The sequence below is a fragment of the Microbacterium sp. gxy059 genome (assembly GCF_050958665.1).
GTDB lineage: Bacteria > Actinomycetota > Actinomycetes > Actinomycetales > Microbacteriaceae > Microbacterium.
On record NZ_JAMXWT010000019.1, the window covers coordinates 1 to 56,643 of the forward strand.

The 56,643-nt window shown below is 71.6% G+C and carries 51 protein-coding genes, 2 tRNA genes and 1 pseudogene (1 of these 54 only partly in view); 23 read left to right on the forward strand and 31 right to left on the reverse strand.

Features of this window, described 5'->3' with window-relative positions; genetic code table 11:
• The 8 genes from NHL53_RS11130 to NHL53_RS11165 all read right to left on the reverse strand — a co-directional run.
• Positions 1–1,154 (reverse strand): adenosine deaminase (locus NHL53_RS11130; RefSeq protein WP_433776935.1); only part of this gene is annotated, 1,154 nt, incomplete at its 3' end.
• Between the two features lie 26 nt (positions 1,155–1,180).
• Complete coding sequence (locus tag NHL53_RS11135) at positions 1,181–2,467, reverse strand: thymidine phosphorylase (protein WP_433776936.1); 1,287 nt, start codon at positions 2,465–2,467, stop codon at positions 1,181–1,183.
• Positions 2,468–2,511: 44 nt separating this feature from the next.
• Entirely contained in the window at positions 2,512–2,913 is a 402-nt protein-coding gene (locus tag NHL53_RS11140; RefSeq protein WP_433776937.1) for a cytidine deaminase, read from the reverse strand.
• Positions 2,914–2,917: 4 nt separating this feature from the next.
• Positions 2,918–4,213 carry an ABC transporter permease gene (locus NHL53_RS11145; protein WP_433776938.1) on the reverse strand — a complete coding sequence of 432 codons (1,296 nt, stop codon included), beginning with the start codon at positions 4,211–4,213 and terminating at the stop codon, positions 2,918–2,920.
• Entirely contained in the window at positions 4,210–5,511 is a 1,302-nt protein-coding gene (locus tag NHL53_RS11150; RefSeq protein WP_433776939.1) for an ABC transporter permease, read from the reverse strand. Before NHL53_RS11150 ends, NHL53_RS11145 begins: the two co-directional genes overlap by 4 nt.
• On the reverse strand, positions 5,508–7,028 hold the full coding sequence (locus NHL53_RS11155; protein WP_433776940.1) for an ABC transporter ATP-binding protein: 1,521 nt from the start codon (positions 7,026–7,028) through the stop codon (positions 5,508–5,510). The genes NHL53_RS11150 and NHL53_RS11155 overlap by 4 nt, the downstream gene beginning before the upstream one ends.
• A gap of 73 nt (positions 7,029–7,101) precedes the next feature.
• Positions 7,102–8,202 carry a BMP family lipoprotein gene (locus NHL53_RS11160; protein WP_433776941.1) on the reverse strand — a complete coding sequence of 367 codons (1,101 nt, stop codon included), beginning with the start codon at positions 8,200–8,202 and terminating at the stop codon, positions 7,102–7,104.
• A gap of 156 nt (positions 8,203–8,358) precedes the next feature.
• Entirely contained in the window at positions 8,359–9,471 is a 1,113-nt protein-coding gene (locus NHL53_RS11165; protein WP_433776942.1) for a mannose-1-phosphate guanylyltransferase, read from the reverse strand.
• Positions 9,472–9,661: 190 nt separating this feature from the next.
• Between NHL53_RS11165 and sdhC the strand changes: the two genes are divergently transcribed.
• The 9 genes from sdhC to pstB all read left to right on the forward strand — a co-directional run bounded on the left by sdhC (position 9,662) and on the right by pstB (position 18,449).
• Positions 9,662–10,096 (forward strand): succinate dehydrogenase, cytochrome b556 subunit, encoded by a 435-nt coding sequence (sdhC, locus tag NHL53_RS11170; RefSeq protein WP_433776943.1) that lies wholly within the window; start codon positions 9,662–9,664, stop codon positions 10,094–10,096.
• Positions 10,096–10,551 carry a succinate dehydrogenase, hydrophobic membrane anchor protein gene (gene sdhD / locus NHL53_RS11175; RefSeq protein ID WP_433776944.1) on the forward strand — a complete coding sequence of 152 codons (456 nt, stop codon included), beginning with the start codon at positions 10,096–10,098 and terminating at the stop codon, positions 10,549–10,551. Before sdhC ends, sdhD begins: the two co-directional genes overlap by 1 nt.
• A gap of 20 nt (positions 10,552–10,571) precedes the next feature.
• Complete coding sequence (gene sdhA / locus NHL53_RS11180) at positions 10,572–12,401, forward strand: succinate dehydrogenase flavoprotein subunit (protein ID WP_433776945.1); 1,830 nt, start codon at positions 10,572–10,574, stop codon at positions 12,399–12,401.
• On the forward strand, positions 12,401–13,156 hold the full coding sequence (locus tag NHL53_RS11185; RefSeq protein ID WP_433776946.1) for a succinate dehydrogenase iron-sulfur subunit: 756 nt from the start codon (positions 12,401–12,403) through the stop codon (positions 13,154–13,156). The genes sdhA and NHL53_RS11185 overlap by 1 nt, the downstream gene beginning before the upstream one ends.
• Before the next feature lie 80 nt (positions 13,157–13,236).
• Positions 13,237–14,127: an exodeoxyribonuclease III gene (locus NHL53_RS11190; RefSeq protein ID WP_433776947.1), complete on the forward strand. Its 891-nt coding sequence runs from the start codon at positions 13,237–13,239 to the stop codon at positions 14,125–14,127.
• 206 nt (positions 14,128–14,333) lie between these two features.
• A complete protein-coding gene (locus NHL53_RS11195; protein WP_433776948.1) occupies positions 14,334–15,446 on the forward strand; it encodes a phosphate ABC transporter substrate-binding protein PstS in 1,113 nt (370 codons plus the stop codon).
• 121 nt (positions 15,447–15,567) lie between these two features.
• Entirely contained in the window at positions 15,568–16,536 is a 969-nt protein-coding gene (pstC, locus tag NHL53_RS11200) for a phosphate ABC transporter permease subunit PstC (RefSeq protein WP_433776949.1), read from the forward strand.
• 1 nt (position 16,537) lies between these two features.
• A complete protein-coding gene (pstA, locus tag NHL53_RS11205; protein ID WP_433776950.1) occupies positions 16,538–17,623 on the forward strand; it encodes a phosphate ABC transporter permease PstA in 1,086 nt (361 codons plus the stop codon).
• 46 nt (positions 17,624–17,669) lie between these two features.
• Complete coding sequence (gene pstB, locus NHL53_RS11210; RefSeq protein ID WP_433776951.1) at positions 17,670–18,449, forward strand: phosphate ABC transporter ATP-binding protein PstB; 780 nt, start codon at positions 17,670–17,672, stop codon at positions 18,447–18,449.
• A 192-nt stretch (positions 18,450–18,641) separates the two neighbouring features.
• Here the strand turns inward: pstB and NHL53_RS11215 are convergent, their stop codons facing one another.
• On the reverse strand, positions 18,642–19,271 hold the full coding sequence (locus tag NHL53_RS11215; RefSeq protein WP_433776952.1) for a DNA-directed RNA polymerase subunit beta: 630 nt from the start codon (positions 19,269–19,271) through the stop codon (positions 18,642–18,644).
• 314 nt (positions 19,272–19,585) lie between these two features.
• On the opposite strand from NHL53_RS11215, the gene NHL53_RS11220 reads away from it, so the two are divergent.
• Entirely contained in the window at positions 19,586–21,298 is a 1,713-nt protein-coding gene (locus tag NHL53_RS11220) for an ABC-F family ATP-binding cassette domain-containing protein (protein WP_433776953.1), read from the forward strand.
• A gap of 32 nt (positions 21,299–21,330) precedes the next feature.
• A complete protein-coding gene (locus NHL53_RS11225; protein WP_433776954.1) occupies positions 21,331–22,278 on the forward strand; it encodes a diacylglycerol/lipid kinase family protein in 948 nt (315 codons plus the stop codon).
• Positions 22,279–22,344: 66 nt separating this feature from the next.
• Here the strand turns inward: NHL53_RS11225 and NHL53_RS11230 are convergent, their stop codons facing one another.
• Positions 22,345–22,713, reverse strand: a complete 369-nt coding sequence (locus tag NHL53_RS11230) for a hypothetical protein (protein ID WP_433776955.1) — start codon at positions 22,711–22,713, stop codon at positions 22,345–22,347.
• 38 nt (positions 22,714–22,751) lie between these two features.
• Between NHL53_RS11230 and NHL53_RS11235 the strand changes: the two genes are divergently transcribed.
• From NHL53_RS11235 to NHL53_RS11250, 4 genes are all read left to right on the forward strand, one after another.
• Positions 22,752–22,824, forward strand: a tRNA-Lys gene (locus tag NHL53_RS11235).
• A gap of 149 nt (positions 22,825–22,973) precedes the next feature.
• On the forward strand, positions 22,974–23,510 hold the full coding sequence (locus tag NHL53_RS11240; RefSeq protein ID WP_433776956.1) for a hypothetical protein: 537 nt from the start codon (positions 22,974–22,976) through the stop codon (positions 23,508–23,510).
• Positions 23,511–23,602: 92 nt separating this feature from the next.
• A complete protein-coding gene (locus NHL53_RS11245) occupies positions 23,603–23,950 on the forward strand; it encodes a hypothetical protein (protein WP_433776957.1) in 348 nt (115 codons plus the stop codon).
• Positions 23,951–24,032: 82 nt separating this feature from the next.
• Positions 24,033–24,458 carry a hypothetical protein gene (locus NHL53_RS11250; protein WP_433776958.1) on the forward strand — a complete coding sequence of 142 codons (426 nt, stop codon included), beginning with the start codon at positions 24,033–24,035 and terminating at the stop codon, positions 24,456–24,458.
• 7 nt (positions 24,459–24,465) lie between these two features.
• Here NHL53_RS11250 and NHL53_RS11255 read toward each other — a convergent pair whose 3' ends face one another.
• A complete protein-coding gene (locus NHL53_RS11255; protein ID WP_433776959.1) occupies positions 24,466–25,557 on the reverse strand; it encodes an NAD(P)-binding domain-containing protein in 1,092 nt (363 codons plus the stop codon).
• Positions 25,554–26,138, reverse strand: a complete 585-nt coding sequence (locus tag NHL53_RS11260; RefSeq protein ID WP_433776960.1) for a TetR/AcrR family transcriptional regulator — start codon at positions 26,136–26,138, stop codon at positions 25,554–25,556. The genes NHL53_RS11255 and NHL53_RS11260 overlap by 4 nt, the downstream gene beginning before the upstream one ends.
• Before the next feature lie 93 nt (positions 26,139–26,231).
• Between NHL53_RS11260 and NHL53_RS11265 the strand changes: the two genes are divergently transcribed.
• A complete protein-coding gene (locus NHL53_RS11265; RefSeq protein ID WP_433776961.1) occupies positions 26,232–26,822 on the forward strand; it encodes an NAD(P)H-dependent oxidoreductase in 591 nt (196 codons plus the stop codon).
• Positions 26,823–26,888: 66 nt separating this feature from the next.
• A pseudogene (locus tag NHL53_RS11270) lies at positions 26,889–27,458 on the forward strand (LLM class flavin-dependent oxidoreductase); the annotation flags it as partial.
• 244 nt (positions 27,459–27,702) lie between these two features.
• Here the strand turns inward: NHL53_RS11270 and NHL53_RS11275 are convergent.
• Positions 27,703–33,732 (reverse strand): GH92 family glycosyl hydrolase, encoded by a 6,030-nt coding sequence (locus NHL53_RS11275; RefSeq protein WP_433776962.1) that lies wholly within the window; start codon positions 33,730–33,732, stop codon positions 27,703–27,705.
• Between the two features lie 129 nt (positions 33,733–33,861).
• Between NHL53_RS11275 and NHL53_RS11280 the strand changes: the two genes are divergently transcribed.
• From NHL53_RS11280 to NHL53_RS11295, 4 genes are all read left to right on the forward strand, one after another.
• The gene (locus tag NHL53_RS11280; protein WP_433776963.1) at positions 33,862–34,893 is read left to right on the forward strand and encodes a LacI family DNA-binding transcriptional regulator; all 1,032 of its coding nucleotides are present in this window, start codon (positions 33,862–33,864) and stop codon (positions 34,891–34,893) included.
• 185 nt (positions 34,894–35,078) lie between these two features.
• The gene (locus NHL53_RS11285; RefSeq protein ID WP_433776964.1) at positions 35,079–36,359 is read left to right on the forward strand and encodes an ABC transporter substrate-binding protein; all 1,281 of its coding nucleotides are present in this window, start codon (positions 35,079–35,081) and stop codon (positions 36,357–36,359) included.
• A 73-nt stretch (positions 36,360–36,432) separates the two neighbouring features.
• Positions 36,433–37,335, forward strand: coding sequence for a carbohydrate ABC transporter permease (locus tag NHL53_RS11290; RefSeq protein WP_433776965.1), 903 nt, complete (start codon positions 36,433–36,435; stop codon positions 37,333–37,335).
• On the forward strand, positions 37,332–38,225 hold the full coding sequence (locus NHL53_RS11295) for a carbohydrate ABC transporter permease (protein WP_433776966.1): 894 nt from the start codon (positions 37,332–37,334) through the stop codon (positions 38,223–38,225). Before NHL53_RS11290 ends, NHL53_RS11295 begins: the two co-directional genes overlap by 4 nt.
• 85 nt (positions 38,226–38,310) lie before the next feature.
• Here NHL53_RS11295 and trxA read toward each other — a convergent pair whose 3' ends face one another.
• Genes trxA through NHL53_RS11310 form a run of 3 tightly spaced genes read right to left on the reverse strand, consistent with a single transcriptional unit; the run spans position 38,311 to position 39,989 of the window.
• Entirely contained in the window at positions 38,311–38,688 is a 378-nt protein-coding gene (gene trxA, locus NHL53_RS11300; protein ID WP_433776967.1) for a thioredoxin, read from the reverse strand.
• A 40-nt stretch (positions 38,689–38,728) separates the two neighbouring features.
• Complete coding sequence (locus NHL53_RS11305; RefSeq protein WP_433776968.1) at positions 38,729–39,313, reverse strand: isochorismatase family protein; 585 nt, start codon at positions 39,311–39,313, stop codon at positions 38,729–38,731.
• A 31-nt stretch (positions 39,314–39,344) separates the two neighbouring features.
• Positions 39,345–39,989, reverse strand: a complete 645-nt coding sequence (locus NHL53_RS11310; RefSeq protein ID WP_433776969.1) for an SDR family oxidoreductase — start codon at positions 39,987–39,989, stop codon at positions 39,345–39,347.
• A 256-nt stretch (positions 39,990–40,245) separates the two neighbouring features.
• Between NHL53_RS11310 and NHL53_RS11315 the strand changes: the two genes are divergently transcribed.
• Positions 40,246–40,731 (forward strand): FBP domain-containing protein, encoded by a 486-nt coding sequence (locus NHL53_RS11315; protein ID WP_433776970.1) that lies wholly within the window; start codon positions 40,246–40,248, stop codon positions 40,729–40,731.
• Positions 40,732–40,839: 108 nt separating this feature from the next.
• Positions 40,840–41,370: a nitroreductase family protein gene (locus NHL53_RS11320; RefSeq protein WP_433776971.1), complete on the forward strand. Its 531-nt coding sequence runs from the start codon at positions 40,840–40,842 to the stop codon at positions 41,368–41,370.
• 45 nt (positions 41,371–41,415) lie between these two features.
• On the opposite strand, the gene NHL53_RS11325 is transcribed toward NHL53_RS11320, so the two are convergent.
• The 15 genes from NHL53_RS11325 to NHL53_RS11395 form a co-directional block, all read right to left on the reverse strand.
• Positions 41,416–42,951: an alpha-N-arabinofuranosidase gene (locus NHL53_RS11325; RefSeq protein ID WP_433776972.1), complete on the reverse strand. Its 1,536-nt coding sequence runs from the start codon at positions 42,949–42,951 to the stop codon at positions 41,416–41,418.
• A gap of 33 nt (positions 42,952–42,984) precedes the next feature.
• Positions 42,985–43,890: a carbohydrate ABC transporter permease gene (locus NHL53_RS11330; RefSeq protein ID WP_433776973.1), complete on the reverse strand. Its 906-nt coding sequence runs from the start codon at positions 43,888–43,890 to the stop codon at positions 42,985–42,987.
• Positions 43,887–44,846: a carbohydrate ABC transporter permease gene (locus NHL53_RS11335; RefSeq protein ID WP_433776974.1), complete on the reverse strand. Its 960-nt coding sequence runs from the start codon at positions 44,844–44,846 to the stop codon at positions 43,887–43,889. Before NHL53_RS11335 ends, NHL53_RS11330 begins: the two co-directional genes overlap by 4 nt.
• On the reverse strand, positions 44,843–46,171 hold the full coding sequence (locus tag NHL53_RS11340; RefSeq protein ID WP_433776975.1) for an extracellular solute-binding protein: 1,329 nt from the start codon (positions 46,169–46,171) through the stop codon (positions 44,843–44,845). Before NHL53_RS11340 ends, NHL53_RS11335 begins: the two co-directional genes overlap by 4 nt.
• 113 nt (positions 46,172–46,284) lie before the next feature.
• Positions 46,285–47,331 carry a LacI family DNA-binding transcriptional regulator gene (locus NHL53_RS11345; protein ID WP_433776976.1) on the reverse strand — a complete coding sequence of 349 codons (1,047 nt, stop codon included), beginning with the start codon at positions 47,329–47,331 and terminating at the stop codon, positions 46,285–46,287.
• Positions 47,332–47,544: 213 nt separating this feature from the next.
• Positions 47,545–47,620, reverse strand: a tRNA-Thr gene (locus NHL53_RS11350).
• 87 nt (positions 47,621–47,707) lie between these two features.
• Positions 47,708–49,297 carry an alpha/beta hydrolase gene (locus NHL53_RS11355; RefSeq protein ID WP_433776977.1) on the reverse strand — a complete coding sequence of 530 codons (1,590 nt, stop codon included), beginning with the start codon at positions 49,295–49,297 and terminating at the stop codon, positions 47,708–47,710.
• Complete coding sequence (locus NHL53_RS11360; protein WP_433776978.1) at positions 49,294–50,451, reverse strand: DNA polymerase III subunit delta'; 1,158 nt, start codon at positions 50,449–50,451, stop codon at positions 49,294–49,296. Before NHL53_RS11360 ends, NHL53_RS11355 begins: the two co-directional genes overlap by 4 nt.
• Before the next feature lie 5 nt (positions 50,452–50,456).
• Positions 50,457–51,101 (reverse strand): dTMP kinase, encoded by a 645-nt coding sequence (gene tmk / locus NHL53_RS11365; protein WP_433776979.1) that lies wholly within the window; start codon positions 51,099–51,101, stop codon positions 50,457–50,459.
• Entirely contained in the window at positions 51,098–53,800 is a 2,703-nt protein-coding gene (gene topA / locus NHL53_RS11370; protein ID WP_433776980.1) for a type I DNA topoisomerase, read from the reverse strand. Before topA ends, tmk begins: the two co-directional genes overlap by 4 nt.
• A gap of 308 nt (positions 53,801–54,108) precedes the next feature.
• Positions 54,109–54,876, reverse strand: coding sequence for a M23 family metallopeptidase (locus tag NHL53_RS11375; RefSeq protein WP_433776981.1), 768 nt, complete (start codon positions 54,874–54,876; stop codon positions 54,109–54,111).
• The gene (locus NHL53_RS11380; protein WP_433776982.1) at positions 54,876–55,211 is read right to left on the reverse strand and encodes a TadE family type IV pilus minor pilin; all 336 of its coding nucleotides are present in this window, start codon (positions 55,209–55,211) and stop codon (positions 54,876–54,878) included. Before NHL53_RS11380 ends, NHL53_RS11375 begins: the two co-directional genes overlap by 1 nt.
• 7 nt (positions 55,212–55,218) lie before the next feature.
• Positions 55,219–55,392: a DUF4244 domain-containing protein gene (locus NHL53_RS11385; RefSeq protein ID WP_433776983.1), complete on the reverse strand. Its 174-nt coding sequence runs from the start codon at positions 55,390–55,392 to the stop codon at positions 55,219–55,221.
• A gap of 40 nt (positions 55,393–55,432) precedes the next feature.
• Positions 55,433–56,389, reverse strand: coding sequence for a type II secretion system F family protein (locus NHL53_RS11390; protein ID WP_433776984.1), 957 nt, complete (start codon positions 56,387–56,389; stop codon positions 55,433–55,435).
• Positions 56,377–56,643, reverse strand: the end of a protein-coding gene (locus NHL53_RS11395; protein ID WP_433776985.1) for a TadA family conjugal transfer-associated ATPase. 765 nt of this gene lie beyond the right edge of the window; the window shows 267 of its 1,032 coding nt (coding positions 766–1,032); its start codon lies beyond the right edge, outside the window — the gene reads right to left on this strand; its stop codon occupies positions 56,377–56,379. Before NHL53_RS11395 ends, NHL53_RS11390 begins: the two co-directional genes overlap by 13 nt.

Below are 56,643 nucleotides of genomic sequence, written 5' to 3' on the forward strand. Positions count from 1 at the left end.
GCGCGCCGCGTTCGCCTCGATGAGGGCCCGGGTGCCTCGGTCACGAGGTCGATGAGCTCCTCGCGCTGCTCGACGGGCAGGAAGGTCGCGGCCGCCGCGTTCAGCTGGAACCGCTCGAGGTCCTCGAGTCCGTACTCGAACGTCTCGACGAGCAGGTGCAGCTCGCGGGTCAGCGTCGTGCGGCTCATGAGCCGGTTGTCGGTGTTCACCGTGACGCAGAAGCCGAGCTGGTACAGGAGATCGAACGGGTGGTCCTCCATCTGGGTGCCCCAGGGGGCGATCGTCTCCGTCTGGAGGTTCGACGACGGCGCGATCTCGAGGGGGACCTCGCGGTCGCGCACCCAGCGGGCGAGCTCCCCGAAGCGCACACGCACCTCGTCGGCCGCCGTGTCGACGACGTCGAGGTCCTGCGCGATGCGCACGCCGTGCCCGAGGCGCAGGGCGCGCCCGTCGAGGAGCGCGCCGCGGATCGAGTCGACGCCCGCGGCCTCGCCGGCGTGCAGCGTGACGGGCAGGAACTCGCGCGCGAGGAGGTCGAGCGCCTCGCGGTGCCGCGCGGGCGGGAAGCCGTCCTCGGGGCCGGCGAGGTCGAAGCCCGCGACGCCCGCGTCTCGGAACTCGAGAGCCGTGCGCGCGACCTCGAGGGAGGAGTCGTTCTGCCGCATGGCCGAGAGGATCTGACCGACGCGGATCGCGTGGCCCGCCTCGTCGGCCGCGTCCTCGCCCTGTTCGAGGCCCTCCTGGACGGCCTGCACCGCGTCGGCGAGGCTCAGCCCGTCCGTCAGGTGCTGCTCCGGCGCCCAGCGCACCTCCCCGTAGATGACGCCGTCGTTCGCGAGATCCATCACGTACTCGCGGGCGACGCGGGTGAGCGCCTCGCGGGTCTGCATCACCGAGGTGGTCAGCGCGAAGGTCTTGAGGTACTCGACGAGCGACCCCGAGTCGGCGGCCTGCGCGAACCAGCGGGCGAGCTCCTTCGTCTCGGTCTCCGGCAGCTCGAGGCCGATCTCCTCGCCGAGCTCGATGACCGTCGAGGCCCTCAGCCCCCCGTCGAGGTGGTCGTGCAGCGAGATCTTGGGCAGGCTGCGGATCGGCACGCCGTCGACGTGCGCCTCGGTGCGGGCGGGCCGGCGGGTTCGGTTCGGGCGCGACATGCTCTTCTCCTGAGAACGGGGGCGGGTCAGGCGGTGATGCGGTCGCGCACGATGGGCGCGGCCGCGGGGGCAGTATCGCCGATCTCCCACGCGCCCGCCAGCGCGTCGAGGGCGCGGTCGAAGCGCGTCTCGTCGTCGGCCTGCAGGGTGAAGAGCACGTCGCCCTCGGCGACGCGGTCGCCCGGCTTGGCGTGGAGGTCGATGCCGGCGGCGTGCACGACGGGGTCCTCGGCCCGGGCGCGCCCCGCACCGAGGCGCCAGGCGGCGATGCCGATGTCGAACGCGTCCATGCGGCGCACGACGCCCGCGCGGTCCGCGCGCACCTCGTGGGTCTCGCGCGGCGTCGGCAGCGGGGCGTCGGGGTCGCCGTCCTGCGCGCGGATCATGCGGCGCCACGCGTCCATCGCGCGGCCGTCCGCCAGCGCCTCGGCGGGATCGGCGTCGATCCCCGACATGCGCAGCATCTCGCGCGCGAGCGCGACCGTCAGCTCGACGACGTCCGCCGGTCCCCCGCCCGCGAGCACCTCGACCGACTCGCGCACCTCGTTCGCGTTGCCCACCGTGAGGCCGAGGGGCGTCGACATGTCGGTGAGCAGCGCCGTCGTCGCGACGCCGGAGTCGGCTCCGAGCGCGACCATCGTCTCCGCGAGCTCCCGGGCGCGCGAGGCGTCCTTCATGAACGCCCCGGAGCCGAACTTCACGTCGAGCACGAGCGACTGCGTGCCCTCCGCGATCTTCTTCGACATGATGCTCGAGGCGATGAGGGGGATCGCCTCGACCGTGCCCGTGACGTCGCGCAGCGCGTAGAGCTTCTTGTCCGCCGGTGCGAGACCGGCGCCCGCGGCGCAGATGACCGCTCCCACGTCTCCCGCGAGCTGCGCGTGCAGCTCCTCGTTCGAGAGCGCGGCCCGCCACCCCGGAATCGACTCGAGCTTGTCGAGCGTGCCGCCCGTGTGCCCGAGGCCGCGTCCCGAGAGCTGCGGCACGGCGACGCCGTAGGAGGCCACGAGCGGCGCGAGCGGCAGCGTGATCTTGTCGCCCACCCCGCCCGTGGAGTGCTTGTCGGCGGTGCGCTTGCCGAGCCCCGCGAAGCTCATCCGCTCGCCGGAGGCGATCATCGCGTCGGTCATGACGCGGATCTCCTCGCGCCCCATGCCGTTCAGCAGGATCGCCATCGCGAAAGCCGACATCTGCGCGTCGGCCACGTAGCCGCGGGTGTAGGCGTCGACCATCCACCGCAGCTTCGCCTCGGGGACCTCCCCGCCGTCTCGCTTGGTCCTGATCACGTCGACCGCGTCGAACGGCTCGCTCATCGTCTGCTCCTCATGGGTGGTGGGTGCGTCGTCCGGGCGCGGGATCAGCGCTGGACGGTCTCGAGGTCGCGCGGCCCGAACGCGTCGGGGAGGACCTCGTCGATCGTGCGGATCCCCGACACGGTCTCGAGCAGCATGCCGGGCAGGGCGTGCTCGTACAGCAGCTGGCGGCATCGCCCGCAGGGCATGATGGTCTCTCCCTCGCCGTTGACGCACACGAACGCGACGAGCTGTCCGCCTCCCGTCATCGCGAGGTCCGAGATGAGGCCGCACTCCGCGCACAGGCCGACCCCGTACGAGGCGTTCTCGGTGTTGCATCCGGCCACCGTGCGGCCGTCGGTCACGAGCGCCGCGGCGCCGACGGGATACCCGGAGTACGGCGCGTAGGCCCGTCGCATGGCGCCGATCGCCACCTGACGCAGCGCGTCCCAGTCGATGTCGGTCATCGGCTCACCCCTTGATGTACGGCTTGCCGACGGCGGCCGGTCCGCGCGAGCGGCCGACGACGCCGGCGACGACGAAGATCGTCACGATGTAGGGCAGCATCAGCATGAACTCGCCCGGCACGGGCGACCCGATGACGCTCAGCGTGTTCTGCAGGTTCGACGCGAAGCCGAACAGCAGGGCCGCGAGCGTCGCCTTCAGCGGATGCCACTGGCCGAAGATGACCGCCGCGAGGGCGATGAATCCGGCCCCCGCGGTCATCTCCTGGCCGAAGGCGATGCCGTTCCCGACCGTGAACACCGTGCCGCCGGCGCCGGCGATCGCGCCGCCGAGCAGCACCGTGAGGAAGCGGGTGCGCCCCACGTCGATGCCGACCGTGTCCGCCGCCTGAGGGTGCTCGCCGACGGCCCGCACCCTGAGGCCCCAGCGCGTGCGGAACATCGCGATGTACACGGCGAAGATCGCGATGTACATGATGTAGATCAGGATGGTCTGCTGGAACAGCACCGGGCCGATCACCGGGATGTCGGCGAGCACCGGGATCGGGATGCGGTCGAAGCGGGGAGGCGTGTTGAGCGCCGCCGCGTTCGGCTGGAGCACCTGCGAGAACAGGAAGCTCGTGAGGCCCGCGATGAGCACGTTGAGCACGACGCCGACGATGATCTGGTCGACGACGTAGACGATCGCGAAGACCGCGAGCAGGGCCGCGATCGCGACGCCCGCGGCCATCGCGGCGACCAGGCCCAGGATCGGCTGGCCCGTCGCCGACGCGACGAGCGCCGCGCAGAACGCGCCGCCGAGCAGCTGCCCCTCGATCGCGATGTTGACGACGCCGACGCGCTCGCCGATCACGCCGCCGAGCGAGCCGAAGATGAGGGGCACGGCGAACCCGAGGGATCCGGCGAGCACGCCCGTGACGGGGACGGTGCCGCCCGAGGCGGCCCACGCGAGGAAGCCGACGACCGCGATGATCGCGTAGACCACGACGATCCACAGCGGGGTCCGGCCGCTCGTGCGGATGAAGAAGGCCGACGCCGCGGCGAGCAGCAGGGCGAGCAGGACGCTCCCCCACAGGGTGACCTGGGAGGACACGACGAGGTCGGGGAGGGTGAGCACGTCGCTGCGCGAGGCGAAGCGGAACGTGGCATCGCCGCTGCGGGGCGCGAAGAGCGCGAGCAGGGCGAGCAGCACGGCGAAGACCGCGAGCACGACGGGGGTCTTCCACCCCTTCTTCTCGGGAAGCAGCGCGACGTCGGCGTCGAGGGACGGCGACGGGGTGATCTGCACGGATCCGCCGGTCATCGCCCGCTCCCCTCTGTCGCCTTCTGCGCATGGCGACGCAGCTCCTTCATGCGGGCCTTCTCCTGACGACGGCGGTCGCGCTCGGGCGACGGGAGGCGGAAGATCGCGCGCACGAGGGGAGGCGCGGCGATGAACAGCACGATCATCGACTGGACGACCGTGACGATCTCGAGGGGGATCTGCTCGGCGGCCTTCATCGTGAAGCTGCCGGCCTTCAGCGCGCCGAAGAGCAGCCCGGCGGCGAAGGTGCCCCACGGGGTGGATCCTCCGAGCAGCGCGACCGTGATGGCGTCGAAGCCGATGCCGGCGTCGACGCCCGCCGCGAATCCGTTGGTCGAGGTGCCGAGCACCTGGGCGACGCCCGCGAGCCCCACGAGGGCGCCGGCGATGAGCATGCCCACGATGTACATGCGGTTGACGTCGATGCCCGCCGCGCGCGCCGCGTGGGGGTTCTCGCCCACGGCGCGGAACTGGAACCCGAGGGCGGATCGGCTGAGGATCCACCACACGACGACCGTCGCCAGGACGACCAGCACGAAGCCGAGGTGCAGGTTGAACTGCGGGCCGAGCAGCGACGGGAACACGGCCGTGTCCTTCATCGCGGGGGTCTTCGGGTTGCTCGACCCTGGCGCCTGGAGGAGCCCGGGCGTGCGCAGCATCCACGACACGAGATAGAACGCGACGTAGTTGAGCATGATCGTCACGATCACCTCGTGCGCTCCCGTGCGCGCTTTGAGGAGCCCGACGACGCCGGCCCAGAGGGCGCCGGCGAGGATCCCCGCGAGGAGCGCGACGACCATGTGGATCCCCCACGGCAGGTCGAGCGCGAAGCCGACCCAGCCGGCGGCCGCCGCGGCGACGATCATCTGCCCGCGACCGCCGATGTTGAACATCCCGATGCGGAAGGCGAGCGCGACGCCGAGCCCGGCCGCGATGAGCGGGGTGGCGAACATCAGGGTCTCGGTGAGCGGACGGATCGCGCGGACGAACGTGTCGGCCTCGTAGTTGAAGATCGCGCCGCGGAACAGCGCGGCGTACCCGCCTCCGACGGCCTCCCAGATCGCCGCGAACGTGTCGCCGGGGCGGGCGAAGAAGTATCCGGCTGCGGACTGGACGCCGCGATCGGTCGCCGCGATCATCACGCCGCCGACGAGGAAGGAGAGGAGGATCGCGAGCACCACGATGAGCCCGCTCGTCTGCGTCATCTCGCGCAGCGCGCGATGCCAGCGGGAGGGCTCGGGCGACTCTGGCCGCTTCGACGCCGGGACGGGCGCGGCGGAGGGGACGGGCGCGCTCATGCGGCGGCTCCTTCTGCGGGGGCGGATTCGCCGGCCATCATGAGGCCGAGCACGTCGCGCGGGGTGTCGCCGGGCACGATGCCGACGATGCGCCCGCGGTACATCACGAGGATGCGGTCTGCCAGGGCCGCGACCTCGTCGAGCTCCGTCGAGACGACGACCACCGGCACGCCGCTGTCGCGCGTGGCGATGATCCGCTTGTGGATGAACTCGATGGATCCGACGTCGACGCCGCGCGTCGGCTGCGCGGCGACGAGCAGCGACAGGTCGCGGCTCAGCTCGCGCGCCAGCACGACCTTCTGCTGGTTGCCGCCGGAGAGCTTGCCGACCGGTGTGTCGATCCCGGGCGCGCGGACGTCGTACTCCGCGAAGCGCTCGCGCGCGAACGACGCGAGCTCCGCCCGCTGAATCGTCCCGCGGCGCACGAACGGCGCTCCTTGGGCGCGGTCGAGCATGAGGTTCTCGGCGATCGTGAACGTGCCCACGAGGCCGTCCTCGTTGCGGTCCTCCGGCACGAAGCCGACGCCGGCGTCGAGGATCCGGCGCACACTGCGCCCCACGAGCGCGCTCCCGTCGAGCGCGACGCTGCCGGCGGCCGCCTCCTGCAGCCCGAGGACTGCCTCGACGAGCTCGGTCTGGCCGTTGCCCTGCACGCCCGCGACCGCGAGGACCTCTCCCCCGCGCACCTCGAACGACACGTCGTCGACGACCTTCTGACCGCGGGCGTCGACGACGCTGAGTCCGTCGACGACGAGACGCGGAGGGCCGAGGCGCGGGGGCTCCTTCTGCACCGTGAGCTCGACGGCGCGGCCCACCATGAGCGCGGCGAGCTCCTGGTTCGACGCCGTGGGCTCCGCCTCGCCGACCACCTTGCCGAGGCGGATCACGCTGATGCGGTCGGCGACCTCGCGCACCTCGCGGAGCTTGTGGGTGATGAACACGATCGCGGCGCCGCCGTCGCGGAGCCGGCGCATGGTGTCCATCAGCTCGTCGGTCTCCTGCGGGGTGAGCACCGCCGTCGGCTCGTCGAAGACGATGACGCGGGCGTCGCGCGAGAGCGCCTTGACGATCTCGACGCGCTGCTGCACGCCGACGGGCAGGTCCTCGACGATCGCGTCCGGATCGATGTCGAAGCCGAACCGGTCGGAGATCTCGCGCACGCGCTGGCGCGCGCTCTCGAGGTCGAGGAAGCCGCCCGCCTTCGTCTGCTCGTGGCCGAGCATCACGTTCTCGGCCACGGTGAACACGGGGATCAGCATGAAGTGCTGGTGCACCATGCCGATGCCCGCGCGCATCGCGTCTCCGGGGCCGCGGAACACCTGCGGCACGTCGTCGAGCAGGATCTCGCCCTCCTCGGCCTGGTAGAGGCCGTAGAGCACGTTCATGAGGGTGGACTTGCCCGCGCCGTTCTCGCCGAGGAGGCAGAGGATCTCTCCGGGCTCGACGACGAGGTCGATGTGGTCGTTCGCGACGAGGCTGCCGAATCGCTTGGTGATCCCGCGGAGTTCGAGCTTCATAGGTCGATCTTCTCCAGAAGCAGAGGGAAAGGGGAAGCGGGGAGGCCGATGTCGGCCTCCCCGCTTCGTCGGGTCACTCCGAGAGGTAGGAGTCGACGGAGATGGATCCGTCGATGATCCCCGCCGTGATCTCGTCGAGCTCGGCCTGCAGGCCCTCGGGCACGCGGTCCTCGAAGTCGTGGAACGGCGCGAGGCTCACGCCCTCGTTCTCGAGGGTGCCGATGTACGGCTCGTTGTCGAACTCGCCGGCGCCCGCCGACTCGACGACCTCCTGCACGGAGGTGTCCATCTGCTTGCGGATGGAGGTGAGCAGCAGGTCGCTCACGCTGGGGTCGGACTCGTACACGTCGGCGTCCGTGCCGATGAGGGCGATGTCGCGGCCGGAGTCGCGGATGACGCTCGCGGCGCTCTGGTAGATCGGGCCGCCGACGGGCAGCAGCACGTCCACGCCCTGGTCGACGATGCCCTGCGCGGCGTTCAGCGCGTCCTGGTTGGCCTGGAAGCCGCCCGTGAACACGCCGTCCGAGCCGTCCCAGCCGACGACCTCGACGTCGCCGTCGTTCTGCTCGTTCCAGTACTCGACGCCCTGGCGGAAGCCGTCCATGAAGATCGACACCGTCGGGATGTTGGCGCCGCCGAACGTGCCGACCTTGCCGGCCTCGCTGTACGCCGCGGCCGCGTAGCCGCCGAGGAACGCCGCCTGCGCGGTGTCGTAGACGAGCGGCTTGATGTTCTCCTGGTCGGTCTGGCCGTCCTGGTCGATGTCGACCATCTCGTCCACCGAGACGTAGTGCACGTCGGGGTTCGCCTCCGCGGAGTCGTTCGCGTCGGCGGCGAGCAGGAAGCCGACCGTCACGATGACGTTGCAGTTCTGGTCGACGAGGCTCGAGAGGTTGCCCGCGTACTCCGACTCGTCGTTCGACTCGACGGAGATGTCGTCGACCCCGAGCGTCTCGGCGGCCGCGAGGAGGCCCTCGTGGCTGAGCTGGTTGAACGACTTGTCGTCGAAGCCGCCCTCGTCGGAGATCATGCAGGGGACGAAGTCGGAGGCCGCCTCGCCGCCCTCTCCTCCGGTGCCGCTCTCCTCGGGCGCCGCGCCGCAGGCCGCGAGCAGGATCGCCGCGCTGGCCGCCGCGAGGCCGCCGAGCGAAGCGCGCTTGATCGAAATGGTCACGCTGTGTCCTCCATCAGACAGGCCCCTCGCACGGACGAGCGCCGATCGGCTCGGAGCGAAGTGGGCAGTGTGCATACGTTATCCGAACGCGACCGAGCATTCGGCTCAGCGTCGCGCCCGAAACGGGATAGTTACAATCGCCGCTCGGCGGCGGGCTCAGAGGACGCTGTCGCGGCCCTGGTCGTGCAGCGAGCTCACGGCCTGCTTGACCCGCTGGGCGTGGGCGGGGCTCGTGACGAGGAGGGCGTCCGGGGTGTCGACGACGATGACGTCCTGCACGCCGATCATGGCGACGACCCTCCCCGTCTGCGAGACGACGAGGCCCCCCGCCTCGTCGCTGAGCACGTTCTCGTTCTCGCCCAGCACCGTGACCTCGCCGCGGCGCCCGTCGGCGATGAGCGTCCAGAGGCTCGCGAAGTCGCCCACGTCGTCCCAGTCGAACTGGCCGGGCACGACGGCGAGGCGCCCCTTGTCCGCGGCGGGCTCGGCCACCGCGTAGTCGATCGCGATCTTCTTGAGGCCCGGCCAGACGCGGTCGAGCACCGCGTCGCGATCGGGCCCGTCCCAGGCGTCCGCGATCTCCTGGAGCCCCGCGTGCAGCTCGGGCTCGTTCTCGGCGAGCTCCGCCAGCAGGACGTCGGCGCGGGCGATGAACATGCCCGCGTTCCAGAGGTAGCTGCGGTCGGAGAAGTATCGCCGCGCCGTCTCGAGGTCGGGCTTCTCGACGAAGCGCTCGACGAGCGCCGCCAGCGGCGCGTCGTCGATGTCGAGCTCCTCGCCCGTCTTGATGTACCCGAACCCGGTGGCGGGCTCGGTCGGCTGGATGCCGATCGTCGCGATGTACCCCGCGCGGGCCGTCGCGACCGCCTGACGCACCGTGAACTCGAACACCCGCTGGCGCCGGATCACGTGGTCCGCGGCGAATGATCCGATGATCACGTCGGGGTTGCGCCGCTGCAGCACCGCGGCCGCGAGGCAGATCGCGGCGGTCGAGTCGCGCTGGTCGCGCTCGATGAAGACGTTGGCGGGGTCGACGTCCGGCAGGTCCTCCCCCACCTTGTCCCCGTGGAGCCGCCCCGTGACGATCCCGATGCTCTCCCTGCCCGCGAGCGGGAGCAGGCGGTCCCAGGTGCTGCGCAGCAGCGAGACGCCGGATCCGGTGAGATCGTGGAGGAACTTGGGCGTCTCGGCGCGCGAGAGCGGCCACAGGCGCGATCCCACGCCCCCGGCGGGGATCACGGCGAAGAAGTCATCGATCGGCTCGGCCATGCCGCTCACCGTACCCGGCGCGCATGCGGTTCGCCTGGCGACGCCGCCGACGACGATCGCTTCCGCAGAGGTTAGGCGACCCTTCGTCGAACCGGGAGAGTCCCGAGAGTAGCCTAAGACCATCCCGGTGTTCCGCGTGCCCGGAGGCGCGCAGGCCGGAGAGACGGATTCTTCTTCAGAGAGGACGATCGTGTCCGCAAGCGCGCGACTGACACCGGATGTGTCGCAAACCACCTCGAAGGTCCCCCGCGGCACTCTCTACCGCGGCCGCGAGGGCATGTGGTCGTGGGTGCTGCACCGCATCACCGGCGTGGCCATCTTCTTCTTCCTGCTGGTGCACGTGCTCGACACGGCGCTGATCCGGGTCTCGCCCGAGGCGTACGACGCGGTCATCGGAACCTACAAGAACCCGATCATGGGCTTCGGCGAGGTCGTGCTCGTCGCCGGCATCATGTACCACGCCTTCAACGGCCTCCGCATCATCCTCGTCGACTTCTGGTCGAAGGGCGCGAAGTACCAGCGCCAGCTGTTCTGGGGCGTCATCGGCGTCTGGGTCGTCGTGATGGTCGGCTTCTCGGCCCGCCACATCCCGAACGTCCTGTCGCACATGGGAGGGGGGCACTGATGTCCGCGCAGACCATCGCCGCGCCGCGCACGCCGGCCCGCCGCAAGGGCTCCAACCTCGAGAAGTGGGGCTGGCTGTACATGCGCGTCTCGGGCGTCCTGCTCGTCGTGCTCATCGTGGGCCACCTCTTCGTCAACCTCATGGTCGGCGACGGCATCTCGGCCCTCGACTTCGCCTTCGTCGCCGGCAAGCTCGCCAACCCGTTCTGGCAGTGGTGGGACGTGCTGATGCTCTGGCTCGCCTTCATCCACGGCGCCAACGGCATGCGCACGATCGTCAACGACTACGTGCACGGAAAGACCGCTCGCGGGATCCTCGTCTGGGTCATCGGCATCGTCGCCGCCCTCATGATCCTCCTCGGCACCCTCGTCGTGTTCACGTTCGATCCCTGCCTGGGCGTCACCGAGTCGAGCACGCTCTGGAACGCGTGCGTCGCCGAGGGCGCCGTCGGCTGACGGAAGAGATGACTTCAGGAATGACTGCAACCGCTTACCCCGACGCCGAGCTCGTGAACGGCGTCTACCACCACCAGTTCGACGTCGTCATCGTCGGCGCGGGCGGCGCCGGCATGCGCGCCGCGATCGAGGCCGGCCCCGGCGCGAAGACCGCCGTCGTGACGAAGCTCTACCCCACCCGCTCCCACACGGGCGCGGCGCAGGGCGGCATGGCCGCCGCGCTCGCGAACGTCGAGGAGGACTCCTGGGAGTGGCACACCTTCGACACCATCAAGGGCGGCGACTACCTCGTCGACCAGGACGCCGCGGAGATCCTCGCGAAGGAGGCCATCGACGCGGTCATCGACCTCGAGAACATGGGCCTGCCCTTCAACCGCACGCCCGACGGCCGGATCGACCAGCGCCGCTTCGGCGGGCACACCCGCGAGCACGGCAAGGCGCCCGTGCGCCGCGCCTGCTACGCGGCCGACCGCACCGGCCACATGATCCTGCAGACGCTGTACCAGAACTGCGTCAAGCTCGGCATCAACTTCTTCAACGAGTTCTACGCGCTCGACCTCGTGACGACGAAGGACGCCGACGGGCGCACGCGCGTCGCCGGCATCGTCGCGCTCGAGCTCGCGACGGGCGACCTGCACGTCTTCCAGGCCAAGTCGGTCGTGTTCGCCACCGGCGGGTTCGGCAAGATGTTCAAGACCACGTCGAACGCGCACACCCTCACGGGCGACGGCGTCGGCATCGTCTGGCGCAAGGGCCTCCCCCTGGAGGACATCGAGTTCTTCCAGTTCCACCCGACGGGTCTCGCCGGCCTCGGCATCCTCCTCACCGAGGGCGCCCGCGGCGAGGGCGCGATCCTGCGCAACGCCTCGGGCGAGCGGTTCATGGAGCGCTACGCGCCGACGATCAAGGACCTCGCCCCGCGCGACATCGTGGCGCGGAGCATGGTCAAGGAGGTCCTCGAGGGCCGGGGCGCCGGGCCGAACAAGGACTACGTCTACCTCGACTGCACCCACCTGGGCGCGGAGGTGCTCGAGACGAAGCTGCCCGACATCACCGAGTTCGCGCGCACCTACCTCGGCGTCGACCCCGTCGTCGAGCCGGTGCCCGTCATGCCGACCGCGCACTACGCCATGGGCGGGATCCCGACGAACAACGACGGCGAGGTCCTCGCCGACAACGAGACCGTCGTCCCCGGCCTCTTCGCCGCCGGCGAGTGCGCCTGCGTCTCGGTGCACGGCTCGAACCGCCTCGGCACCAACTCGCTGCTCGACATCAACGTGTTCGGCAAGCGCTGCGGCCGCAACGCGGTGACCTACGCGAAGAGCGCCGACTTCGTGCCCCTCCCCGAGGATCCCGCGAAGGAGGTGCGCGAGATGCTCGATCAGATCCGGTCGAGCACGGGCACCGAGCGCATCGCCGACCTGCGCAAGACGCTGCAGGACGAGATGGACAAGAACGCGCAGGTGTTCCGCACCGAGGAGACGCTCACGAACGTGCTCGGCACGATCCACGAGCTCCGCGACCGCTACCGCAACGTCTCGATCGACGACCGCGGCAGGCGGTACAACACCGACCTGCTCGAGGCCGTCGAGCTCGGGTTCCTGCTCGACCTGGCGGAGATCGTCGCCTATGCGGCGCGCAACCGCAAGGAGAGCCGCGGCGGGCACATGCGCGAGGACTACCCCGACCGCGACGACGCGACGTACATGAAGCACACGATGGCGTACCTGACGGGCGACCCGCACTCCTCCACCCCCGAGGACCACATCACGCTCGACTGGAAGCCCGTCGTGTTCGCGAAGGACGAATCCGGCGAGTTGCGCTACCCGCCGATGGAGAGGAAGTACTGATGGCCGACTCCGCCGCAGCAGAGGCTCCCGCCGAGACGATCCAGTCCTATCTCGTCACGTTCATGGTGCGCCGCTTCGACCCCGAGTCGGGCGAGGAGCCCAAGTGGGTCGACTACGACGTCGAGATGTACCCGACCGACCGCGTCCTCGACGCGCTGCACCGCATCAAGTGGGACGTCGACGGCTCGCTCGCGTTCCGCCGCTCGTGCGCGCACGGCATCTGCGGATCCGACGCGATGCGCATCAACGGCCGCAACCGCCTCGCCTGCAAGACGCTCATCAAGGACCTCGACATCTCGAAGCCCGTGTACGTCGAGGCGCTCAAGGGACTGCCCCTCGAGAAGGACCTGATCGTCGACATGGAGCCGTTCTTCGCGGCCTTCCGCGAGGTGCAGCCCTTCCTCCAGGCGCACTCGGAGCCGGAGAAGGGCAAGGAGCGCGTGCAGTCGATCGAGGACCGCGCGCGGTTCGACGACACGACCAAGTGCATCCTCTGCGCGGCGTGCACGACCTCGTGCCCCGTGTTCTGGACCGACGGGCAGTACTTCGGCCCCGCCGCGATCGTCAACGCGCACCGCTTCATCTTCGACTCGCGCGACGACGAGTCGCAGGTGCGCCTCGACATCCTCAACGACAAGGAGGGCGTGTGGCGCTGCCGCACGACCTTCAACTGCACCGAGGCGTGCCCCCGCGGCATCGAGATCACCAAGGCCATCGCCGAGGTGAAGCAGGCGGTGCTCAAGGGCGGTCGCTGACCCGGCCCGCGGAAGGCGCCGATCCCGTTCTCGGGGTCGGCGCCTTCGCCGTCCGCGCGCGGGCGGATAGCCTGGACGGCATGGCTCACACCCGCATCGCCTCCGTCAACGTCAACGGCGTCCGCGCCGCCCAGCGCAAGGGCATGGGCGCCTGGCTCGAGGCGTCCGACATCGACATCCTCACGATCCAGGAGGTGCGCGCGCAGCGCGAGCACCTCGAGGCCGCGCTCCCCGGATGGCACATCCTCGAGCACGAGGCCCTGCAGAAGGGGCGGGCGGGCGTCGCGATCGCCTCGCGCGAGCCGGCCCTCGCGCACCGGATCGACCTGGGAGACGACGCGCTCGACGCGAACGGCCGCTGGCTGGAGGCCGACTTCCGCGTCGGCGACGAGACCGTCACGGTCGTCAGCGCCTACGTCTACACGGGCGAGGCGGAGACGCCCAAGCAGGATCAGAAGTGGGCGTTCCTCGACGCGATGGAGGCCCGCCTGCCCGAGCTCGCGTCGGACGGCGCGCTGGCGCTCGTGACGGGCGACCTCAACGTCGGGCACCGCCCCTTCGACATCCGCAACTGGAAGGGCAACGTCAAGAAGGCCGGCTACCTCGCCCGCGAGCGCGCCTACTTCGACCGCTTCCTGACTCCTGCGGGCGAGCCGGTCGCCGGCCAGGAGGGCATCGGCCGCGGGCAGGTCGGCGTGCTGAGCGACACGCGCGCGCTCAGCGAGGGCCGCACGGGCCTCGGCTGGGTCGACGTGGGGCGCACGGCATCCGGGGAGGCGGACGGGCCCTACACCTGGTGGTCCAACCGCGGCCAGGCCTTCGACAACGACACGGGCTGGCGCATCGATTACCACCTCGCGACGCCCGCGCTCGCCGAGCGGGTCGAGAGCTACCGGGTCGACCGCTACCCCTCCTACGACGCACGGTGGAGCGACCACGCCCCCGTCGTCGTCGACTACCGGATCGGCTGATCCGACCCACCCGAGCGGGCGCTCGCGACGGCGGTCGCGGGCGCCCGCTCGGCTGGTTCCCGCCGATGCGCAGGAGATGCGCAAGAGCCGTTCACCCGCTGTTCACCATCGCGATCCTGTCCGGACAGATCACGCGCTTAGCGTCACGGACGTTGGGCGTCCCACCCAGCACCAGACCAGTCCTCCCGAATGGATCGGATTCTCCAGTGAAGCTCAACCGCTTTTCCCGCATCGCCGCTCTGAGTGCCGTCGCCGCGCTCGCCCTCACCGGCTGCGCCGCCAACGAGAACGGCCCCAGCAGCGCCCCCACCGGCGACGACTCCGACGGCGGATCCGCCGTCAGCGGCACCGTCGAGGCCACAGGCGCCTCCTCGCAGGAGGCCGCCCAGCAGGCCTGGGTCGCGGCCTTCCAGACCGCGAACGAGGGCGCGACGATCAACTACACGTCGACCGGCTCCGGCACGGGCCGCGAGAACTTCATCGCCGGCTCGTCGAACTTCATCGGCTCCGACCGCGCGTTCAACGCCGAGGAGATCGAGGCGGGCGGCTTCGGCTCCTGCTCGACCGACGACATCGTCGAGATCCCCGTCTACATCTCCCCCGTCGCGGTCGCCTTCAACCTCCCGGGCATCGACACGCTCAACCTCGACGCCGAGACGATCGCGAAGATCTTCGCGGGCGAGATCACCACCTGGGACGACGAGGCCATCGCGTCCCAGAACGACGGCGTCGACCTGCCAGGCACCGCGATCGTCCCCGTGCACCGCGCCGACGCGTCGGGCACGCAGGAGACCTTCACCACCTACCTCGAGTCGACCGCCCCCGACGTGTGGACGGACGAGGCCAGCGACGAGTGGCCGCTCTCCTCGGGCGAGGCCGCCGACGGCACCTCGGGCGTCATCAACGCGATCACCAACGGCGAGGGCTACATCGGCTTCGCCGACGCGTCGCAGGCCGAGGGCCTCGGCCAGGTCGCCGTCGAGGTCGAGGGCGAGTACGTCGCCTACTCGGCCGAGGCCGCGTCGGCGCTCGTCGAGGCGTCGCCCCTCGAGGAGGGTCGCGCCGCGCAGGACCTCGCCTACGCCGTCGACCCGTCGGCCGCGCCCGCTGGCTCCTACCCGATCGCGCTCGTGTCGTACCTCATCGGCTGCGTCGAGTACGAGGACCCGGAGATCGCCTCGCTCGTCAAGGAGTACTTCTCCTTCGTCGCGTCGGCCGAGGGCCAGGACGTCGCCGCCGAGGCCGCGGGCAGCGCGCCGATCTCCGAGGGCCTGCGCGAGCAGGTCGTCTCGGCGATCGACGCCATCGTCACCGAGTGATCCGCCTAGGCTGAAGACCGGCCTGGTGCCCCCGCGTTCGCTGATCCTCGCGGATCCAGCGCTCGCGGGGGCATCCGCATGAAGACCGCACCGAAGTTCGAAGCCCCGTGGAGCCCACACGATGACCACCACCACGACGGGACCGGCCCCGAGCCGCTCGTCCACGCCGACGAAGGCCAAGCAGCGCCCCGGCGACCGCATCTTCTCCGGCACCGCTCTCGCGGCCGGAATCATCATCCTCATCACGCTCGCCGCCGTCGCGGTCTTCCTCATCATCCAGTCGGTGCCGGCGCTGAAGTCCGACACCTCCGGCAACCACATCCTCGAGGGGCAGTCGTTCTTCTCCTGGGTGTGGCCGTTCGTCTTCGGGACGCTGTGGGCGAGCGCGATCGCGCTCGTCGTCGCGGCGCCTCTCGCGATCGGCATCGCGCTGTTCATCTCGCACTACGCGCCGCGCCGCATCGCGGGCCTGCTCGGCTACGTCATCGACCTGCTGGCGGCCGTTCCGTCCGTCGTCTACGGCATGTGGGGCGCGCTCACCTTCGCGCCCATGCTCGTGCCGTTCTACCGCTGGCTCAACGAGAACCTCGGATGGATCCCCCTGTTCTCCGGCACCGCGTCGGGAACGGGGAAGACGATCCTCACCGCGGCGCTCGTGCTCGCCGTGATGATCCTGCCGATCATGACGGCCATCTGCCGCGAGGTGTTCCTGCAGACGCCGAAGCTCCACGAGGAGGCGGCGCTCGCCCTCGGCGCGACGCGCTGGGAGATGATCCGCATGGCGGTCATCCCCTTCGCCCGCAGCGGCATGATCTCCGGCGCGATGCTCGGCCTCGGCCGCGCGCTCGGCGAGACGATGGCCGTGACCCTCGTGCTCTCGCCCCTCGGGATCGTGACGTTCAACCTCATCAACCCGGAGAACCCCACGACGATCCCCGCGATCATCGCCCTGCGGTTCCCCGAGGCGCACGACGACGGCGTCAACACGCTCATCGCGGCCGGCCTCATCCTGTTCATCGTGACGTTCGCCGTCAACTTCCTCGCGCGCTGGATCGTCTCGCGCCGCGCCGAGTTCTCGGGAGCCAACTGACATGACCAGCACCGCGATCTCCCCCGCGCCCCAGAAGACGACGTCCGCACGCCTGCCGAAGTGGGCGCCATGGGCGCTCCTCGGCGGCTCGTTCCTCGTCTCCGCCGCTGTGTTCGCGTTCGCGAACCCCACGGGCGACCCCGCCGACTTCAACATCGCGCTGACCGTCGTGTTCGCCGCAGTGATCTACATGATCGCCACCTTCGCCTTCTCGTTCATCGTCGAGAGCCGCAGGCACGCGGTGGACCGCCTCATGACCGCGCTCGTCGGCACGGCCTTCGTCATCGCGCTCCTCCCCCTCATCTCGCTCCTGTACACGGTCGTCGTCAACGGCCTGGCGCGCTTCGACGGGCAGTTCTTCTCGTGGTCGATGCGCAACGTGGTCGGCGAGGGCGGCGGCGCGATCCACGCCGTGTACGGCACGCTGCTCATCACGCTCTGGGCCGCGATCATCTCGGTGCCGATCGGGCTGATGACCTCGATCTACCTCGTCGAGTACGGCGACGGCAAGCGCCTCGCGAAGGGCATCACCTTCCTCGTCGACGTCATGACGGGCATCCCGTCGATCGTCGCGGGTCTGTTCATCTACTCGGTGTTCGCCCTGCTCATCGGCCCCGGCACCCGCATGGGCATCATGGGCTCGCTCGCGCTGTCGGTGCTCATGATCCCCGTCGTCGTGCGCGGATCCGAGGAGCTGCTGCGCATCGTCCCGAACGAGCTGCGCGAGGCCTCCTACGCGCTGGGCGTGCCGAAGTGGCTCACGATCCTCAAGGTCGTGCTCCCCACCTCGATCGCCGGCATCACCACGAGCGTCATGCTCGCCATCGCCCGCGTCATCGGAGAGACGGCTCCCCTGCTGCTCACGGTCGGCATGGTGTCGGGCATGAACCTCAACATGTTCGGCGGGCAGATGGCGACGCTCCCCGTGTTCTCCTATATGCAGGCGAAGTATCCCGGCCTCCCGCAGGACGCCTTCATCGATCGCGCCTGGGCCTCCGCCCTGACGCTGATCCTCATCGTCATGGCGCTGAACCTCATCGCGCGCATCATCGCCAAGGCGTTCGCGCCGAAGACCGCAGGCCGCTGACTCCGCGGCGCCATCTCCCCGAGACCAGACAAGAAGGATCCCCCAGGTGTCCAAGAGCATCGAAGTCAACGACCTCAACGTCTACTACGGCGACTTCCTCGCCGTCGAGGGCGTCAGCATCGACATCCAGCCGCGCACCGTCACGGCGTTCATCGGCCCGTCCGGCTGCGGCAAGTCCACCTTCCTGCGCACGCTCAACCGCATGCACGAGGTCATCCCCGGCGCGCGCGTCGAGGGCGACGTGCTGATCGACGGCAAGAACCTCTACGCCCCGAACGTCGACCCGGTGCTCGTGCGCCGGCAGGTGGGCATGGTGTTCCAGCGCCCCAACCCGTTCCCCACGATGTCGATCCGCGACAACGTGCTCGCGGGCGTCAAGCTCAACAACCGCCGCATGGCGAAGAGCGACCAGGACGCGCTCGTCGAGCAGTCGCTGCGCGGCGCGAACCTCTGGAACGAGGTCAAGGACCGGCTCGAGAAGCCGGGATCCGGCCTCTCCGGCGGCCAGCAGCAGCGTCTCTGCATCGCCCGCGCGATCGCCGTGTCGCCCGACGTGATCCTCATGGACGAGCCCTGCTCGGCGCTCGACCCCATCTCGACCTTCGCGATCGAGGAGCTCATCTCCGAGATCAAGGAGCAGTACACGGTCGTCATCGTCACGCACAACATGCAGCAGGCGTCGCGCGTGAGCGACAAGACGGCGTTCTTCAACATCGCCGGCACGGGCAAGCCCGGCAAGCTCATCGAGTACGACGACACGACGAAGATCTTCACGACCCCGTCGATCAAGGCGACCGAGGACTACGTGTCCGGCCGCTTCGGGTGAGCGCTACCCGATCACTCTGAGCGAAATCTGCGGCCCCGGGAATCCTTCCCGGGGCCGCGTCGTTACACTGGAATGCGCCGGGTCGCGGTCAAAACCCCGGGCTCCAACTCTTGCCGCTTCGAGCGGCCTTCCGCCGAGAGGCGTTTTCCGCGGCCCGGCGCCTTGCTGTCCGGGCGCGGCGGAGCCGCGATCTCAGGAGAGGTCGCCGAGGCGCCACAGCCGCGCCGCGACCCGCAGCTCCTCCGCGAAGGCCGCCAGGCGCAGGGCGCGCCGGGTGAGGGCGGTCGAGCGCTCCGGCTCCGTGGTCTCGTGGTCGTCGGCGAGGTGCGTCGCCCCCGAGGCCTCGACGCGGCAGAACGCCGCCGTGCGGTCGAGGGCCACCGCGAGATCGCCGGTGAACACGCCCCGCATGATCGTGTCGATCAGCAGCACGAGCTCGTCGGGCCGCGCGGGGTCGGGCGCGCCGGCGACGATCGGATCGGCCGTCGGCAGCTGCCGGCGCCCGCGCTCATACAGCAGCGAGGCCGTGTGCGGGTCGCGGTGGATGCTGAGCTGGACGAGGTAGAGGCGCCACAGGGCGCCGGGGAGTGACGCGGCGGGCGAGCGGGCCCAGAGCTGCGCGATGTCGTCGACGCCGTGGGCGGAGGCGAAGCCGATGAGGCGCTCGACGACCTCCGGATCCTGGTCGCGGCGCACGCGGGCGAGCAGCGTCTGGGCGGTCATGTGGGCGGCGCGCGAGACCTCCGCCGGGTCCTCGGATTCGAACAGACGGTCGAACATGTCGGACGGGCGCAGGACGGGCTTCGGGTGGTCGCTCGGCATCGTGCCCCCAGGCTACGCGCGCGGACGGCGCCGCGGACCGGATCCGCACCCAGCGGCGTCCGATAGACTGTGGACATGCTGATCGCCGGAACCGCCGCCGTGGCGCGCCCCTGGGCGCGCGCCTGACGGCCGCGGACCCCTCTTCCCGCTCCCCGCTCTGATCGGCGGGTCGAGCGCCTGATCGCTCCGCCGCGCACGCGAACCTCGCTGCGCCGCCGTCGCCTGATCATCCTCGCCGGGCGGCGATCCTTCCGTTCACCGCGCCCTTCTGCGCGCCGTCGTCCGGCTCCTCTTCACGACGAAGGAGCCCCTTCATGACCTCTGCATCCTCTCCCCTGCCGTCCCTCGAGCTGCCGGCGGGACCGGCCGCTCATCTCTCCCTCTCCGACGTCTCGGTCTCGCTCGGCGGAAGGCCGATCCTCACCGCGGTCGACGCCGTCGTCTCGCCGGGGACGCGCCTCGCGATCGTCGGCGAGAACGGCCGAGGCAAGACGACCCTCCTGAGAACGATGACCGGCGCCCTCTCCCCCGACGCGGGATCCGTCAGGCGCATCGGCACGATCGGCGTGGTCGAGCAGGAGATGCCCACCGCGCAGGGCGGCGTCGCCCTCACGGTGGGGGACGCGATCGACCGCGAGCTGAGCGGAGCGCGCGCCGCCCTGCGCGCCCTCGAGGAGGCCTCCGCGCTGCTCGTCGACGGGACGCCCGGCGCGGATGACGCGTACGCGGGCGCGCTCGACGCCGCGGTCCGCTTCGACGCGTGGGACGCCGACCGCCGGGTCGACATCGCCCTCGACGCGCTGGGCGCGGAGACCGATCGCGCCCGTCCGCTCGCCACGCTGTCCGTCGGGCAGCGCTATCGCGTGCGCCTCGCCTGCGTGCTGGGCGCACGGCACGACCTCCTGCTGCTCGACGAGCCGACCAACCACCTCGACCGGGCGGGGCTCGACTTCCTCACGGAGGCGCTCCGCTCCCACGCGGGAGGATCCGCGGTCGTCAGCCACGACCGCGCGCTCCTGCGCGACGTCGCGACGACGGTGCTCGATCTCGATCCGACGCGCGACGGCCGTCCGCGCTCGTACGGCGGCGGGTACGACGGATGGATCTCGGGCCGCGATGCCGAGCGCGAGCGCTGGGTGGCGGAGCACGACGAGCAGGTGCGGGAGCACGCGCGCCTCGCCCAGGCGGTGTCGGAGGCGCGGTCGCGGCTGTCGACGGGGTGGCGCCCGCCGAAGGGCACGGGGAAGCATCAGCGTCAGTCGCACGCGCCGGGGGTCGTCCAGGCGCTGCGCCGCGATCAGGAGGCGCTGGAGGCGCACCGCGTGACGGTGCCCGAGCCGCCGCTCTCGCTCCGCGTCCCCGTCTGGCGGCCGCGCCGGGGCGTGCTGCTGACCGCCGCGGAGGCGTCGCTCCCCGGCCGCCTGGACGCTCCCGTCTCCCTCGCCCTCTCCGCGGGCGACCGGCTGCTGCTCACGGGGCCGAACGGCGCGGGGAAGTCGACGCTCCTCGGCTTGCTCGCGGGGCGGATCGTCCCCGGATCCGGGTCGGTGCGCGCCGCGGACGGCGCGCGCATCGCGCTCGTGGCGCAGGAGACCGAGACGCCAGACGACGAGGTGACGGCGGCCGAGGCGTTCCGCCGCCACACGGGTCGCCTCCTCTCCGCGCGCCGGATCTCCGGAGGCGAGGAGACGGCGCTGTCCGCATACGGGCTCCTCGACGCGTCGGCGCGGGGCACCCGCGTGCGGGATCTCTCCGAGGGGCAGCGTCGGCGGCTCGAGCTCGCGCTGCGCCTCGCGGAGCGGCCGGACGCGCTGCTCCTCGACGAGCCGACCAACCACCTCTCGATGGCGCTCGTCGAGGAGCTGACCGACGCCCTGCGCTCCCTCCGGTGCGCGGTGATCGTCGCGACGCACGATCGGCAGCTGCGCCGCGACCTCGCGGACTGGCCCGAGCTGCGCGGCGGATCGGGCGCGCGGGCGAGGACCTCTTCTGGTCTTCCCCGCGGGCCGGAGGACGCGGGAGAATAGGAGGGCACCGTCCTGATTCGAGAGGAACTCCCGTGGCCGCTTCGCACCTCGGCATCGTCTGGAACCCGTCCAAGACCTCGAAGGAGGAGCTCGAGAGAGCCCTCCGCGAGGCCCTCGAGACCGCTGACGCGGATCCGCGGATCACGTGGGTCGAGACGTCCGTCGACGACCCGGGTCGCGGCGCGGCAGCGGAGGCGATCGAGGCCGGCGCCGACGTCGTCGTGGCGGCGGGAGGCGACGGCACGGTCCGGGCGGTGGCCGAGCGCCTCGCGGAGAGCGACGGCGACGTGGAGCTGGCGATCGCGCCGCTCGGCACCGGCAATCTGCTGGCACGCAACCTCGAGGTGCCGATCGACGACCTCGCGGGCGCGTTCGCCCGGGCCCTCGCCGGCGAGGCGCGGGCGATCGACCTCGGCTGGCTGCGCGCGGAGATCGACGGCGAGGAGGGGCGCTGGGGCTTCGCGGTCATGGCGGGCTTCGGCATCGACGCGCACATGATCACCGAGACCGACGACGATCTGAAGGATCGGGCGGGCTGGCTCGCCTACGTCGAGTCGCTGGGTCGCGCCGTCTCGGCGAGCGAGGTCGTCGGCCTGCGCGTGTCGGTCGACGGCGGCGACGAGACCGACACCGAGGCGCACACGCTGATCGTCGGCAGCTGCGGCACCGTGCAGGGCGGCATCACGCTGCTTCCCGACGCGGATCCGTCCGACGGCGAGCTCGACGTGCTCGCGATCGACGCGGAGGGCCTCGGCGGCTGGCTCGACACGATGAAGAACATGGTGTGGGACAACGGCCTGAAGCGCCTCCTCTCCCCGGGAGGGAAGGCCGAGAGCAGCGCCACGACGCTCCACCAGCGCGTGACGTCGATCGCGGTGGAGCTGGAGGAGCCTCGCGTCATCGAGGTCGACGGCGACGACCTGGGCAAGGCTTCCCGCATCGAGATCGAGGTGCAGCCGGGCGCGCTGCGCGTGCGCTGAGGTCCGCCGCTCCGTGAGGTGCGAGGCGTCAGAGGGATCGCGATCCCTCAGACGCCTCGCGGCCGTTCAGCGCGCGTCGAGGGCGTCGAGCACCGCGTGTCCGAGCCGGTCGGCGTCGTCGAAGGTGAGCGCGAGGTGGGCGCCGAGCGGATTGCCGAGCACCGAGGCCTCCCGCGTGTAGACGCCCGCGTCGGCGCGCCGCAGCACGTTGTCGCCGATGATCGCCTCGACGACCATCGTCAGCTCGGTGAGGGGGCTCGGCTCGCGCGTCGCGACGCCGCGATCGGTGAGCCAGCGGTCGAGCGACATCAGGATCCCCTCCGCGGCGCGGCGCTCGCCCCGCACGTGCACCGCCCGCGCCGCGTCCAGGACCTCGTCGAACCACTCGCGCGCGGAGGCGAGGTGCTCGGGGGTGAAGCGCCGCTGCTCCGTCATGGTCAGAAGCTACCAAGCACGGCGACTAAAGTGGAGGCGGGCCTATAGCTCAGCTGGCAGAGCATCGGACTTTTAATCCGCGGGTCGTGGGTTCGAGCCCCACTGGGCCCACTTCCCTCACGACGATCGGCGGGATCGATCGCAGACGACGGCGCGCGCAGAAGAGGCGCGGCGACGTTCCGATCGCTCGCGTCCGATAAGATCACGCGCGCCCCTGTCCGTGCACCGGGGCGGCGACGCGGACGGCGAGGGAGGGGTCCATGACGGGCGCACCTCCCCACGACGACGCATTCCCCGCGGTCGACTCGGCGCCCGACGGGCCTGACGAGCCGAGCGAAGCGAGCGACCCGCACGGCGAGTGGTGGATCGACGGACCGATCTTCTCGACCGAGCACAGGGGGTCGAGCATCACCTCGCAGAGGCCGGGCGCGAAGCCCGGGCGCTTCACCGGGAGCATGGTCGCCCGGCTCGCCGTCACCTTCGTCTTCTGGATCGGCTTCGCGTTCCTCGCTCTGCCGAGGCTCGTCGACCCCATCGCGTCGCCGCCCACCCGAGATCTCACCGCGCACGGGTGGTGGTGGGCGATCGTGATCCTCGCGACCCTCATGATGGTCCTGCTCGGCCCGACCTTCGGGTTCCAGAGGCGCGCCATGGAGCAGTACGGTCAGCTCGGGTTCCCCATGGTCGTGGCGGCGCTCGTCATCGCCGCGGCGTTCCTCATCGCGCTCCTGATCCATCTCCGAATCGACATCGACTACATCAGGAGCGCTCCCCGACCGCGGGATACGCGGACCTGACCGACACGCAGATCCACCTGATCCTCCTCGGCCTCGCCGCGCTCGCGACGCTCCTGCTCCTCATCGCCTTCCCGTTCTCGCTCTCCTTGGCGGTGAGGACGCAGCGGCGGATCGCGGCGATCCGCGACACGGGCACGCGCCACGCCGGCCGGCTGGAGGAGCTCGACTTCCGACACAGCCGCATCGGGGATCTGAGCCAGTTCTCGGTGCGCGTCGGGTTCGAGACGCCGGAGGGAACCCGCATCGTCGCCGCCCGCATGGAGGCGGACCCCGAGAGGGTGCCCCTCGAGGGCGAGCCGCTGCTCGTCTTCGTCGCGACGATCCGCCGGCGACGGAGGTCGCGCGAGCGGATCCTCATCGAGCCCGATCCGGATCACCCCCTTCGCTTCGACCCCGACAGCCGCAGATACACGGTGGCGACCGACGGGGGCGGCGGCTGACGGCTCGCGTGCGGCGCCGTCGTCCCCGGCCGGGCGAGCGCCCGCGCGAAGCCGAGCAGGGGGCGCATGACACCATGGGAGCATGACGAACGGCCTGGCACCGGCGGAGATCGCCGTGAGCATCGGCGCCTTCGCCGGGAGCGCGGTGTTCGTCGTGCTCAGCTGCTGGTGGCGGGCCGGCCGGTCCCCCGCCGCGCGCTGGTGGGTGCGCGACCGTCTCCCGTGGCCGGACGATCGCCCCGCATACGATCAGTTCGCGCTGGTCTACGCACCCCGCATCGCCGAGCTGCTCTTCGCGCTCGGCGTCCTGGCCATCCTGGGCCCCCTCTACACGCCCGTCACCGGCACGGGGCTCGCGGTCGCCCTCGTCCTCGTCCAGACCGGCATCATCGGCTTCGCCGGCTTCCTCGGCTGGCGGCGACGGTTCCCTCCGCTCTGGGTGTACCCGGCCTGGCTGAGGGAGACGCGACGCGAGGAGATCGCACGGCTGCAGCCCCCGCAGCCGTGAACCCCGCTCACCCGTCGTCGAGCCGCCGCGCGATCTCGCGGGCGGCGTCGCGGCCCGCGCGGTTGGCGCCGACGGTCGACTGCGACGGGCCGTAGCCCACGAGGTGCACGCGCGGGTCGGCGACGACGCGCGTGCCGCGCACGACGACCCCGCCCGCGGAGCTGCGCAGGCCCAGCGGATCCAGATGCCCGAGCGCGGGCGCGAAGCCCGTGGCCCAGAGGATCGCCTCGAGCGGGGTGAGGGATCCGTCGGCCTCGCGCACGCCCTCCGGCTCGATCCGGGCGAACATCGGGTGACGCACGAGCGCGCCGCGGTCGCGGGCGGCGATCGCGTGATCGTTCCACAGCAGCCCCGTGTACGAGACGATGCTCCGCGGCGGCTCCCCCGCCTCGGCGGCCGCGGTGACGCGCGCGATCGTCTCGCGCCCCTCGATCTCGGGGCGGAACGCCCCGTCGCGGAACACCGGCTCCCTCCGCGTGTACCACCGGGTCTCGGCCACGCGGGAGATCTCGTCGAGGTGCTGCACGGCCGAGATGCCGCCGCCCACGATCGCGACCCGCTGGCCTGCGAACGTCGAGGCTCCGACGTAGTCGCGGGTGTGCAGCTGCGCGCCGCGGAACAGCGCGCGCCCCGGCAGGTCCGGGATCACGGGATTCGTCCACGTTCCCGTCGCGTTGACGACCGCCCGGGCCCGCCAGGTGCCGCGATTCGTCTCGACGAGGAGGGGACCGCGCGGATCCCGGTCGGCGCGGCGAACCGCCTCCACGGCGACGGGCCGGACGATCGGGAGATCCTCCGCGCGCTCGAAGGCCGCGAAGTAGCGCGGCACGGCGTCGCGGCTCGGCTCGTCCGGGTCGACGGCGGGCTGCGGGAAGTCGGGGAGGTCGAAGATGCCGTTCACCGTGGACATCGTGAGCGACGACCACCGGTGCCGCCAGGCGCCGCCAGGAGCCTCGCCCGCGTCGAGCATCACGACGGTGCGGGACGCGCCCGGCTCGGCGAGAGCGCTCGCGAACCCGCGGAGTCGCAGGTGGTGGCCAGCGGAGAGCCCCGCCTGCCCCGCGCCGATGACGACGACGGAGGCGGCGCGATGCGTCATACGACGCCCGCGACGGTCTTCGCGAGCGCGCGGCGCGCGTCGTCGAACCCGATGCGTCCGCGCAGGATCGCGCGGGCGAGCGCGTCGGCGGCGCCGAGGATCACGTGCAGCGCCGCGTCCGGGACGCCGCCGTCGGGCGAGGACGGGGCGAGCGCCGCGCGGCAGCGCGCGCTGAAGGCGTCGTCCGCCTCCTGCCGCAGATCCTCGAGCTCGGCGGATCCCGACAGCGCGCCGCCCACCCCGGGCACCTCCGTGCTCTCGGCGTCGATGCAATCGAGATAGGCGTCGGCGATGACCCGGGCGACCTCGTCGAGGTCGTCGCCCGTCGTGGCGAGCGCCGCATCGAGGGCGAGGTGGGCGCGCCCCTTGAACTCGCGGTACAGCTCGACGAGCACGGCGGAGCGCGTGCCGAAGTGCTGGTAGACGAGCGGCTTGGTGACCCCCGCGCGATCGGCCAGGCGCGCGAGCGTGAAGGCGTCGGTTCCCTCGTCTCGGATGAGGGCGCGCGCCGTCTCGCGCAGCTGCAGGTGCCGCTCGTCGTAGGACATCCTCCGGCGGGTGGGGGTTCCTGCGTCGCTCATGGGAGTCCCTTCGGCCGGGATAGCAACTTACTCTTCGTAAGTTACGGTTGGTAACCAATCTTGCTCCCACTCTAACGCGGAAAGGCGCCGCCCATGCACACGCTCGTTCTCTTCGCCCACCCCGACCCCGCTTCGCTGACCGCGTCGACCGCGCGGCGCATCGCCGACGGCCTCGTCGCCTCCGGAGGCACCGCCGAGATCGCGGATCTCGCCGCCGAGGGGTTCGACCCGCGCTACGGAGACGCCGACCTCGCCGTGCTGCGCGGCGCGGGCGGGATCCCCGACGACGTCCTCCGCGAGCAGGAGCGCGTCGAGCGCGCCGACGCCCTCGTGTTCGTCCACCCCGTCTACTGGTGGGGCATGCCCGCCCTCATGAAGGGCTGGCTCGATCGCGTGCTGACCTTCGGCTGGGCCTTCGGCACCGACCAGGCGACCGCCATCGCCGAGCGCGACGTGCACCTCGTGCGCCTCGGCGGCAACGCCCCCGAGACCTACGACGCGCACGGCTACCGCGAGGCGATCCGCACCGTCGTCGATCACGGCGTGTTCGAGTTCGCCGGCGGCCCCGTCTCGTCCGCGCACCTGCTGCACACCGCCGAGGCGGGACTCGAGACGCGCCTCGACGAGACCGTCCGCGCCGTCGTGTCCCACGTCGGATCCGCCCGCGCCGAGGCCCTGGTCTGATCGTGCCCGCCGACGCGCCCCGCCGGATCGAGAAGCGCCGTCACGTTCCTCAGCTCGGACGACCCCGTGCGGGTCGACGAGCGGTTCGCGACGCTGCAGGGGCTGACGGACGGGCGCGCCGAGATCATCGTCAGTCGCGGCGCCTACACGGAGTCCTTCCCGCTGTTCGGCCTGCCCCTCGAACGCTACGAGGAGCTCTTCGACGATCGCCTCGGGCTCTTCTCGAAGCTCCTGACGAACGATCCGGTGACCTGGGAGGGCACGACCCGCGCGCCGCTGTCGGATCAGCGCGTGCATCCGGCCGTCGAGACGCCTCTGCCCGCGTGGGTCGCGGTGGGCGGCAGCCCGGAGTCGATCGCGCGCGCCGCGCGCCACGGACTGCCGGTGATGCTCGCCATCATCGGAGGGCCCCGCGCGCTTCGCGCCGTTCGCCGACCTGCACCGCCGCACGCTGGCCGAGCGCGGCTTCGCCGCGCAGCCCGTCGGCGTGCACTCGCCCGGCTTCATCGCCGAGACCGACGAGGAGGCGCGCGACCTCTTCTGGCCGCACTTCTCCAAGGTCATGGACCGGCTGGCGCGCGAACGCGGCTTCCTGCCGATGTCGCGGGAGCGCTTCGACGCGGACGCGATCGGCGGCGCTCTCATGGTGGGATCCCCCGAATCCGTCGCCCGGCGCATCGCCGACACGATGCGGTCGCTCGGCGCCTCCCGGTTCTCCCTGAAGTACTCGAGCGGTCACCTGCCGCACGAGCTGGCGATGCGCTCGATCGAGCTGTACGGCGCCGAGGTGGCCCCGCGCGTGCGCGCGCTGCTCGCCGACTGACGGACGACGGCGCGGCCCGGCTCCCCGAAGAGGGGAGCCGGGCCGCGCCGCAGGCGATCAGCGGGCGAGGCGTCGCCGCGCCAGGATCCAGAGCACCGCGCCGAGGAGCAGCAGCGCGATCACGGCGATCGCCACCGTGCCGCCGATGTCCCCGCCGGTCGGCGGGAGCGGCTCGGGCGTCGTCGACGTCACGGCGAGCGACGCCTCGGCCGTGAGGCCGGAGTCGGCGCCCTCCGCGACGAGCGTGTGGTCTCCGACGGTCGTCGACGCGGGGATCGCGACGTCGATCCGGAACCCGCCCTGGCCGTCGGCCGTCGCCTCCGCGACCTGCACCGGATCGGAGTGCAGGGTGAGCGTCACCGTCTCGCCGGCCGCGAACCCGCGCGCCGTCGCCTCGACGGATCCGCCCTGCGCCACGCTGTCGGCGCTGAGCGTCAGCCGCGCGTCGAGCACCGGCGCATCGCCGACCTCGATCGTGACCGCGTCCGACGCGGAGCCCTCGTAGGCGTCCGGGTCGTCCGGGGCGAAGACCGCCGTGAACGTGTGCGCGCCCGACGTCTCGACCCGCACGTCGACCGACGCGACGCCGCCGGAGGCGGTCGCCGATCCGACCGGATCGTCGCCCTCGAGGAACGTCACCTGCCCCGCGGCGGATCCGGGATCCACCGTCGCGACGAGCCGCACGACGTCTCCGGCGACGGGATCGTCCGCCTCGGCCGCGAGCGAGGTCGCGGTCGCCTGCGCGGCCGGGGTCGGCGAGGTCACGCGGATCTCGGCCGTCGCCTCCTGCTGGGAGACGTCGCCCACCGCGACGACCGCGTAGGCGCCGTCCGATGCGTCGTCCGGCACGACGAGGTCGGCCGAGACCGCGCCGTCGTCGTCGGAGCGGACATCCGCCTGGTCGCCCTCGCCGAGGGCGATCGACACCGCCTCGTCCGGCGCGAAGCCGGTGCCCGTCACGCGGAAGCCGTCGCCCGGCGCGACCTCGGCCGGATCGACCGCGATCTCGGGCGCGTACTCCGGCACGGCGTCCTCTACGAGGATCTCCAGGGCCGCCTCGGCCGAGACGATCCCGTCGTCGACCGTGACGACGACGGCGTACTCGCCCGCGTCGTCGTAGGTGTGCTCCGCGATCACCTCGCCGTCCGCGACCTCGACCGCCTGGACCGGGGATCCGTCGCCCCAGTTCACGATCGCGGTCTGCTCCTCGGCGCCGCCGGTCGTCGTCGCCAGCAGCGCCTCGAACGGCTCGCCCGTCGTCTGCGCGTCGACCGCGGCGGGCTCGATCGCGAGCGGCTCGGCGGCCGCGCGCTCCCCGTCGGAGGCGATCGCGAACACGTGCACGCGGCCGTCGGAGGCGAGGTCGCCCTCCTCCTGCGGCATCGTAAGCGAGGTCACGGTCTTGGGCTCGCCGTCGTCGTCCCGGTCGAGGTCGACCGGCGCGGTCGCGTAGATCGCGGTGTTCTTGATCGACGACTCGGCGTCCTTCCCGCTCAGGCGCCCCTCCGACACGGCGATCACGCTGTTGCCGAAGGCCGGATCCGCCGACGCGCCGACCCAGTCGCCGAAGGCGATCGGAACGGCCTGCTCGGATCCGTCGGAGAAGCGCAGCGTCGCCTCCGGATCCCGCTGGTCCTCCGTCGCGGTGCCGACGAACGCGATCTGCGTGGCGCCCTCGCCGAGGTCGAGGCTCACCGTCTGCCCCTCGCCCGTCAGGTTGTCGGGCTCGCCCGCCGGGATCGCCGGGAGGTCGTAGGTCAGCTCGGTGTCGGGGATCGGCAGGGTCTCGCCCTGCACGAAGCCGTCGTCCGCGAGCTTGTCGCGGGGGTAGCCGTGCCCCTGGCCGTCGCAGTCGGCCGCCTGCTCGCCGAGGTCTCCGATGCAGACGCCGTTGAACTGGCCGACGAGCGTCTGATCGCGGAAGACCGTGACGCGCGACGTCGCGGTCGCGACGGATCCCGCCGAATCGCGCACCGTGATGGCCGCGTCGTAGGCTCCGGGCGCCGTGAAGGTGTGCGGCGCGACGACGCGCCACCCGCCGAGGTCGTCGCGCACGAGCGAGACCTCCGGCGCGTCCGATCCGTCGCCGTAGTCGACCGTCACCTCGTAGCCGGAGGCGTCGTCCTCCTCGCCCACGATCGTCGCGATCGGGCGGTCGAACAGCTCATCGACGTGCACGCGCTGCGAGTCGGCACCCGTCACGTCGAGCCCGTCCGAGGCGTCGGCCGTGGCGAAGAGCTCGATCTCGGCGAGGGAGAGCTCGGCGTCGCCCGAGGAGACCTCGAGCTTCAGCTGCGTGAACGCGCCCTCGTCGGCGACCGAGAACGGACGCGTCTGCGTGTCCCACGCGAACGCCTCCCCCTCGCGCCGGTCGAGCTCGGTCCACGTCTTCCCGTCGACGGATCCGGACAGCGTCCAGCTCGCGGGCGCGGTGTCGGGGTCCGTGCCCGTGAGCGTGTACTGGCCGACGCGCACGGGGCCGGAGCGGGAGGTCCAGAGGAGCTCCGCGGATCCGCTCTCGAACGTCGCGGACGACGTCATCGCGTCGTCGACGAGCCCGCGCACATCGGCGTCGTCCACCGAGGTGAGCGTGCCGCGCCCCGCCGCCGTGGCGTCCACGAGCTTCTCCGGGGTCGCGACGTCCTCGCCGAGGTCCTTCGCGCCCCAGTCGCTCGGCTCGTCGCTCATCGCGAACGAGATCTCGCCGCCGGACCGGAGGAGGTCGCCGTCGAAGGTCGTCTCGTCGACCGGCTGGCCGTCGATCTCGACGCCCGCGACGTACGTCTTGCCCTCCGACGCGCCCGGCGCGCTCACGACGACGTCGTGATCGCCGATCGTCAGGGTCGCGCGGTCGAACAGCGGCGTTCCCACCGTGTAGTTCCCGGAGCCGTTCTCGAGCGGGTAGAACCCGAGGGCCGAGAACACGTACCAGGCCGAGAACTCTCCGTTGTCCTCGTCGCCCGGGTAGCCCTGTCCGATCTCGGATCCGACGAACAGCCGATTCTGGATGTCGCGGATCAGCTCCTGCGCGCCGGAGGGGTCGCCCGCCTCGGCGAGCACGTACGGGATGTGGTGCGCCACCTGGTTCGACATGCCGAGCATGCCGAGGCGCACGTCGCGCGCCTCCCGCGCTTCGTGGATGCCGGAGTAGTCGGCGCGCTCGCGCTCGGTCAGGAACGCGTGGAGCTCGTCGACCAGCCCCTGGCGTCCCCCATAGAGGGCGGCGAGTCCGTCGACGTCGTGCGGCGCGTGGAACGCGAACGTCCAGGCGCTCGCCTCCGTGAAGGCGCCGCCCCACTGCTTCTTGTCGAAGTCGGCGTCCTCGGCCCAGCTGCCGTCGGCGTGACGGGCCGTGAAGGTGCCCGCCTCGGGGTTGAACATCTCCACGTAGTGCGCCGCGCGGGCCTCGAAGTACGCGGCCTCCTCGCGCAGGCGGTCGACGCGATCGGCGGGCGTGCGCTCGTCGTCTGCGAGCGAGGCGGCCATGCGGGCGATCCCGTAGTCGTTGATGAAGCCCTCGAGCCCCCACGACGCGCTCTCGTGGGTGGTCGACTCGGTGTAGCCGAGGAAGATCGACTGGTCGAGCCCCTTGCGCCCCACGGCGTCGGAGGTCGGCAGCACCGTGGCGTTCTTGAGCGCCGCGTCGTAGGCGTCGAGAGCCGTGTCGATGTCGAGGGAGCCCGTGGCGTACACCTCGGCGAAGGCGACGTCGGAGCTCGTGCCCGTCATGAGGTCCGCGTAGCCGGGCGACGACCACCGGGCGATCCAGCCGCCGTCGCGGTACTGCTGCACGAAGCCGTCGACGAGCTCGTTCGAGAGCTCCGGATAGAGCAGCCCGTAGAGCGGCCACGCCGTGCGGTAGGTGTCCCAGAAGCCGTTGTTGACGTACACCTTGCCGTCGACGATCTGCGCGTTCGTCTCGGTGTCGGTCGCGTCCCCGTCCACGTCGGACACGGGGCTGGCGTAGGCGTACTGCGGGTCATCGGCGGATCCGACGTTCTCGAACTGCGAGTTCGGGTAGAGGTTCAGCCGGTACAGGCTCGAGTAGAGCGTGACGAGCTGCTCCTGCGTCGCGCCCTCGACGTCGTGCACGACGCCCAGGCGGTCGTTCCACGCCGTCCGCACGGCCTCGTGCGCGTCGTCGAACGAGACGCCGTCGAGCTCGAGCTCGTGGTTGCGCTCGGCCTGCTCCTGCGAGAGGAACGACGAGGAGATCCGCAGCTCGACCGTGCGGTCCTCCGAGGTGTCGAAGGCCGCGTAGCGGGCGGTCCCGCGGTCGCCCTCCGGCGTCTCGCCGGAGGCGACGGGCTGCGTGTCGAACGTGCCGTAGACGAACATGCGGGTGCGCCCCGGGTATCCGGATCCGCCGTCGACCCAGCCCGAGACGACGTCGCCGTCGACGGACAGCTTCGAGTCGTCGACGAGCTGGTCCACGAGCACCGACGAGTCGTCGCCCTCGAACGCGAAGCGGTAGATCGCGCCGTGGTCGGTCGGCACGACCTCGGTCGAGATGCCGTTCTCGAAGGTCACGGCGTACAGGTCGGGCCGCGCGGTCTCGTTCTCATGCCGGAACGGGAGGCGCCGGTCGTCGAGCGACGAGGTCGGGGCGCCCGTGGCCGCGGGGAGGATCGCGAGCTGGTTGCGGTCGCCCATCCAGATGCTCGGCTGGTGCGAGAAGCCGATGCCCTCGAGCGCCGGCAGGTTCTGCGCCGTGTTGGAGCGCTGGTACTGGTAGATGGATCCGACGTTGTCGGCGTCGGTCATCGGCGTCACGAAGTTGAAGCCGTTCGGCCAGCCGGCCGCCGGGATGTTGTTGCCCCGCGAGAACCCGCCGGACGAGTTCGTGCCGCGGCGCGTGTCGACGTACGACACGAGGCCGTCGGACGCATCGATCGGCTCGGCGGGGGCGATCGAGACGTCGTCGATCCACCCCCTCACCGAGGTGCCGGCCGCCGCGGGCTCGACGCCCGTCACGTCGGCGCCGGGGTGGTCGTAGTCGAGCAGCAGCCCCGTGACGGTGCGCCCGGCGAAGGCGCCGAGGTCGACCGTCACCTGGTTCCACTGGTCGGGCCAGAGCACGTTGGCGGATCCCTGCGACCGCGCATCCGCGCCGAAGCCGTGGGTGTCGGTCGCTCCCGTGGCCGACAGCACCTCGCCGTCGTCGAACACGACGTCGACGGCGACGAACGTCGACGCATAGGTCTGCGCGTCGTCGAGCTCGGGGAAGACGACGTACGACAGCTGCGTGTCGGAAGCGACCTCGACGTCGAGGTCGTCGTACAGCACGCCCGAGGACGACGCGGGGCCGTCGGCGAGGTGCTCGCCCATGTAGCGCAGGGCCTGCACCCCCGTGAAGCCGACGCCGGTCTTCGCCGTGTGGGAGTCGGCGGGCCCGGCGTGGACGTCGAGCGCGAGGTCGGAGGGGGTGCGCTCGGCGGCGAGGTCGGTCACCGGCTCCCAGCCGGCGAGCTGGATGATCCCGCCGGACTGGTTGGCGGAGATGTCGAGCCGGTAGAACGCGAACGCCTCGCTCTGCTCCTCGAGCTCGAAGGTGCGGGTCTCGCCGCGCTTGGAGAAGCTCTCGCCGGTGCGCTCGTCGAGCACCGTCCAGTCGGAGCCGTCGTGCGACCCGAGCAGGCGGAAGTCGCGGGGGTCGCGCTCGGGAGCGTCGTTGCCGGAGGTGAGGGTGTAGGCCTCGAGGGCGGCGCCCTCGCTGAGGCGGTACTGCGCCCAGGCGGCGTCGTCGAAGACGAGCCACTTGGAGGCGGCGCTGCCGTCCGCCAGCCGGTCGGCGGTCTCCTGGGGCGGGTTCTCGTCGGAGGCGGTCACCTCGTCGACGAGGGGGAGGGCGCTGCCGGGGGCGAATCGGTCGCCACTGATGTTCTGCGGATCGCCCGTGCCGGAGAGCACCGGCGCGGCGTCGTCCGCCTCGAACGAGGAGGAGAACGTCGTCGTCCCCTCCTCGGCGGCCGCGGCGGCGGCCGGAGCCAGCAGGGCCGCGCCCAGGGTAGCCGCCGTCAGGGCGGCGATGGCAGTTCTCCGTGGGGGTCGGGGCTTCGTTGCGTCCGACCGACTGGCGTCTCTCACCGGTTCTCCTCGCGTCGATGATGCGGATCTGACATCGCTGTCATATGATGCGAGGGACGCTACCACGCGCGGCGTCGCCGGGGAAGCCCTTCCCCGGGGCCGCGCACGAGCCGCGGACGAAGGAGTGCCATGGCGGCGGAGACCGAACCACCGACGACGCGGGTCACGCTCGCGCGCGTCGCCGAGCGCGCCGGCGTCAGCCTGAAGACGGCCTCGCGGGCTCTCGGCGGCGAGTCGTACGTGAGCGAGGCGACCCGCGACCGCGTGCTCGCCGCCGCCCACGAGCTCGGCTATCAGCGCAACACCGCGGCGAGCCTCCTCGCCAGCGGCCGTCTCGCCGACACGATCGTCCTCGTCACGGGCGACGTCACGAACCCGTTCTATTCGGCGCTCGCGCGGGCGATCGAGGACGAGCTCCGGCCGCACGGCATCCAGCTCTCGGTCGCGAACTCCCGCGAATCGTCCGAGCAGGAGTGGCGCACGGCGTGCGACCTCGCCGACCGGCAGACCCGCGCGCTCATCGTCGTCTCCGCGCTCCACGACCACGCCGCATACGGCGCCCTCCGTTCTCGGGGGATCCCCGTCGTCTTCGTCGACCGCCCCGCCGTGGGGCTCGACGCCGACTCGGTGCTGTTCGACAACCGCGAAGGCGGGCGCATCGCCGCCCGGCACCTGCGCGACGCAGGGCACTCCCGCATCGCCGTGATCAGCGACTACAGCTGGCTGCATACCTCGCGCGAGCGCCTCGCCGGCATCGAGGACGTCCTGTCGGATCCGCCCGTCGCCTCCGGGCGGCGCGAGCTGATCCGCGGCGACGCGCACGACGCTCAGACCGCCAGGGCGAGCGCCGCCGAGCTGCTCGCGCTGCCCGATCCCCCCACCGCGATCATCGCGGGGAACAACCGCGCGCTGCTCGGCCTGCTGGAGCACCTGCGCGGGATCCCCGCCGCCGAGCGACCCGCCGTCGTCTCCTTCGATGACATCGAGTGGGGCGGCGTGCTCGGCATCACCGTCGTGGCGGGCGACGTCGAGGCGCTGGGCCGTCGGGCCGCGCAGCTCGCCGTCTCCCCCCTCGCGAACGGCGCCCGCCCCGCGGAGCGCATCGAACTGCCGATGAAGCTCGTCGCGCGCGAGTCCTCGGCGGGGTGGACCACACCATGAGAACCGTCGGAAGAGAGGAACATCTCGAGCACATCACGTTGTCCGCCCCGGCGGACGAAACCGTTGGACATCCGACCGAACCCGGGTGTTCAATGACTGAGCGCCGGCGAGGCACCGCCCGCCGCAGGCCCGACAGGGCCATCCCGAGCACCCCCGCTCCAGTCGATGAAGGTGGAGACAATCCCATGAAGAGAACCCGTATTCTTTCGGTCGCGGCCGCTGCCGCGGCCCTGACCCTCACCCTCGCGTCGTGCTCCGGCGACGGGGGCGGCACCGGCGGAGACGGCGGCGGTGGCGGCGACAAGGTGGAGGTGTTCACCTGGTGGGCCGCCGGCACCGAGAAGGCCGGTCTCGACGCCCTCGTCGAGGTCTTCGACGAGCAGCACCCCGACGTGGAGTTCGTCAACGGCGCGGTCGCGGGCGGCGCCGGATCCGCGGCGAAGGACCTGCTGCAGTCGCGCCTGCAGGCGGGCGACCCGCCCGACACGTTCCAGGCCCACGCGGGCGCGGAGCTGCAGGACTACATCGACGCCGCGCAGATCGAGGACATCTCCGATCTCTACGACGAGTTCGGTCTGACCGACGCCTTCCCCGCCGACCTCATCGACCGCCTCACGGTCGACGGCGCGATCTACTCGATCCCCGCGAACATCCACCGCGCGAACGTCGTCTGGGCCAACCCGTCGGTGCTCGAGGAGGCCGGTCTCGATGCCGACGCCGAGTACTCGTCGATCGACGAGTGGATCACGGCGCTCGAGGCGGTCGAGGAGACCGGCAAGACCCCGCTGTCGGTCGCGACCACCTGGACCCAGGTGAACCTGCTCGAGACCGTGCTGCTGGCCGAGCTCGGCCCCGAGGCCTACGAGGGCCTCTGGTCGGGCGACACCGACTGGGCGGGATCCGACGTGACCGCCGCCCTCGAGGACTTCGAGACGCTCATGGGCTTCACGAACGGCGACCGCGACGGCCTCGACTGGCCCGACGCGACGCAGCAGGTCATCGACGGCCAGGCCGCGTTCAACGTCATGGGCGACTGGGCCGAGGCCTCGTTCGCCGAGGCGGGTCTCGAGCCCGGCACCGACTACACCTTCTTCCCGGTGCCCGGCACCGACGGCGTGTTCGACTTCCTCGCCGACAGCTTCGTGCTGCCGGTGGGCGCCCCGAGCCCCGACGGGGCGAAGGCGTGGCTCGAGACCGTCGGATCGGCCGAGGGCCAGACGGCGTTCAACCAGGCGAAGGGATCCATCCCCGCCCGCACGGACGCCGACACGAGCGACTTCGCGGAGTACCAGCAGACGGCCATCGAGTCGTTCGCGAACGACACGATCGTCTCCTCGCTCGCTCACGGCGCGGCGACGCCCGTCGCGGTGCTGAACCAGATCTCCGACGCGACGAGCAAGTTCACGACGGGCGCGAGCGACCTCGCGACCTACCAGGAAGAGCTCGCCGCCGCTGCGGGCGAGTGACACGATTCGACAGGGGCTCCGGGGCGGCAGCATCAGCCGCCCCGGAGCCGTCTGAGGAGAGGGGGACCACCCGATGAAGGGGATCCGCAAAGCCGGCCCGCCGCTGCTGATGCTCGCGCCGTCGCTCATCCTGCTCGTGGTGTTCGTCTACGGCCTCATCGCCGCGAACTTCTACACCTCGATCACCGACAACCACACGGCCGGGCAGGCCACGGGGCAGCAGCCCACGGTGCTCGTCTGGCTCGACAACTACATCGCGCTGCTCGCCACCGACGACTTCCAGCACTCGCTCATCAACCTGCTGCTGTTCACCGCGGTGTTCCTCGGGGGCGCGATGCTCATGGGCTTCATGTGGGCATGGATCCTCGAGCGTCCCGCCAAGGGCGAGGGGTTCTTCCGGGCGATCTACCTGTTCCCGATGGCCGTCTCGTTCGTCGCGAGCGGTGTCGTCTGGCGCTGGCTGCTGAACAGCAACGAGGGCGAGAGCGCGTCCGGGCTCAACCGGCTGTTCCAGATGATCGGGCTCGACGCGCTGCAGAACCCGTGGTGGAACAACATCACGTTCGGCATCATCGCGATCGCGCTGCCCGCCATCTGGCAGCTGGCCGGCTACGTCATGGCGCTCTTCCTCGCGGGCTTCCGCGGGATCCCCGACGAGCTGCGCGAGGCCGCGCGCATGGACGGCGCGTCGGAGTGGCAGCTCTACCGGTACGTGCTGTTCCCGCAGCTCGCCCCCGTGGCGCTGTCGGCGCTCGTCATCATCGGCCACATGTCGCTGAAGTCGTTCGACCTCATCATGTCGATCTCGAAGCCGGCGAACTACCAGACGAAGGTCCCGGCAGTCGACATGTTCGTGTTCAAGAGCAGCTTCGACTACGCCAACGCGGCCGCGGTCGGAACCGTGCTGCTCGTGATCGTCGCCGTCGTCATCATCCCCTACCTCTGGGCGACCAACCGGAAGGAGCGGAGCCGATGAGCACCACGGCCCTCATCACGACCAAGGGCGCGGCCCCCGCGCCCTCCCCCGTCGTCGGCAGCGACCGGGCGAAGCGCAGCGCATGGCGCACCGCGCGCTACGCGGTCGCGATCCTCTCGGTCATCATCGTCCTCATCCCCGTCTACGTGCTGCTCGTCACGAGCTTCAAGGGCACGGGAGACGCGGCGCCGACCCGCGCGTGGGCGCTGCCCGAGACGTGGACCCTCGAGAACTGGCAGGCGGCCTTCACGGCGCTGTGGCCCTCGATGATGCGCTCGTTCGCGATCGTCATCCCGTCGGCGATCATCTCGTCTGTCCTCGGATCCCTCAACGGCTACGTGCTGTCGCGCTGGTCGTTCCGCGGGGCGAACATCGTGTTCGCCTGCATCCTGTTCGGCATGTTCATCCCGTACCAGGCGGTGATGATCCCGCTGTCGCAGCTGATGATCGGGGCGGGGATCCCGAGCGGCGTTCCCTCGCTGATCCTGCTGCACGTGGTCTACGGCATCCCGATCACGACGCTCATCTTCCGCAACTACTACGAGACCGTGCCCCACGAGCTCGTCGAGGCAGCGCGCGTCGACGGCGCGGGCATGCTGCGCACGTACTGGTCGGTGATCCTGCCGATCTCGATCCCGAGCTTCGTGGTCGTGCTCATCTGGCAGTTCACGAACGCGTGGAACGACTTCCTGTTCGCCGTGTTCTTCGCGTCGAGCCAGAACGGCCCCGTCACGCTCGCGCTGAACAACCTGGCCAACGGCGCGATGCTGCAGAACTACGGCGTCTCGATGGCGGGCGCGCTGCTCGCCTCGTTCCCGCCGCTGATCGTGTACATCCTGCTCGGGAAGTACTTCGTCGGCGGCCTGATGTCGGGCTCGGTCAAGGGCTGACGAACGCACGACGACGGCGCCGGAGAGAGCGAGTTCCCCCGCTTCCTCCGGCGCCGTCGTCGTGCGCCCTGAGGCGCCGTCGCGCTCAGGCCTCGGCGCTCTGCGCCTTCTGCTCGGCGATCTTCTGGCGCACCTCGTCCATGTCGAGGTCGCGCACGGCCGTGACGAGCTGCTCGAGCTGCGGCGCGGGCAGGGCCCCGGGCTGCGCGAAGACGAGGACGCCGTCGCGGAAGGCCATGAGCGTCGGGATGGACGTGATCTGGAAGGCCGCCGCGAGCTCCTGCTGCGCCTCCGTGTCGACCTTCCCGAACACGATGTCGTCGTGCGTCTCGGAGGCCTGTTCGAAGACGGGTGCGAAGCTGCGGCACGGGCCGCACCATTCCGCCCAGAAGTCGAGCAGCACGATGCCGCCCTTCTGGATCGTGTCGTTCAGCGTGTCCTGGGTGATCTCGGTCGTCGCCATCGAGCCAGCCTAACGGCGCGTCGACGGCCGAGGGCCGCCGTCAGTCGGCCAGGCCGGACGCGGCGAGCTCCGCGCCGCCGTGCGCGAGCTCGGCGAGGGCCGCCTCGCTCGTCTCCTCCCCCACCCCGGCCACGAGGTCGGTGAGGATCCGCACGCGCTGCCCGAGCGCGAGCGCGTCGAGCGCCGTCGCCCGGACGCAGTGATCGGTCGCGAGGCCCACGACGTCGACGCGGTCGATGCCGGAGGCGGTCAGGATCTCGGCGACGGCGCGGCCGTCGTCGGCCGTGCCCTCGAACATCGAGTAGGCGGGCACGCCCTGCCCCTTCTTCACGTGGTGCGTGACGGCGCCGGCGTCGAACCACGGGTCGTACTCGGATCCCGCCGTGCCCGCGATGCAGTGCGGCGGCCAGGTGTCCGTCCAGTCCGGATCGTCGCTGATGTGGCCGCCGTTGTCGCTGTCGGGCTCGTGCCAGTCGCGCGAGGCGATGATCGCCCGGTACTGCTCGGCGGTGGTCGCGAGGAACCGGGTCACGCGCGCGGCGACGGCATCTCCTCCGGCCACCGCGAGCGCCCCGTCCTCCGTGAAGTCGTTCTGGAGGTCGACGATGAGAAGCGCGTGTGCCATGCCCCGAGGGTACGTCGCGAGACGCCTCGCGTCAGCCCCGGATGGCGTCCGCGATCGGCACCTCGCCCGTGCCGAAGCGGATCGTGCGCCGGATCGTCGAGTCGTCGGCCAGCACGGCGGCGGCGACCGCCGCGACGTCGGCGCGCGGGACCTGGCCGCGGCCGGGGTCGACCGTCTCGATGCGCCCCGTCGGCTCGTCGAGCGTGAGCGGCCCCGGCCCGAGGATCGTCCAGTCGAGCCCGCTCTCGCGCAGGTGCGCGTCGGCCGCCGACTTCGCGTCGGCGTAGGGGAAGAACGAATCGGTCTCGGGCACGCCGTGGTCGGGGCCCGCCCCGAGGTACGACACCATGACGTAGCGGTCGACGCCCGCCGAGACGGCCGCGTCGATCGACCGGATCGCGGCGTCGCGGTCGACGGCGTAGGTGCGCGCGGCATCGCCGCCGCCGGCGCCCGCCGACCACACGATCGCGTCGCGCCCGGCGAAGAGCGCCGCCAGGGCGTCGGCGCCGAGGCGCTCGACGTCGGCGACGAGAGGAATGGCGCCCGTCGCGGCGACGTCGCCCTCGTGGGCGGGGTCGCGGATCACGCTGACGACCTCGTCGCCGCGCGCCTTGAGAAGAGGGGCGAGGCGCAGTGCCACCTTGCCGTGACCGCCGATGATGAGAACGCGCGACATCCGCGACTCCTTCCGCTGGGGTTCGGGGGAACATCTCCACGCTATCGCCGTGTGCGCCGTCCGGGGCCGTGCGGCCCCATCCTCTGCAGGCAAGGGGTACGATCGACCCCGTGATGGATCGAGGATCCCTGCGGGGAGAGAGGAGGCCGTCGACGCGCTCTGCGTCGGCGACCGCACGGGCCTGACCGCCCGCTCCTTCGCGCGCCCTCGGGGCGCGCTCCCTCATCGACCCATCTGCTACAGAGAGACCCTCACCATGCGTCCCCTCGATGCCGCCCTCATCCGGGCGTCCTTCGCCAATGTCTCCGTGCGCGAGCGCAAGAGCATCGTCCTTCCCGACCTCGACCTCGTCGACTGGGATCGGATCGACTTCCTCGGCTGGCGCGATCCGAAGCTCCCGCTCGTCGGATACGTCGTCGCGATCGTCGACGACGAACCCGTCGGCCTGATGCTCTCGCAGACGCACGCCTCGCCCCGCGGCCGCACGCTGTGCGCGCTGTGCAACGACGTGTACCTGCCGAACCCCGTCGTGCTGTTCGGCGCCAAGCGCGCCGGTGCGGCCGGTCGGCGCGGCGACACCGTCGCCACGTACGTCTGCGCCGCGTTCGAGTGCAACGCCAATGCGCGCCGGACGCCGCGGATGGCCTACACGGGCTTCGACGTCGAGGCCGCCCGCCAGGAGCGCATCGCGCAGATGCGCGAGCGCGTGACGGGCTTCGCCCGCGAGGTGGCCCGCGCCTGACCGCGCGCGGGCCGGTGCCCGGACCCCTCCGGACGCCGGCCCCTCCGGGCGGTACGCTGTGCGCATGCATCGAGTGCTCCCCTCCCTGCGCGTCCGGGCGATCGCCTGATGTCCGCCCTCGAGGCCGCCCGGCGACGGCGATCCTGGTCGAAGGTGACCGACGACGCGCCGACCCGCGAGGAGCTGCTCGAGCTGGTGCAGGCGGCGGGCCGCGTCGCCGATCACTCGAGCCTCGCCCCGTGGCGGCTCATCGAGCTGCGCGGCGCCGACCGCGCGGCTCTCGGCCGCGCGATCGGCGAGGCGACGGGCGAGAAGCCGTCGTCGAAGCCGCTGCGCGCGCCGCTGCTCATCGCGGTCGTCTCGAGCCCGAAGCCCAGCCGGAAGGTGCCCGAGTGGGAGCAGGAGGCCGTGGCCTCCGGCGTCGCCCACCTGCTGAGCCTGCTGCTCGACGAGGCCGGGTGGGGCGTCATCTGGCGCACCGGCGGCTTCGTCCGCGAGCCCGCGATCGCCCGCGCGCACGGCCTCGCCGAGGGCGAGAGGCTGCTCGGCTGGCTCTATGTCGGCGGGCGGCCCGACCGCGAGCGCGCGCCCCGCGCTCTCATCGACCCGGAGGCATTCGTCAGCCGGTTCCCCGGCTGAGGCGCCGCCGCGGATCCCGGGGCGGGGATCCGCGGCGCACGGACCTCAGCTCCGCGTCACCTCGACCTCCACGGCCGACCAGGACAGCGGCGGCAGGGTCAGGCGCACCGCGCCGTCCTCGATCCCCACCCGCTCCAGCGAGCGCAGGCCCACCCGATCCGGCGCATCGAGCGTGTTCGCGCTGTGCCGGTCGCCCCCCTCGGGCACGGCGAGCACCTCCGCCGAGAGGAGCGCGCGCGCCGCGAGGCCGTGCAGGTCGATCGCGACGTCCGCGTCATCCTCGAGCGACCGATTGGCGAGGAACAGGGCGAGCCTGCCGCGCTCCTCGTCCCACGTCGCGACGGCGTCGACCTCGTCGACATCGCCGTAGCGCTTCGTGGGGGCCGTCGACGACGACACCGCCAGGCGGAGGATCCGGCCCCTGGCCATCCGGGACATGCGCGCGAACGGCCAGAACGAGGCCTGCCGCCAGGCGGGCCCTCCCTCCTCGGAGCGGATCGGCGCGATGACGTTCACGAGCTGCGCCTGGTTCGCGATCCGCACGCGGTCCCCGTGCCGCAGCAGGCTGTGCAGGAAGGTGCCGACCACGACGGCGTCGGTGACCGAGTACGCGTCCTCGATGAGCCGCGGGTGGGTGCGCCACGACTCCTGCACGCGATGGGGCTGGTCGTCGGTGTCGAGCCCCGTCTGGTACCAGACGTTCCACTCGTCGAACGAGATGTCCACCTGCTTCCGGTGCCCTCCCGCCGCCTTCACCGCGTCGATCGTCGCGACGACGCCGTCGATGAACTCGTCCATGTCGACCGCCTCGGCGAGGAAGGAGCGGACGTCGCCGTCGTGCTCCTGGTAGTAGGCGTGCATCGAGATGTAGTCGACCTCGTCGTAGGCGTGCGTGAGCACCGTGTGCTCCCAGGATCCGAAGGTGGGCATCTGGCGGTTCGACGAGCCGACCGCGACGAGCTCGATGGACGGGTCGACGAGCTTCATCGCCTTCGCCGCCTCCTGAGCGAGTCGCCCGTACTCGTGAGCCGTCTTGTGGCCGATCTGCCACGGCCCGTCGAGCTCGTTGCCGAGGCACCACAGTCGGATGCCGAAGGGATCCTCGGCTCCGTTGCGGCGGCGCAGATCCGACCAGTGGGTGCCTCCCGGATGGTTGGCGTACTCGACGAGGGCTCGCGCCTCCTCGACGCCCCGGGTGCCGAGGTTGATGGCCTCCATCACCTCCACGTCGGCGGCGCGCGCCCAGTCGACGAACTCGTGCAGGCCGAACGCGTTGGTCTCGATCGTGTGCCACGCGCCGTCGATGCGCACGGGGCGCTCGTCGACGGGGCCGACGCCGTCCTCCCAGCGGTACCCCGAGACGAAGTTGCCGCCCGGATAGCGCACGACGGTCGGGCCCATCTCGCGCACGAGCTCCAGCACGTCGGCGCGGAACCCCCTCTCGTCGGCCGTCGGATGCCCCGGCTCGAAGATGCCCGTGTAGACGCAGCGCCCCATGTGCTCGACGAACGAGCCGAAGAGGCGGTGCGGCACGTCGGCCACCTGGAAGTCGCGGTCGATGGTGATCCTGGCGTGAGTCATGTCCTGTCGGGTTTCCTTTCGCGAGCGTTCTGGTCACTGACCGCCGAGGCCGCTGGTGGCGACGCCCTTGACGATCTGCTTCTGGAAGACGATGAAGACGACGATGAGCGGCAGCGCGGCGAGGACCGCCTGCGCCATCACCTGCGCGTACTGCACGCCGTAGGCGCTGATGACGGTCTGCAGCCCGACCGGCAGCGTCATGAGGGTCGTGTCGTTGATCACGAGGAACGGCCAGAGGAAGTTGTTCCAGGTGGTGATGAACACGAAGATCGCGACCGACGCGAGGATCGGCCGGGACAGCGGGAGCACGATCGACCAGAACACCCGCAGGCGGCTCGCGCCGTCCATCCGCGCCGCCTCCTCGAGCTCGATCGGCACGGCGTCGAAGAACCGCTTGAGGATGAAGACCATCGCCGGCTGCACCACCTGCGGCAGGATCAGGCCCCAGTGCGTGTCGATCAGGTCGAACGCGAGCATCTCGTAGAACAGGGGGATGATGAGCACCTGCGGCGGCACGACGATCGACGCGATGACCGCGACGAACAGCCAGCGCCGTCCGCGGAAGTCGAGCCGGGAGAACGCGTAGGCGGCGAGCGCCGAGATCGCGAGGGTGAGCGCGGTGGTCGCCGCGGACGTCCAGAGGCTGTTGAGCGCCCAGATCCAGACGTTCCCCTGGGAGAGGATCGCCGTGAACGCCTCGGTGGTCGGTCCGCTCGCCCCGATCCACCCCGGATCTCCCGAGGCGGCGTCGGTCTCGGTCTTGAACGCGGTCGCGACCGCCCAGAGGAAGGGCAGCAGCCAGCTCGCCGCGAGGAGCGCGAGCACCGCGAACGCGAGGATCCGCGAGATGCCGAAGGGCCTCTCCCCCGGGCGCCTGGCCCGAATCCGGCGGCGCTCCCCCGGGACGACGAGCGTGCGGGTCGTGGGCAGGGCGGTCATCGCCGCTCCTTCCGTCGGCGGTTCGCGAGAACGGTCTGCGCCGCTCCGACGATGACGATCAGGACGAAGAACACATACGAGATGGCGGCGGAATAGCCGAACCGGTAGCCGACGAAGCCGGCTTCGTAGATGTGCTGCACGATCGAGCGGGTCGTGTCGCTCGAGACGCCCCCGAGCATCTGGTACGCCTGGTCGAACAGCTTGAGGGAGGCGAGCACCTGCAGCAGCACGACGAGCATCGTCGTCGGCCCGAGCTGCGGGAGCGTGATCGAGCCGAGCTGCCGCCATGCGCCCGCTCCGTCGATCGCCGCCGCCTCGTACTGGTGCTGCGGGATGTTCTGGAGCGCCGCGAGGTACAGCAGGAAGTTGAATCCGACCGTCCACCACACGGTCGCGATGACGATCGCGAACATGTTGACGCCGGGGTCCTGCAGCCAGGCGAGCGGCTCCATCCCGAAGAACTCGAGCACGGCGTTCGCGGCGCCGATCTGCGGGTTGAAGATCCACACCCAGATCTGCGAGATCACCGTGGAGGCGAGCAGGTACGGCATGAAGAACGACAGGCGCCAGAGCCACTGGCCGGGAAGGCCGCGGTCGACGAGCAGCGCCATGACGAGGGCGAGCGCCACGAGAGGGACGGTCGAGAGGATCGTGAACCAGACGGTGTTGCCGAGCGACCGCCACATATGCCCGTCGCTCAGCGCCTCCGCGTAGTTCGCGAACCCGACGAAGCCGCCGCCCGCGCCCGTGAGCGACTGGTCGGTGAAGCTGAGGAGGATGCCGTGCAGGATCGGCCAGACGAGGAACAGCGCGAACGCGAGGAGGAACGGCGCGAGGAACAGCCAGCTCGCCACCCGGTCGCCGCGGGCGCCCGCGAGGACGCTGCGGCGGGGCGCCCGTCCGCCCGTGACGATCGACCGCGTGCTGGCGGTGTCGGCGGGCGCGTCGAGGCTCATGACCTGCTCCCGTCCGGATCGGCCGGGTTCGCCTGCGCGAGCAGCGCGTTGACGCGGCGTTCGAAGGCGGCGACGGCCGCGCCGGGATCCGCGCCACGGAGCAGGACGTTCTGCGCGGCCGCGGCGAAGTCTCCCTGGAAGTTCGACCCGGAGCCGGTGAACCAGGCGGACGGGTCGTAGGCGATGTGTTCGGCGGCCTCCGCGTAGTGGGCCTGCGGCACGAGCTCCGCGTATGCCGGCGACTGGGTGACGGGCAGATAGGCCGGGATGTGCCCCGCTTCGGCCCAGCCGAAGGATCCCTGGAGCATGTCGGCCGCGAAGCGGTGGACGAGGTCGCGCCGCGCGGCGTCCGGCCGCTTCTGGTGCGGGAGCACGAACGAGTGCGAGTCGGCGTAGACCGACGGCGTGCCGAACAGCGTCGGGATCATCGTCGCGTCGAACGGGATGCCCGCGTCCTGCATCGTGCGCAGCTCCCACACGCCGGTCAGCAGCATGCCGCTGCGTCCGGTGGCGAACTCGGCGATGGCCGACTGGTAGTCGGCCTGCGTCGCGGCGACCGAGCCGTCGACGAGCCGCTGCATGAACGCGAGCGAGTCGACAGCGGCGCCCGCGTCGATCTCCGCCGTGCCTCCCTCGGGGAACGCCATCGGGGATCCGTGCTGCGGGTAGAGCGTGTAGAACAGGCGCCACAGCTGAGCGGCGTCGCCGAGGTATCCGTAGGAGAGCCCGTTGTCGGGCGCCGCTCCGGCCACCGCCTCGAGCATCTCGATGAACTCGTCGGGAGAGGACACGGGGACGAGGCGCCCCTCGGCGTCGAGCACCCCGGCGGCGGCGCAGATGTCGGTGTTGTACATGAGCACGAAGGGGTGCGCGTCGAGGGCGAGGCTGAACAGCCGATCGCCGACCAGACCCTGCTCCCAGACGGGCCCGGGGAGGGACGACGCGTCGACGCCGAGCTCCGCGAGCCGGTCGAGGTCCCAGGGGTCGAGGAGGCCGCCGGGGGCCCAGCCGGGAACGCGGGTCGCGTGCATCACCGCCACGTCGGGAGCCCGTCCGCCGGCGCCCGCCATCGCGAGCTTCCTGTAATAGGGCGTGCCCCAGGCCAGCACGGTGGGGCGCACGCGGAAGTCGCCCTGCGCCCGGTTGACGTCGTCGAGCAGACCCGACATCGTCACGCCGTCGCCTCCCGAGAGCAGATGCCAGAACTGGAGGGTCTCCGGACCCGATCGCGCCGTCGGCGCGCAGCCGGCGAGCATCGCGGCGCCGGCCGCCGCGGCGGCTCCGGCGAAGAGCTGTCTCCGGGACAGCTGAAGCGGTGGTGTCATGTCACTCCCTTGTGACGCTCCGGCCGCATCGTGCGCCCGGGATCTCGATGCGGCCATGATTACATCGATGTAATCGGGGCGCAAGAGCCATCGCGACGCGCGGGCTCGGCGGATCAGGCGGGCGCGGACCCGCGCGGCACGGCGCGGGTGCTCTCGCGGACGACGAGGCGGTGCGGCAGCGTGATCGAGCGCGGCGGAGCGTCGCGGTCTCCCATGCGGCTGACGAGGAGATCCATCACCGCTTCGGAGAAGTCGACGAGATCGAAGGCGATCGTCGTGAGCGACGGCGTCGTGAAGCGCGAGAGCTGCACGTCGTCGAAGCCCGTCAGCAGCACGTCGCGCGGCACGTCGACGCCGTGAGCGGAGAGCGCCCTCAGCGCCCCCATCGCGAGCGTGTCCGTGAACGCGACGAGCGCGTCGAACGCCGCGCCGCGGTCGAGAAGCGCGCGGACGGCGCGCTCGGACGCCTCGAGCGTCCACTGCTCCGGATCGATCGCGCGGGCCGGGTCGAACGGCAGACCCGCGTCGCTGAGCGCCTCGGTGACGCCCCGCAGGCGGAGGCGGGACGTCGCCGTGGCCCGGGGGTTCTCGAGGTCGCCGCCGAGCACCGCGACGCGGCGCGCGCCCTGCGCGATGACGTGCCGCGTCGCCTCGGCCGCCGCGCCGACGCTGTCGACGCGCACGTGGTCGGCGCCCGGCGCCTCCACCTCGCCGATCATCACGATCGGCGGCAGCCGGTCGGCCTGGGCCACGACGCTGTCCTCGAGGCGCACGGGGTTGAGCACCAGCCCGTCGACGAGCTGAGCCCTGGCGCGTGCGAGCAGATCGCGCTCGCGCTTCGGCTCCGTCGCCGTCTCCTCGATCTGCACGGAGAGCCCGCGGCGGTGCGCCGCCTCGACGATCGCGTGCAGCAGCTCGGACGAGTACGGGGTGTCGAGCGCGGGCAGCGCCAGCGCGATGACGCCCGAACGCCCGCTGCGCAGGCCGCGTGCGCTGAGGTTCGGCACGAAGTCGAGGCGCGCCATGGCGGCCTCGACCCGCTCCCGCGTACCGGGGCGCACGTTCGCCGCGCCCGTCACCACGTTCGAGACCGTCTTCGTCGATACGCCCGCGAGCGCCGCCACGTCGCGCATCGTCGCCCGCACGCCGTCCTCCGTCATGAACCCACCCTAGAGCGCGGCCCGATTCCCACGTGGCAATCGCGCGCCGTGTTCACCGCGAGAGCCGTGGCTGGGGCCGCCCCGGCACGCCCCGAGCCTTGGCGAAGTCCATCGCCAGGGGCCGTGGTGGCGAGGCTTGCCCATCGTTTGCCCATCGTCGCGACGGGCAGGAAATGAAAAGCCCCCGAGATCCGCATGATCTCGGGGGCTTCGTGGAGCCACCTGTCGGAATCGAACCGACGACCTATTCATTACGAGTGAATCGCTCTGCCGACTGAGCTAAGGTGGCGTTCCGCACCGTCTCCGGCACGATCACCAATCTTACACACATCCATCTGGCGAGCTAAATCGCGCGAGCCGGCCGGGCGTGGCGCGTTCAGTCTCCCCCGCAGGTGAGCCCGTCCTCCGGCACCTCGCCGTCGATGAGGAAGCTCTCGACCGCGCCGTCGACGCAGGCGTCGCCGCCTCCGTAGGCCGTGTGGCCCTCCCCCTCGTAGGCGAGGAGCACGCCGCTCGAGAGCTGGTCGGCGAGCGCCTCGGCCCAGGCGAACGGGGTCGCCGGGTCGCCCGTCGTGCCCACGACGAGGATCGGCGCGGCGCCCTCCGCGGTGATCGGCTCCCGCTCGCCGCTCGGCGGGAAGGCCCAGTGCTCGCACAGATCGGGCCCGACCATGTACTCCCAGAGGGTGGCGGCGTCGCCCTGCATGCGCTCCTCGATGTCCTCCCACACGTCGTCGTCCTCGGGCGGGTAGTCCATGCAGTTGTAGGCGTGAAACGCCTCCGTGCTGTTGTCTCCGTAGGTGCCGTCGGGCTCGCGGCCGTTGTAGAAGTCGGCGAGGAACATCATCGTCGACGGGTCGCCCTCGAGGGCGCCGGCGAGCCCCTCGGTGAGGATCGGCCAGTTCTCGGTCGAGTAGAGGGCCGCGAGGATCCCGGTCATGAGCGCGTCGCCGCCGAGCTCGCGGCCGTCGGCGGTGGGCATCGGGCGCGCGTCGGTTTCCGCGAGCAGGGCGCTGAGCTCGCCCAGCGCCTGGTCGGCGGTGCCGCGGAACGGGCAGGCGGACCCGCCGAGACAGCTCTCGAGGTAGGCGCGCAGGGATGCCTCGAATCCGGCCGCCTGCGCCGATCCGACCTCGCTCGCGGGGGCCGACGGGTCGAGGGCGCCGTCGAGCACGAGGCGGCCGGCCCGATCGGGGAACAGCTCGGCGTACGTGGCGCCGAGGAACGTGCCGTACGAGTATCCGAGGTAGTGGAGCTGCTCGTCGCCGAGCACGGCGCGCAGCAGATCCATGTCGCGCGCCGACTGCTCGGTGGTGATGACCTCGAGGAGGTCGCCGGAGTTCTCGTCGCATGCCTCCGCGAACACGGCGTTCGCGGCGTCGACGCTCTCGTCCCACTCGTCGGAGCCGCGGGCGCCGGCGGGGATCCCGTACAGGAACTCGTCCATCTCGTCGGCGCCCAGGCATTCGACGGCCGTCGAGTCGCCGACGCCCCGCGGGTCGAAGCCGACCACGCGGAAGCTGCCGAGCAGCTCTTCGCTGATGCCGTCGTACTGCAGCGACTGCGCGACGTAGTCGACCCCGGATCCGCCGGGGCCGCCGGGGTTGACGAGCAGCGAGCCCACCGGATCGGCGGGCAGGTCGGCCGGTCGGACGACGGCGAGCTCGATCTCGCCGGCCTGCGGGTCGTGCCAGTCGAGGGGCGCCTCGATCGTCGCGCACTGCAGGTCGACCTCGCCCTCCGCGTCGTCGCACGCGCCCCACTCGGGCTGCTGGTCGTAGAACGGCAGCAGCTCGTCCGGAACGCCGTCGGTGACGGGCTGCGGCTCCTCCGCCGGAGCGAAGCGGCCTCCCGCGACGGGCGAGAGCGGGTTCGTGCAGGCGGCGAGCGAGGCGGCGATCGCCCCGACGCCGACGAGGGCGACGAGGGCGCGCGCGACGCCGCGCGGACGACGGCGAGCGGTCATGGGGTCCTTCCGCTGGTGATCGTGATGAGCAGGCTCTCGAGCGCCAGCGTCGGCTGCGCGTTCTGGTCGAGCAGCCCGCGCGTGCGGGCCAGATCGTCGAGCACGGACAGCGTGCGGGTCGCCTCCCACCCGGAGGCGAGCGCCCGCAGCTCGTCGGAGAGCTCGGCGTTGATGAGCGGCGCGCCGTGCCCCATCTGCAGCATGAGCACGTCGCGGTACAGGGAGAGCAGATCAGTGAGCACGCGGTCGAGGCCGTCGCGCACGCTGCGCTTGGCGCGTCGCTCCTGGTCCTCCTTCAGCGCGTTGAGCTGAGAGCGCACGGCGGGCGGCACGCGCCCGCCGTCGTCGATGCCGAGCGTGCGCAGGAGCGCCTCCCTCTCGGCTTCGTCGCGCTCCGCGGTGAGCGCCTTGGCGTCGTCGTTCGCCGCCTGCACGATGCGCCCGGCCACCTCGACGGCGTCGGAGATGCCGCGCGCCCGCAGCACGTCGCGGAGGGTGCGGTCGCGCCGTTCGCGGGAGGCCTCGTCGGTGGCGAGCCGCTGCGCCATCCCGATGTGCCGCTGCGCGTGCCGCGCCGCCTGCTCGGCGAGCGCGGGGTCGACGCCGGTGCGCTCGACGAGGAGCCGCGCGACGTCGTCCACCTCGAGCTCGCGCAGGCGGAGCACCCGCACCCTCGAGCGGATCGTGGGGAGCAGGTCGGCGTCGCTCGGCGCGCACAGCACCCAGATGGTCTGCTCCGGCGGCTCCTCGAGCGCCTTCAGCAGCACGTTCGAGGTGCGCTCGGTCATGCGGTCGGCGTCTTCGACGACGATGACGCGGTATCGCCCCGTCGACGGGGCGTAGTAGGAGCGCTCGACGATCTCGCGCGCCTGCCTGATGGTGATGATGACGCCCTCGGTGCGCAGCCGCGTGAGGTCGGGGTGGGTGCCCGCGAGCACCTGCCGCATGGTCTGCTCGTCATGCGGGCCGTCGGCGATGAGCGCCGCGGCGAACGCGAGCGCGAGCGTGGATCGCCCCGATCCCGGCGGGCCGGTGATGAGCCAGCCGTGCGCGAGCTGGGCGGGGTCTCCCGCGGCCGCGCGGAGGGTCGCGACCGCCTGCTCCTGCCCCAGCACGTCGCCCCACGGCACGGCGGGCGCCTCGGTGGTCGTCATGCCTCTCAGCCTAACGAGGGCATCCGACGCCGGACCTCGGCGAGGATCCGCGCCGCGATCTCGTCGGGCGGCAGCGTCGCGTCGATCACGAGGAAGCGGTCGGGCTCGGCCTGCGAGAGGTCGAGGTAGGCGCGGCGCACCCGCTCGTGGAACTCGGCGCGCTCGGTCTCGAGCCGGTCGAAGGGCTTGTCGTCGGCGTCGAGCCGCCGCCGCGCCTCGGCGGGATCGAGGTCGAGCAGCACCGTGAGGTCGGGGAGCGCCCCCTCGACCGCCCAGAGCGACAGGTCGCGCACCTCGCTCGCGCCGAGCGCGCGCGCCGCGCCCTGGTAGGCGACGGAGGAGTCGAGGTAGCGGTCCTGGATGACGACATCCCCCCGCTCGAGCGCGGGGCGCACCGTCGACGCGACGTGGTGGGCGCGGTCGGCGGCGAACAGCAGCGCCTCCGCGCGAGGACCGAGATCGCCGCGGTGGTGCAGCACGAGCTCGCGCAGCGTCGCGCCCACCTCGGTGCCCCCCGGCTCGCGGGTGCGCACGACGCGCCTGCCGCGCGCCTCGAGCTCGTCCCGCAACCGCTCGGCCTGCGTGGTCTTGCCCGAGCCGTCGCCGCCTTCGAAGGTGATCCAGAGTCCGCGCGGCGCGGCGGGGGTCATTTCTTCTTCTTCGCGGTCGTCGTCCTGCGCGTCGTCGTGCGCTTCTTGGCCGGCCCCTTCGCGCGCTTGTCGGCGAGGAGCTGCACGGCGCGCTCGAAGGTGACGTCGTCGACGCTCTCGCCGCGCGGGATCGTCGCGTTGGTCTCGCCGTCGGTGACGTACGGCCCGAAGCGGCCGTCCCTCACCTTGATCGGCTTGCCGCTCGCGGGATCCTCGGCGAACTCCTTGAGAGCGGTCGCCTGCCGGCGCGCGCCGTACTTCGGCTTCTTGTAGACCTCGAGCGCCTCGTCGAGCGTGATGTCGAAGATCTGCTGCTCGGCCTCGAGCGACCGCGAGTCGGCGCCCTTCTTCAGGTAGGGGCCGTAGCGCCCGTTCTGCGCCGTGATCTCGTCGCCGGACTCGGGGTCGACGCCGACCACGCGCGGGAGGCTCAGGAGCTTCAGGGCCGTGTCGAGGTCGATCGTCTCGGGCGACATGCTCTTGAACAGCGAGGCGCGACGCGGCTTGGGCGCCGCCGCCTTCTTCGCGGTCTTCTTCGGCTTCTCCTCGACGATCTCGCCCGTCGCCGGATCCGCGGCCGCCTCGTCCTCGGGCTCCTGCTCCTCGAGGTAGGGACCGAACCGGCCGTCCTTCACGACGACGACCTTCCCGCTGTCGGGGTTCTCCCCGAGCACGCGGTTGCCCGCGACGGGGGCGTCGATGAGCTCCTGCACCTTCTCGGGCGTGAGCTCGTCGGGGGCGAGCTCCTCGGGGACGTTGATGCGACGCGGATCGGCGTCCTCGGCCGCCTCCGGATCGACGACCTCGAGGTAGGGGCCGTACTTGCCGAAGCGCAGGGTCGCGGTGTCGGTGATGCGGGTCGCGTTGAGCTCGCGCGCGTCGATCTCCCCGAGGTTGTCGACGATGTTGCGCAGCCCGGGGTGCCCGTCGCCGCCGAAGTAGAAGGACTTCAGCCAGTCGGAGCGGTTCTCCTCACCCCGGGCGATGCGGTCGAGGTCCTCCTCCAGCTCAGCGGTGAAGTCGTAGTCGACGAGCTCGGCGAAGTGCTGCTCGAGCAGGCGGACGACGCTGAACGCGAGCCACGTCGGCACGAGGGCCTGGCCCCGCTTGGACACGTATCCGCGGTCGAGGATGACGCCGATGATGCTCGCGAAGGTCGAGGGCCTGCCGATGCCGCGCTCCTCGAGCGCCTTGACGAGGCTGGCCTCGGTGTAGCGGGGCTTCGGGGACGTCGCGTGCGCCTTCGCCTCGGCCTCGCGCACGTCGAGGACGTCGCCTTCGGCGACCTGCGGGAGCTGCTGGTTCTGGTCCTCGTCGTTCTTGTGGCGCTTCTCGTCGGTCGACTCCTCGTACGCCTCGAGGAAGCCCTTGAACGTGTAGACGGTTCCGGAGGCGACGAACTCGAGCGACTCCGATCCGGCGTCGGCGGCGAGCGTCACCGTCGTCGTCTCGAGCTTCGCGTCGGACATCTGGCTGGCGATCGTGCGCTTCCAGATGAGCTCGTACATGCGCAGCTCGTCGCGTCCCAGCTGCCCCTTGACCTCCTTGGGCGTGCGGAACGAGTCGCCCGACGGGCGGATCGCCTCGTGCGCCTCCTGCGCGTTCTTCGACTTGGAGGCGTACATGCGCGGCTTCGCCGGCACGGCCCTGTCGCCGTAGAGCGCGACCGCCTGCGAGCGCGCGGCCTGCACGGCCTGCGCGCTGAGGTTGGTCGAGTCGGTGCGCATATAGGTGATGTATCCGCGCTCGTAGAGGCTCTGGGCGACCGACATCGTGACCTTGGCGGTCATCCCGAGCTTGCGCCCCGCCTCCTGCTGGAGCGTGGAGGTGGTGAAGGGCGCGTAGGGGCGCCTCGTGCCCGGCTTCGACTCGACCTTGGTGACGGTCGCGGATCCGGCCTCGTCGATCGCCTGGGCGAGCGTCGTCGCCCGCTTCTCGTCGAGGACGACGACGGGCTTGGTCAGCTGTCCCCTGTCGTCGAAGTCGCGGCCGGCGGCGAGGGGGGCGCCGTCGACGCGCGCGAGGCGGATCGAGAAGGACTCCGCCTGGCGGGCGGCGAGCGCGGCGATGGACCAGTACTCGGCGGAGACGAAGGCCATTCGCTCGCGCTCGCGCTCGACGACCATGCGCGTCGCCGCGGACTGCACGCGTCCCGCGCTGAGCGCCTGGCCGGAGCTGCCGGAGCCGACCTTGCGCCACAGCACGGGCGAGACGTCCCATCCGTAGAGGCGGTCGAGGACGCGACGCGTCTCCTGCGCGTCGACGAGGGACGTGTCGAGCTCGCGGGTGGACTCGACGGCCTTCTGGATCGCATCCTTCGTGATCTCGTGGAAGACCATGCGCTTGACGGGGACCTTGGGCTTGAGCGTCTCGAGCAGATGCCAGGCGATGGCCTCTCCCTCGCGGTCCTCATCAGTCGCGAGCAGGAGCTCGCTCGCTCCCTTCAGGGCGCGCTTGAGCTCCGCGACGGTCTTCGTCTTGCGATCGCTCACGACGTAGTAGGGAGCGAAGCCGCCGTCGACGTCGATCGAGTACTTCCCGAACTTCGCGCGGTCCTTCTCGGGGATGTCGCGCTTATCCGCGAGGTCGCGGATGTGGCCGACCGAGCTGAGGACCTCGTACTCGTCGCCGAGGTAGCTCTGGATCGAACGCATCTTCGTGGGCGACTCCACGATGACGAGCTTCTTGCCTTCAGCCAAGGGGCGTCCTTTCTTCGATGCACACCATACACACCGCGCGCTGAGCGACTTCGCGGGGTCGAGCGGCGGGAGGAGGGCGTGCTCCGGGCGGTCCTCCGCGGGGGCGGATCGTCCGGCGCGCCGGCGGGTGGGGGTCCTGCCCGCGCGACGGCGGACACGGGGAGGCCGGCGGACTCCCCTGAGACCATGATCGTCGCTTCTCGGCCCGGGAGATCGCAAATCGCGAGATCCGCGTGCCTCGCACCCGCGAGATGCGCGGTCCGGTCCGCACGGCGTCTGCGGCGGTCATGCGCGTCTCCTCGTCGCGGCTATCCGCCGAGGGCGACCCCGACCTCGGCGAGGAACGCAGCCGGGTCGACGGGGACGCCATCGACGTGGGTCTCGAAGTGGAGGTGGCATCCCGTCGAGTCGCCGGAGGATCCCTCTGCGCCGATCTGCTGACCGGAGACCACGTCATCGCCCGCGTTCACGAAGATCCCCGACGCGTGCATATGGAGGTAGACCGTCTGCACGCCCGAGCCGTGGTCGATGACGATGGCTCCGTTGCCTCCGTATCGGGTTCCGAACCCCGCGTCCGTGACGGTGCCGGAAGCCGCGGCCCAGATGGGCGCGTCGCAGCCGGAGGAGAAGTCGACGCCCTGATGAAGCCGGCGATCGCCGTGGATCGGATGGATGCGCCATCCGTAGGCGTCCGTCACGACGCCTGCGCTGGGACGCGCCCAGCCGAGGTCGTTCACGTCGCCGTCGGATCCGCCGCCCGCGGGCGGCGGGCCGGCGCGCGCTGACGCCGAGACGGGGATGCCGGCGAACGCGCCTCTGACCTCGATCGTGGCCTCTCGCTCATCGATGACGCAGGTCGCGAGGTGGGTCCCCTGCGCGGCGGCGAGGCGCCCCGATCGGGCACAGGGCTCTCCCGCGGCGAAGCCCGCGAGCGCGTCGGCCGCGGCGAGGGCGGCCCCGTCGGCGACGCCCTGGAGGCGCTGCGCCTCGGTCGCGGCCGCTCCGACCGAGACGAGGCCGATCGCCAGCGCCCCGGTGACGGCGACCACGCCGGCCTGCAGCACGGCGCCGGCCATCAGGTCCCTCCCGCCAGCGCGCACCCGGTCGCCTCGAGCGGGATGCTCGCGACGGCGAGGCGGAACGACGTGCTCGCCGTCACGCAGACGAGCTCGCCCTCCTCGCTGACGCGCACGTCGGCGCCCGGCACCTGGGCGGTGACCGCTCCGGGCGCGCGGTCGGGTTCGTCGCGGGCGACGAGCCGCGCCGCGTCGGCCGCCGCATCCTGCAGCCGCACCTGCGTGCCCGCCGCCGACAGGGCGCCGACGGCGATCACGAGCACGGCCGCGACGGCGGGGAGGGCGACCGCCGCCTCCGCCGAAGCGGATCCGCGGTCGCCCCCGAGACAGCTCATGCCCATGTCAGGGCACCTGCAGCGCGCGTTCGACGATGCCGTTCAGCAGCTCCTGCACTCCGCCGGATCGCATCACCGCGACGAGCGCGCCGGCGATGGCCACCGCTCCCATTGTCACGATCGCGTACTCGGCCGTGTTGGCGCCCTCTTCGTCGCGCCACAGGTCCGTCAGCGTCCTCATGTCCGTTCCTCTCTTCTCTTCCTCTTCGGTGTCCGCCGGCTCATCCGGCGAAGTCGGGCAGGGGCGTGCTCTGCAGCACGGCCAGGAGCATCGGCGCCACGCCGAGCAGCAGGAAGGCCGGGAGCGTGCAGACGCCCATGGGCAGCAGCAGGCGCGTTCCGATGCGAGCGCCCGCGAGGCGCCCGGCCGTCCGAGCGCGATGCCGCTGGTGGGAGGCCTCGGCGCGCAGCAGCTCGACGGCGGGGACGCCCGCTTCGCGGGAGAGGGCCAGCACGCGCCGCACCCCGGCACCCTCCCCCAGCGCGCTCGTCCTCATCCACTCGGCGGCCCGTCCCAGCACCTCCTCGCCGCGTTCGACCGAGACGCCGCCGGTGAGCGCGATCGCGAGCAGCTCCTCGTGGATGCCGGGGGTGCCGGCGGGCGGGCGCGTCGTCCGCACGATGCGCCCGGTCCAGAGTCGGGAGGCGAGCACGAGCAGGAGCCCGCCGCCGAGGCAGAGCGCCCCGGGAAGGCTGCCGAGCAGCACGCCGACGGGATCGAGTCCGAGCCCGAGGCCGACGACGACGCCGAGCACGGGCAGCCAGGCCATGAGACGCGCGGATGCGGCGGGCTCCGCGAGCGCCACGCGCACGTCGTCGCGCACCTCCTCAGCGTCGCGCAGAGACCGTGCGACGCCCCGCAGCGTCTCGGCGAGCGGCGCGCCGACCGTCTCGGCGACCTCCCATGCGGCCGCGACGTCGCCCCACGCCGTGCCGTCTTCGGCGAGCCCCCGCGTCGACCGGGACCGGTCAGGCTGCTGCGCGGCGATCGCCGCCGCCAGAGGCGCCCCCGCCTCGGCGCGATCGACGATCTGCCGCGCGGCCGCGTCGCCCGCATCGGCGATGTGCCGCCACGCGCGAGCGGGGCTCGCTCCGGCCTCGAGGAGGACGGCGAGGGACAGGATCGTCTCGGCCGCGTCGTGCACGGTCTCCTCCCGCCGACGCGTCAGGACTCCCACGGCCGCACCTCCTCGATCTCGAGGCGCCCGCCGCGCACCGCCAGTTCGCCGACCGCGGCGAGCTGACGCGATCCGTCGGCGCGGCGCACCACGTGCAGGACGAGGTCGAGCGCGCTCGCGGCCTGCCGGGCGACGGCGGAGTCGTCCCACCCGGCGAGCGCTCCGAGCGCCTCGAGCCGCGCGGGCACGTCGACGAGCCCGTTGGCGTGCAGAGTGCCCGCTCCACCGTCGTGGCCCGTGTTGAGCGCCGTCAG

Excerpts from the sequence above, each read along its gene's own strand:
- NHL53_RS11135 (WP_433776936.1), bottom strand. The coding sequence starts at position 2,467 with ATGAGCGAGCCGTTCGACGCGGTCGACGTGATCAGGACCAAGCGAGAC.
- NHL53_RS11140 (WP_433776937.1), bottom strand. The coding sequence starts at position 2,913 with ATGACCGACATCGACTGGGACGCGCTGCGTCAGGTGGCGATCGGCGCC.
- NHL53_RS11145 (WP_433776938.1), bottom strand. The coding sequence starts at position 4,213 with ATGACCGGCGGATCCGTGCAGATCACCCCGTCGCCGTCCCTCGACGCC.
- NHL53_RS11150 (WP_433776939.1), bottom strand. The coding sequence starts at position 5,511 with ATGAGCGCGCCCGTCCCCTCCGCCGCGCCCGTCCCGGCGTCGAAGCGG.
- NHL53_RS11155 (WP_433776940.1), bottom strand. The coding sequence starts at position 7,028 with ATGAAGCTCGAACTCCGCGGGATCACCAAGCGATTCGGCAGCCTCGTC.
- NHL53_RS11165 (WP_433776942.1), bottom strand. The coding sequence starts at position 9,471 with ATGGCCGAGCCGATCGATGACTTCTTCGCCGTGATCCCCGCCGGGGGC.
- sdhD (WP_433776944.1), top strand. The coding sequence starts at position 10,096 with ATGTCCGCGCAGACCATCGCCGCGCCGCGCACGCCGGCCCGCCGCAAG.
- sdhA (WP_433776945.1), top strand. The coding sequence starts at position 10,572 with ATGACTGCAACCGCTTACCCCGACGCCGAGCTCGTGAACGGCGTCTAC.
- NHL53_RS11185 (WP_433776946.1), top strand. The coding sequence starts at position 12,401 with ATGGCCGACTCCGCCGCAGCAGAGGCTCCCGCCGAGACGATCCAGTCC.
- NHL53_RS11190 (WP_433776947.1), top strand. The coding sequence starts at position 13,237 with ATGGCTCACACCCGCATCGCCTCCGTCAACGTCAACGGCGTCCGCGCC.
- pstC (WP_433776949.1), top strand. The coding sequence starts at position 15,568 with ATGACCACCACCACGACGGGACCGGCCCCGAGCCGCTCGTCCACGCCG.
- pstA (WP_433776950.1), top strand. The coding sequence starts at position 16,538 with ATGACCAGCACCGCGATCTCCCCCGCGCCCCAGAAGACGACGTCCGCA.
- NHL53_RS11215 (WP_433776952.1), bottom strand. The coding sequence starts at position 19,271 with ATGCCGAGCGACCACCCGAAGCCCGTCCTGCGCCCGTCCGACATGTTC.
- NHL53_RS11220 (WP_433776953.1), top strand. The coding sequence starts at position 19,586 with ATGACCTCTGCATCCTCTCCCCTGCCGTCCCTCGAGCTGCCGGCGGGA.
- NHL53_RS11230 (WP_433776955.1), bottom strand. The coding sequence starts at position 22,713 with ATGACGGAGCAGCGGCGCTTCACCCCCGAGCACCTCGCCTCCGCGCGC.
- NHL53_RS11240 (WP_433776956.1), top strand. The coding sequence starts at position 22,974 with ATGACGGGCGCACCTCCCCACGACGACGCATTCCCCGCGGTCGACTCG.
- NHL53_RS11250 (WP_433776958.1), top strand. The coding sequence starts at position 24,033 with ATGACGAACGGCCTGGCACCGGCGGAGATCGCCGTGAGCATCGGCGCC.
- NHL53_RS11255 (WP_433776959.1), bottom strand. The coding sequence starts at position 25,557 with ATGACGCATCGCGCCGCCTCCGTCGTCGTCATCGGCGCGGGGCAGGCG.
- NHL53_RS11260 (WP_433776960.1), bottom strand. The coding sequence starts at position 26,138 with ATGAGCGACGCAGGAACCCCCACCCGCCGGAGGATGTCCTACGACGAG.
- NHL53_RS11265 (WP_433776961.1), top strand. The coding sequence starts at position 26,232 with ATGCACACGCTCGTTCTCTTCGCCCACCCCGACCCCGCTTCGCTGACC.
- NHL53_RS11280 (WP_433776963.1), top strand. The coding sequence starts at position 33,862 with ATGGCGGCGGAGACCGAACCACCGACGACGCGGGTCACGCTCGCGCGC.
- NHL53_RS11285 (WP_433776964.1), top strand. The coding sequence starts at position 35,079 with ATGAAGAGAACCCGTATTCTTTCGGTCGCGGCCGCTGCCGCGGCCCTG.
- NHL53_RS11290 (WP_433776965.1), top strand. The coding sequence starts at position 36,433 with ATGAAGGGGATCCGCAAAGCCGGCCCGCCGCTGCTGATGCTCGCGCCG.
- NHL53_RS11295 (WP_433776966.1), top strand. The coding sequence starts at position 37,332 with ATGAGCACCACGGCCCTCATCACGACCAAGGGCGCGGCCCCCGCGCCC.
- trxA (WP_433776967.1), bottom strand. The coding sequence starts at position 38,688 with ATGGCGACGACCGAGATCACCCAGGACACGCTGAACGACACGATCCAG.
- NHL53_RS11305 (WP_433776968.1), bottom strand. The coding sequence starts at position 39,313 with ATGGCACACGCGCTTCTCATCGTCGACCTCCAGAACGACTTCACGGAG.
- NHL53_RS11310 (WP_433776969.1), bottom strand. The coding sequence starts at position 39,989 with ATGTCGCGCGTTCTCATCATCGGCGGTCACGGCAAGGTGGCACTGCGC.
- NHL53_RS11315 (WP_433776970.1), top strand. The coding sequence starts at position 40,246 with ATGCGTCCCCTCGATGCCGCCCTCATCCGGGCGTCCTTCGCCAATGTC.
- NHL53_RS11320 (WP_433776971.1), top strand. The coding sequence starts at position 40,840 with ATGTCCGCCCTCGAGGCCGCCCGGCGACGGCGATCCTGGTCGAAGGTG.
- NHL53_RS11325 (WP_433776972.1), bottom strand. The coding sequence starts at position 42,951 with ATGACTCACGCCAGGATCACCATCGACCGCGACTTCCAGGTGGCCGAC.
- NHL53_RS11330 (WP_433776973.1), bottom strand. The coding sequence starts at position 43,890 with ATGACCGCCCTGCCCACGACCCGCACGCTCGTCGTCCCGGGGGAGCGC.
- NHL53_RS11335 (WP_433776974.1), bottom strand. The coding sequence starts at position 44,846 with ATGAGCCTCGACGCGCCCGCCGACACCGCCAGCACGCGGTCGATCGTC.
- NHL53_RS11340 (WP_433776975.1), bottom strand. The coding sequence starts at position 46,171 with ATGACACCACCGCTTCAGCTGTCCCGGAGACAGCTCTTCGCCGGAGCC.
- NHL53_RS11345 (WP_433776976.1), bottom strand. The coding sequence starts at position 47,331 with ATGACGGAGGACGGCGTGCGGGCGACGATGCGCGACGTGGCGGCGCTC.
- NHL53_RS11355 (WP_433776977.1), bottom strand. The coding sequence starts at position 49,297 with ATGACCGCTCGCCGTCGTCCGCGCGGCGTCGCGCGCGCCCTCGTCGCC.
- NHL53_RS11360 (WP_433776978.1), bottom strand. The coding sequence starts at position 50,451 with ATGACGACCACCGAGGCGCCCGCCGTGCCGTGGGGCGACGTGCTGGGG.
- tmk (WP_433776979.1), bottom strand. The coding sequence starts at position 51,101 with ATGACCCCCGCCGCGCCGCGCGGACTCTGGATCACCTTCGAAGGCGGC.
- NHL53_RS11375 (WP_433776981.1), bottom strand. The coding sequence starts at position 54,876 with ATGGCCGGCGCCGTGCTGCAGGCCGGCGTGGTCGCCGTCACCGGGGCG.
- NHL53_RS11380 (WP_433776982.1), bottom strand. The coding sequence starts at position 55,211 with ATGAGCTGTCTCGGGGGCGACCGCGGATCCGCTTCGGCGGAGGCGGCG.
- NHL53_RS11385 (WP_433776983.1), bottom strand. The coding sequence starts at position 55,392 with ATGAGGACGCTGACGGACCTGTGGCGCGACGAAGAGGGCGCCAACACG.